Annotated in this window: 53 protein-coding genes, 3 tRNA genes and 1 pseudogene (1 of these 57 only partly in view); 29 read left to right on the top strand and 28 right to left on the bottom strand. The window is 62.8% G+C overall.

Annotated elements, in window-relative coordinates; genetic code table 11:
- The 4 genes from ACNAOU_RS00285 to ACNAOU_RS00270 all read left to right on the top strand — a co-directional run.
- Window positions 1–319, top strand: partial view of a SulP family inorganic anion transporter gene (locus tag ACNAOU_RS00285; protein WP_422757777.1) — the 3' end only. It extends 1,178 nt beyond the left edge of the window; only the last 319 of its 1,497 coding nucleotides appear in the window; its start codon lies off the left edge, out of view; the stop codon is at window positions 317–319.
- Window positions 320–415: 96 nt separating this feature from the next.
- On the top strand, window positions 416–1,411 hold the full coding sequence (locus ACNAOU_RS00280) for a bile acid:sodium symporter family protein (protein WP_422757776.1): 996 nt from the start codon (window positions 416–418) through the stop codon (window positions 1,409–1,411).
- A 115-nt stretch (window positions 1,412–1,526) separates the two neighbouring features.
- Window positions 1,527–1,931 (top strand): VOC family protein, encoded by a 405-nt coding sequence (locus tag ACNAOU_RS00275; RefSeq protein ID WP_018778430.1) that lies wholly within the window; start codon window positions 1,527–1,529, stop codon window positions 1,929–1,931.
- Window positions 1,928–2,227 (top strand): winged helix-turn-helix transcriptional regulator, encoded by a 300-nt coding sequence (locus tag ACNAOU_RS00270; RefSeq protein ID WP_018778431.1) that lies wholly within the window; start codon window positions 1,928–1,930, stop codon window positions 2,225–2,227. The genes ACNAOU_RS00275 and ACNAOU_RS00270 overlap by 4 nt, the downstream gene beginning before the upstream one ends.
- A 24-nt stretch (window positions 2,228–2,251) precedes the next feature.
- Here the strand turns inward: ACNAOU_RS00270 and ACNAOU_RS00265 are convergent, their stop codons facing one another.
- Window positions 2,252–3,292: a LacI family DNA-binding transcriptional regulator gene (locus tag ACNAOU_RS00265; RefSeq protein WP_422757775.1), complete on the bottom strand. Its 1,041-nt coding sequence runs from the start codon at window positions 3,290–3,292 to the stop codon at window positions 2,252–2,254.
- A gap of 125 nt (window positions 3,293–3,417) precedes the next feature.
- Here ACNAOU_RS00265 and ACNAOU_RS00260 point away from each other — a divergent pair, with 125 nt between their 5' ends.
- Window positions 3,418–4,665 carry a D-arabinono-1,4-lactone oxidase gene (locus ACNAOU_RS00260; RefSeq protein WP_422757774.1) on the top strand — a complete coding sequence of 416 codons (1,248 nt, stop codon included), beginning with the start codon at window positions 3,418–3,420 and terminating at the stop codon, window positions 4,663–4,665.
- Window positions 4,666–4,677: 12 nt separating this feature from the next.
- On the opposite strand, the gene ACNAOU_RS00255 is transcribed toward ACNAOU_RS00260, so the two are convergent.
- From ACNAOU_RS00255 to ACNAOU_RS00240, 4 genes are read right to left on the bottom strand one after another with little or no spacing between them, the layout of a single operon-like run.
- Window positions 4,678–6,438: an acetyl/propionyl/methylcrotonyl-CoA carboxylase subunit alpha gene (locus ACNAOU_RS00255; RefSeq protein ID WP_422757773.1), complete on the bottom strand. Its 1,761-nt coding sequence runs from the start codon at window positions 6,436–6,438 to the stop codon at window positions 4,678–4,680.
- Window positions 6,439–6,445: 7 nt separating this feature from the next.
- Window positions 6,446–8,089 carry a 5-oxoprolinase/urea amidolyase family protein gene (locus ACNAOU_RS00250; RefSeq protein WP_422757772.1) on the bottom strand — a complete coding sequence of 548 codons (1,644 nt, stop codon included), beginning with the start codon at window positions 8,087–8,089 and terminating at the stop codon, window positions 6,446–6,448.
- A gap of 6 nt (window positions 8,090–8,095) precedes the next feature.
- Entirely contained in the window at window positions 8,096–9,445 is a 1,350-nt protein-coding gene (locus tag ACNAOU_RS00245; protein ID WP_422757771.1) for an MFS transporter, read from the bottom strand.
- 43 nt (window positions 9,446–9,488) lie between these two features.
- Window positions 9,489–10,256 (bottom strand): LamB/YcsF family protein, encoded by a 768-nt coding sequence (locus ACNAOU_RS00240; RefSeq protein WP_082010115.1) that lies wholly within the window; start codon window positions 10,254–10,256, stop codon window positions 9,489–9,491.
- 109 nt (window positions 10,257–10,365) lie between these two features.
- Between ACNAOU_RS00240 and ACNAOU_RS00235 the strand changes: the two genes are divergently transcribed.
- Entirely contained in the window at window positions 10,366–11,064 is a 699-nt protein-coding gene (locus tag ACNAOU_RS00235; protein WP_018778438.1) for a GntR family transcriptional regulator, read from the top strand.
- On the opposite strand, the gene ACNAOU_RS00230 is transcribed toward ACNAOU_RS00235, so the two are convergent.
- A complete protein-coding gene (locus ACNAOU_RS00230; RefSeq protein WP_210078049.1) occupies window positions 11,065–11,790 on the bottom strand; it encodes a LysR family transcriptional regulator substrate-binding protein in 726 nt (241 codons plus the stop codon).
- A 33-nt stretch (window positions 11,791–11,823) separates the two neighbouring features.
- Here ACNAOU_RS00230 and ACNAOU_RS00225 point away from each other — a divergent pair, with 33 nt between their 5' ends.
- The gene (locus ACNAOU_RS00225) at window positions 11,824–12,273 is read left to right on the top strand and encodes a DUF5997 family protein (RefSeq protein ID WP_018778440.1); all 450 of its coding nucleotides are present in this window, start codon (window positions 11,824–11,826) and stop codon (window positions 12,271–12,273) included.
- Between the two features lie 57 nt (window positions 12,274–12,330).
- Here ACNAOU_RS00225 and ACNAOU_RS00220 read toward each other — a convergent pair whose 3' ends face one another.
- A complete protein-coding gene (locus ACNAOU_RS00220; RefSeq protein ID WP_079582030.1) occupies window positions 12,331–12,711 on the bottom strand; it encodes a VOC family protein in 381 nt (126 codons plus the stop codon).
- 102 nt (window positions 12,712–12,813) lie between these two features.
- Here ACNAOU_RS00220 and ACNAOU_RS00215 point away from each other — a divergent pair, with 102 nt between their 5' ends.
- Window positions 12,814–13,377: a hypothetical protein gene (locus ACNAOU_RS00215; protein WP_422757770.1), complete on the top strand. Its 564-nt coding sequence runs from the start codon at window positions 12,814–12,816 to the stop codon at window positions 13,375–13,377.
- Window positions 13,378–13,432: 55 nt separating this feature from the next.
- Here the strand turns inward: ACNAOU_RS00215 and ACNAOU_RS00210 are convergent, their stop codons facing one another.
- The 4 genes from ACNAOU_RS00210 to ACNAOU_RS00195 form a co-directional block, all read right to left on the bottom strand.
- Window positions 13,433–14,617: an IS30 family transposase gene (locus ACNAOU_RS00210; protein ID WP_039243563.1), complete on the bottom strand. Its 1,185-nt coding sequence runs from the start codon at window positions 14,615–14,617 to the stop codon at window positions 13,433–13,435.
- A gap of 88 nt (window positions 14,618–14,705) precedes the next feature.
- Window positions 14,706–16,208 carry an APC family permease gene (locus ACNAOU_RS00205; protein ID WP_018778443.1) on the bottom strand — a complete coding sequence of 501 codons (1,503 nt, stop codon included), beginning with the start codon at window positions 16,206–16,208 and terminating at the stop codon, window positions 14,706–14,708.
- 23 nt (window positions 16,209–16,231) lie between these two features.
- Complete coding sequence (locus ACNAOU_RS00200; protein ID WP_210078054.1) at window positions 16,232–17,098, bottom strand: universal stress protein; 867 nt, start codon at window positions 17,096–17,098, stop codon at window positions 16,232–16,234.
- Between the two features lie 85 nt (window positions 17,099–17,183).
- On the bottom strand, window positions 17,184–18,557 hold the full coding sequence (locus tag ACNAOU_RS00195; protein ID WP_210078057.1) for an FAD-dependent oxidoreductase: 1,374 nt from the start codon (window positions 18,555–18,557) through the stop codon (window positions 17,184–17,186).
- A gap of 107 nt (window positions 18,558–18,664) precedes the next feature.
- Between ACNAOU_RS00195 and ACNAOU_RS00190 the strand changes: the two genes are divergently transcribed.
- The 5 genes from ACNAOU_RS00190 to ACNAOU_RS00170 all read left to right on the top strand — a co-directional run bounded on the left by ACNAOU_RS00190 (window position 18,665) and on the right by ACNAOU_RS00170 (window position 22,844).
- Entirely contained in the window at window positions 18,665–19,369 is a 705-nt protein-coding gene (locus ACNAOU_RS00190; RefSeq protein WP_422757769.1) for a TetR/AcrR family transcriptional regulator, read from the top strand.
- A 52-nt stretch (window positions 19,370–19,421) separates the two neighbouring features.
- Complete coding sequence (locus ACNAOU_RS00185; RefSeq protein ID WP_018778447.1) at window positions 19,422–20,027, top strand: helix-turn-helix domain-containing protein; 606 nt, start codon at window positions 19,422–19,424, stop codon at window positions 20,025–20,027.
- Between the two features lie 40 nt (window positions 20,028–20,067).
- Window positions 20,068–20,928 carry an EamA family transporter gene (locus ACNAOU_RS00180; RefSeq protein ID WP_422758703.1) on the top strand — a complete coding sequence of 287 codons (861 nt, stop codon included), beginning with the start codon at window positions 20,068–20,070 and terminating at the stop codon, window positions 20,926–20,928.
- A gap of 79 nt (window positions 20,929–21,007) precedes the next feature.
- A complete protein-coding gene (locus tag ACNAOU_RS00175) occupies window positions 21,008–22,135 on the top strand; it encodes an L-talarate/galactarate dehydratase (RefSeq protein WP_039239022.1) in 1,128 nt (375 codons plus the stop codon).
- A gap of 10 nt (window positions 22,136–22,145) precedes the next feature.
- Entirely contained in the window at window positions 22,146–22,844 is a 699-nt protein-coding gene (locus ACNAOU_RS00170) for a FadR/GntR family transcriptional regulator (RefSeq protein WP_422757768.1), read from the top strand.
- Window positions 22,845–22,910: 66 nt separating this feature from the next.
- Here the strand turns inward: ACNAOU_RS00170 and ACNAOU_RS00165 are convergent.
- Window positions 22,911–22,993, bottom strand: a tRNA-Leu gene (locus ACNAOU_RS00165).
- A gap of 372 nt (window positions 22,994–23,365) precedes the next feature.
- Between ACNAOU_RS00165 and ACNAOU_RS00160 the strand changes: the two genes are divergently transcribed.
- The 7 genes from ACNAOU_RS00160 to pknB are packed head-to-tail and all read left to right on the top strand — an operon-like array spanning window position 23,366 to window position 32,952.
- On the top strand, window positions 23,366–24,115 hold the full coding sequence (locus ACNAOU_RS00160; RefSeq protein ID WP_039239012.1) for an FhaA domain-containing protein: 750 nt from the start codon (window positions 23,366–23,368) through the stop codon (window positions 24,113–24,115).
- Entirely contained in the window at window positions 24,112–24,600 is a 489-nt protein-coding gene (locus tag ACNAOU_RS00155) for an FHA domain-containing protein FhaB/FipA (RefSeq protein WP_018778452.1), read from the top strand. Before ACNAOU_RS00160 ends, ACNAOU_RS00155 begins: the two co-directional genes overlap by 4 nt.
- 3 nt (window positions 24,601–24,603) lie before the next feature.
- Window positions 24,604–26,304 carry a protein phosphatase 2C domain-containing protein gene (locus ACNAOU_RS00150; RefSeq protein ID WP_422757767.1) on the top strand — a complete coding sequence of 567 codons (1,701 nt, stop codon included), beginning with the start codon at window positions 24,604–24,606 and terminating at the stop codon, window positions 26,302–26,304.
- Complete coding sequence (locus tag ACNAOU_RS00145; RefSeq protein WP_018778454.1) at window positions 26,301–27,728, top strand: FtsW/RodA/SpoVE family cell cycle protein; 1,428 nt, start codon at window positions 26,301–26,303, stop codon at window positions 27,726–27,728. Before ACNAOU_RS00150 ends, ACNAOU_RS00145 begins: the two co-directional genes overlap by 4 nt.
- Complete coding sequence (locus ACNAOU_RS00140; RefSeq protein ID WP_026267267.1) at window positions 27,725–29,182, top strand: penicillin-binding transpeptidase domain-containing protein; 1,458 nt, start codon at window positions 27,725–27,727, stop codon at window positions 29,180–29,182. Before ACNAOU_RS00145 ends, ACNAOU_RS00140 begins: the two co-directional genes overlap by 4 nt.
- A complete protein-coding gene (locus ACNAOU_RS00135; RefSeq protein ID WP_422757766.1) occupies window positions 29,179–31,035 on the top strand; it encodes a protein kinase domain-containing protein in 1,857 nt (618 codons plus the stop codon). Before ACNAOU_RS00140 ends, ACNAOU_RS00135 begins: the two co-directional genes overlap by 4 nt.
- A gap of 6 nt (window positions 31,036–31,041) precedes the next feature.
- On the top strand, window positions 31,042–32,952 hold the full coding sequence (gene pknB / locus ACNAOU_RS00130) for a Stk1 family PASTA domain-containing Ser/Thr kinase (protein ID WP_064722337.1): 1,911 nt from the start codon (window positions 31,042–31,044) through the stop codon (window positions 32,950–32,952).
- Between the two features lie 51 nt (window positions 32,953–33,003).
- Here pknB and ACNAOU_RS00125 read toward each other — a convergent pair whose 3' ends face one another.
- Window positions 33,004–33,645, bottom strand: coding sequence for an aminodeoxychorismate/anthranilate synthase component II (locus ACNAOU_RS00125; RefSeq protein ID WP_018778458.1), 642 nt, complete (start codon window positions 33,643–33,645; stop codon window positions 33,004–33,006).
- Between the two features lie 170 nt (window positions 33,646–33,815).
- Entirely contained in the window at window positions 33,816–34,628 is an 813-nt protein-coding gene (locus ACNAOU_RS00120) for a class E sortase (protein WP_422757765.1), read from the bottom strand.
- 173 nt (window positions 34,629–34,801) lie between these two features.
- On the opposite strand from ACNAOU_RS00120, the gene ACNAOU_RS00115 reads away from it, so the two are divergent.
- The 7 genes from ACNAOU_RS00115 (at window position 34,802) to ACNAOU_RS00085 (ending at window position 39,596) form a co-directional block, all read left to right on the top strand.
- Window positions 34,802–35,056 carry a cell division protein CrgA gene (locus ACNAOU_RS00115; RefSeq protein WP_018778460.1) on the top strand — a complete coding sequence of 85 codons (255 nt, stop codon included), beginning with the start codon at window positions 34,802–34,804 and terminating at the stop codon, window positions 35,054–35,056.
- Between the two features lie 45 nt (window positions 35,057–35,101).
- Complete coding sequence (locus ACNAOU_RS00110; RefSeq protein ID WP_422757764.1) at window positions 35,102–35,611, top strand: methylated-DNA--[protein]-cysteine S-methyltransferase; 510 nt, start codon at window positions 35,102–35,104, stop codon at window positions 35,609–35,611.
- The gene (locus tag ACNAOU_RS00105; RefSeq protein ID WP_039239002.1) at window positions 35,611–36,141 is read left to right on the top strand and encodes an RNA polymerase sigma factor; all 531 of its coding nucleotides are present in this window, start codon (window positions 35,611–35,613) and stop codon (window positions 36,139–36,141) included. The genes ACNAOU_RS00110 and ACNAOU_RS00105 overlap by 1 nt, the downstream gene beginning before the upstream one ends.
- On the top strand, window positions 36,138–36,767 hold the full coding sequence (locus ACNAOU_RS00100; RefSeq protein ID WP_018778463.1) for a methylated-DNA--[protein]-cysteine S-methyltransferase: 630 nt from the start codon (window positions 36,138–36,140) through the stop codon (window positions 36,765–36,767). Before ACNAOU_RS00105 ends, ACNAOU_RS00100 begins: the two co-directional genes overlap by 4 nt.
- Window positions 36,764–37,480 carry an alpha-ketoglutarate-dependent dioxygenase AlkB family protein gene (locus ACNAOU_RS00095; protein ID WP_394524859.1) on the top strand — a complete coding sequence of 239 codons (717 nt, stop codon included), beginning with the start codon at window positions 36,764–36,766 and terminating at the stop codon, window positions 37,478–37,480. Before ACNAOU_RS00100 ends, ACNAOU_RS00095 begins: the two co-directional genes overlap by 4 nt.
- A 139-nt stretch (window positions 37,481–37,619) precedes the next feature.
- The gene (locus ACNAOU_RS00090; protein ID WP_018778465.1) at window positions 37,620–38,219 is read left to right on the top strand and encodes a DNA-3-methyladenine glycosylase I; all 600 of its coding nucleotides are present in this window, start codon (window positions 37,620–37,622) and stop codon (window positions 38,217–38,219) included.
- 756 nt (window positions 38,220–38,975) lie between these two features.
- Complete coding sequence (locus ACNAOU_RS00085; protein ID WP_413306506.1) at window positions 38,976–39,596, top strand: GyrI-like domain-containing protein; 621 nt, start codon at window positions 38,976–38,978, stop codon at window positions 39,594–39,596.
- Window positions 39,597–39,647: 51 nt separating this feature from the next.
- Here the strand turns inward: ACNAOU_RS00085 and ACNAOU_RS00080 are convergent, their stop codons facing one another.
- Window positions 39,648–40,502 (bottom strand): rhomboid family intramembrane serine protease, encoded by an 855-nt coding sequence (locus ACNAOU_RS00080; protein ID WP_055976705.1) that lies wholly within the window; start codon window positions 40,500–40,502, stop codon window positions 39,648–39,650.
- Window positions 40,503–40,522: 20 nt separating this feature from the next.
- A complete protein-coding gene (locus tag ACNAOU_RS00075) occupies window positions 40,523–41,065 on the bottom strand; it encodes a peptidylprolyl isomerase (RefSeq protein WP_018778468.1) in 543 nt (180 codons plus the stop codon).
- Window positions 41,066–41,218: 153 nt separating this feature from the next.
- Between ACNAOU_RS00075 and ACNAOU_RS00070 the strand changes: the two genes are divergently transcribed.
- Together ACNAOU_RS00070 and ACNAOU_RS00065 are read left to right on the top strand one after the other, a co-directional pair.
- A complete protein-coding gene (locus tag ACNAOU_RS00070) occupies window positions 41,219–42,190 on the top strand; it encodes a hypothetical protein (protein ID WP_422757763.1) in 972 nt (323 codons plus the stop codon).
- Between the two features lie 128 nt (window positions 42,191–42,318).
- Window positions 42,319–43,194, top strand: coding sequence for a glycosyltransferase (locus tag ACNAOU_RS00065; protein WP_422757762.1), 876 nt, complete (start codon window positions 42,319–42,321; stop codon window positions 43,192–43,194).
- A 34-nt stretch (window positions 43,195–43,228) separates the two neighbouring features.
- On the opposite strand, the gene ACNAOU_RS00060 is transcribed toward ACNAOU_RS00065, so the two are convergent.
- The 12 genes and pseudogenes from ACNAOU_RS00060 to dnaA all read right to left on the bottom strand — a co-directional run bounded on the left by ACNAOU_RS00060 (window position 43,229) and on the right by dnaA (window position 56,448).
- Window positions 43,229–44,152 carry a DMT family transporter gene (locus ACNAOU_RS00060; protein ID WP_064722342.1) on the bottom strand — a complete coding sequence of 308 codons (924 nt, stop codon included), beginning with the start codon at window positions 44,150–44,152 and terminating at the stop codon, window positions 43,229–43,231.
- Window positions 44,153–44,268: 116 nt separating this feature from the next.
- Window positions 44,269–44,344 (bottom strand) — tRNA-Ala (locus ACNAOU_RS00055).
- Between the two features lie 71 nt (window positions 44,345–44,415).
- The gene (locus ACNAOU_RS00050; RefSeq protein WP_018778473.1) at window positions 44,416–44,535 is read right to left on the bottom strand and encodes a DLW-39 family protein; all 120 of its coding nucleotides are present in this window, start codon (window positions 44,533–44,535) and stop codon (window positions 44,416–44,418) included.
- A 47-nt stretch (window positions 44,536–44,582) separates the two neighbouring features.
- Window positions 44,583–44,656, bottom strand: a tRNA-Ile gene (locus tag ACNAOU_RS00045).
- A 113-nt stretch (window positions 44,657–44,769) separates the two neighbouring features.
- Window positions 44,770–45,495, bottom strand: coding sequence for a DUF3566 domain-containing protein (locus tag ACNAOU_RS00040; RefSeq protein WP_026267271.1), 726 nt, complete (start codon window positions 45,493–45,495; stop codon window positions 44,770–44,772).
- Entirely contained in the window at window positions 45,492–48,164 is a 2,673-nt protein-coding gene (gene gyrA / locus ACNAOU_RS00035; protein WP_079582045.1) for a DNA gyrase subunit A, read from the bottom strand. Before gyrA ends, ACNAOU_RS00040 begins: the two co-directional genes overlap by 4 nt.
- Window positions 48,165–48,227: 63 nt before the next feature.
- Window positions 48,228–50,306: a DNA topoisomerase (ATP-hydrolyzing) subunit B gene (gyrB, locus tag ACNAOU_RS00030; protein WP_018778477.1), complete on the bottom strand. Its 2,079-nt coding sequence runs from the start codon at window positions 50,304–50,306 to the stop codon at window positions 48,228–48,230.
- Window positions 50,307–50,643: 337 nt separating this feature from the next.
- Window positions 50,644–51,198, bottom strand: coding sequence for a DUF721 domain-containing protein (locus ACNAOU_RS00025; RefSeq protein ID WP_018778478.1), 555 nt, complete (start codon window positions 51,196–51,198; stop codon window positions 50,644–50,646).
- Window positions 51,185–52,378 (bottom strand): DNA replication/repair protein RecF, encoded by a 1,194-nt coding sequence (gene recF, locus ACNAOU_RS00020; RefSeq protein WP_079582046.1) that lies wholly within the window; start codon window positions 52,376–52,378, stop codon window positions 51,185–51,187. The genes ACNAOU_RS00025 and recF overlap by 14 nt, the downstream gene beginning before the upstream one ends.
- A gap of 23 nt (window positions 52,379–52,401) precedes the next feature.
- Window positions 52,402–53,313, bottom strand: a pseudogene (gnd, locus tag ACNAOU_RS00015) (phosphogluconate dehydrogenase (NAD(+)-dependent, decarboxylating)); the annotation flags it as partial.
- A 15-nt stretch (window positions 53,314–53,328) separates the two neighbouring features.
- A complete protein-coding gene (gene dnaN, locus ACNAOU_RS00010; protein WP_018778481.1) occupies window positions 53,329–54,453 on the bottom strand; it encodes a DNA polymerase III subunit beta in 1,125 nt (374 codons plus the stop codon).
- A 576-nt stretch (window positions 54,454–55,029) separates the two neighbouring features.
- Entirely contained in the window at window positions 55,030–56,448 is a 1,419-nt protein-coding gene (gene dnaA, locus ACNAOU_RS00005) for a chromosomal replication initiator protein DnaA (RefSeq protein ID WP_018778482.1), read from the bottom strand.

Here is a 56,448-nt window from a genome sequence, read left to right as displayed (position 1 = left end):
GCATTTCGCGACCGTCGAACGGACCGAACTGGAGCTGAACGGCGAGAGGGTTGCGACGTACACCGTGGATGGGGAGTTGTTCTTCGCTTCTTCCAACGATCTCTATACGCAGTTCGACTACGCGAAGGATTCCTCAGACGGCATAGATCGGGTAATCATCGACCTGCATGGATCGCATATTTGGGACGCGTCCTCCGTGTCGGTGCTGGATTCCGTGACGGAGAAGTACCGGAACCATGGCCGCGAGGTCGAATTCATCGGACTGAACGAGGCCAGCGTCCGCATGCGTGAGCGGCTGGCGGGGAAACTCAACTCCTGACCCGGCTGGGTTTGGAAACAGCGGTCATCTGACATATACGCCTGCCTGCAAGTAAAGAATTCGTTCGGGCTGCCGGGCAGATGTGAGCATGGATGAATGCTTGAGGCAACCAATAACGCACCAGAGTCTGAAGAAACAGCCGCGCCCGTGAACGCCGCCCTCGCCGCCGAGGCAAGGATTGCGCGGGTTGCCGTCACGGTGTTCCCGCTCCTTGTTGTGGCTGCCGGTGTCCTTGGCTTCCTCGTACCGGACCTCTTCAAACCCATGGGCGTCTCGGTCCCGTATCTGCTGGGCGTCATCATGTTCTGCATGGGCCTGACCCTGACCCCTCCGGATTTCGCCTCAGTGGCCCGGCGTCCGTGGGCCGTAGCACTCGGCATCGTGGCACACTACGTGATTATGCCCGGCGCCGGCTGGCTCATTGCCGTGCTGCTCCAGCTACCTCCGGAGCTGGCGGTGGGCCTGATCCTGGTGGGCTGCGCGCCGTCGGGTACCGCGTCCAATGTGATGGCCTTCCTGGCCAAGGGCGACGTTGCACTCTCTGTTGCCGTGGCATCGGTTTCAACGCTGATCGCTCCTCTGGTGACACCCGCGTTGACGCTGTTCCTGGCCGGTTCTTTCCTCCACATCGACGCCGGTGCCATGGTCCTGGACATCGTCAAGACCGTGCTGCTTCCCGTCATCGCAGGCCTCCTGGCGAGGTTGTTCCTTTCCAAGCTCGTTGCCAAGGTGCTTCCGGCACTTCCGTGGGCATCCGCCGTCGTGGTTTCCCTGATCGTTGCAATTGTTGTGGCCGGCAGCGCCAGCAAGATCGTGGCAGCAGGCGGCATCGTGTTCCTGGCTGTTGTCCTCCACAACGGCTTCGGTCTTGGCCTCGGCTACCTGGCAGGCAAGCTCGGCCGCCTGGATGACAAGGCGCGCCGTGCGTTGGCGTTCGAGGTCGGAATGCAGAACTCCGGACTTGCCGCGACCCTGGCCACAGCACATTTCGGTGCTTTGGCCGCGCTGCCCTCAGCCGTGTTCTCGCTGTGGCACAACGTTTCCGGTGCGATCGTTGCAGCGTGGCTCGCGCGACGTCCGCTGAAGGACTGACTTCTGCACTCTTGGGGACTGGCTTCCGGCCTCAGTCCTTAAGGCTTCCACGAGGCCCGAAAGTCGCGAGCCTCGGGGTCTTGACGCCGCACTTGCATTTTGCAAGTATGACCGCATGAGCCTCTTTATTACTTGCCCGGTTGAGAGCGTCGAACGTGCCACCGCCTTCTATACAGCCCTCGGCTGGACCCTCAACACCGAGATGTCCGATCACAACGTGTCGTGTTTCGCGATCGCACCCGAGCAGTACGTCATGCTCGGCAGCCGTGAGATGTACGCCAGCGTCGGTGGCGCCGAGGAACTGGTCGGTGGACCTGACACTCCCTCGAAGGTCACGGTCTCCTTCGACCTGGGCAGCCGCGAAGCAGTGGACGAGCTCACCGAACGCGCCGGCGCCGCCGGCGGGCGGATCGGTGACACCGACGACTACCCCTTCATGTACCAGCGCCAGTTCGACGACCCCGATGGCTACCACTACTCGCCGTTTTGGATGAAGCCGGACTCCGATCCGACCGCGTGAGCAACCTCGCCGCGGCCCTCGACGTCGTCGGCTCACGGTGGGCCCTGCTCATCGTGGAACGGCTGCTCGACGGGCCACAACGCTACGGCGATTTGCAGCGGGACCTCGGAGTGCCGACCAACATGCTCGCGACGCGCCTGCGTGAGCTCGAAGCCGCCGGCGTCCTGTCCCGGCTGCCCCTGCGCCACAACACCCGGGCCTACACGCTGACCGATAGAGGGCGGGCCCTGGGCGAAGCAATCAACGCGCTGGCCCGTTGGGGCGAGGAGTTGCCCGGGAACGACGCCCAGACGTAGACCTTTTGCGCCGCGGTCGTGACGCTACTGCGGCGCCGTCTTGCTGCCGTCCACCGTGGTGGCGTCCACCGTGGTGCCGCGACGGTGCAGCTTCCACGGAGAGGCGACCCGGACGCCGTCGGCGGGAGCCGTTCCCTCCAGGCGGTCGAGCAGCATCCGGACCACCTTCTCGAAAATGGGATCGGGACCCACCGTCGTCAGTGCGGGATCGAACTCCTGCCCCTCGGTGGAGTTCCCCACTCCTACGATCTGCACGTCCTCGGGCACGCGCAGGCCCAGCCGGAAGGCGGCCCGTACCGCCTGGAGCGCTTCCATGTCGTCAGTGCAGAGGATGGCCGTGGGGCGGACCGAAAGCTGCAGCAATTCAAGCGCCGCCTGATACGCCTCGGCCGGGCGATGGTGAGAGGTCCGGACGAGGGACTGATCGAGCGGAATGCCCGCCTTTTCAAGCCCACTGGCGTAAGCAGCGAACCGGCTCTTGGGCCGGTCAGTGGAATCTGACCTCCGAATGCAAGCGATCCTTCGATGCGACGCCGTCAGGAACTCCATGCAGTCCGCCAGCCCGGCGTCGGTCTCGGGCGCGAGGACGTCGAACCCGGCAGGATTCATGGTTTCCGAAATCACCACTTGGGCTACGCCGCGGCGAGCCAGTTCCGTGACGGTCTCGTCCTCCGTTTTCGCCTCCGGGAAGTACCCGATGATGACACCGTCCGCGCCGCCGGACATCATGAATTTTCGCCAGTCCTCGCCCAAGAGGATCACAGGCTGATAGCCACGTTCCGGAAGGATGTTCGCCGCCGCAGTGGCCAACGCCCGGTCCCACGGCCATTCGAGGTTTCCAATCGCGACGGCCACCACGTCTGTCTTGCCGCGCCGCATCCCGCGCGCGGCCTGGTTGGGAACGTAGCCCAACTCCTTCACGGCCGACAGGACGCGGTCCTGGGTGGGCTGGCTGATCCGGGTAGTGCCTCCGTGGCGGCCGGAAAGCACGTAAGAGACGGTGGTCAGCGATACGCCCGCTGCCGTGGCAACATCCCGGATGGTGGGCTTGAGTCCCTTGCTCACGGCGGCTCCTGACAGACGATTGATTCTTGAACTCTATCTTCACCGAGGTGGACTCCCCTTGACGCACTTAGTTGTGAACGTTAACAATTGCGGGAGCCAACATGTATTCAAAAGGGAAGAATTCAATGAAGAACTGGGCAGGAAACCTTGAGTATTCGTCCGCGGGCATCCAGCGGCCCGCGTCGGTGGAGGAGCTGCGCGAGCTCGTGGCCCAGGCGACCCGGATCAAGGCCTTGGGCTCCCGGCACTCGTTCAATACGGTCGCGGACACCGAGGGCACGCACATTCTCTTGGATGCCCTCCCCCAGGAAATCGTCCTCGACCTGGAAAAGAGCACGGTAAAGGTCAGCGGTGGCATCAGCTACGGAGCCTTGGGTCGCTCGCTCGAAGAGCAGGGTTACGCCATCCACAACCTCGCCTCTCTTCCCCACATCTCCGTAGCGGGCGCCATCCAAACCGGCACGCATGGCAGTGGAGTCAATAACCCCTCCCTGGCTGCCGCCGTCGTGAGTGTCGACCTTGTGCGCGCCTCAGGCGAGCTGGTCACCCTTACAGCCGACGACGACGAATTCCTCGCCAGCGTGGTGGGCGTGGGAGCCCTGGGCATTGTGACAGGACTGGAGCTTGCCGTCCGCCCCAGCTACGAGGTCCGGCAACGCGTGCTCACGGATCTGTCCTGGGATGCGGCGTTGGCCAACTTCGAAACCATCGCTTCCAGTGCCTACAGCGTCAGTTTCTTCACGAACTACACGGGTGACACCATCGCCCAAGTGTGGCTCAAGGCGCTGGACACCGAAGCTCCCCTGGCGGAGCTGTTCGGAGCAACGCCGGCGACGGCGGCACTGCACCCGCTCCCGGACATGTCAGCCGAGAACTGCACCGAGCAGCTCGATGTCGCGGGAAAGTGGCTGGACCGTTTGCCGCACTTCCGCCACGAATTCACCCCAAGCAACGGGGAAGAACTGCAGAGCGAATTCCTCCTGCCGCTGGAACATGCACCCGCCGCTCTGGCCGCCGTCCGAGGTCTCGCGGACAAGCTGGCACCCCTGCTGTTCATCTCCGAAATCCGGACGATTGCCGCCGATGACTTCTGGCTCAGCCCGTTCTACCAGCAGCAAAGCGTGGCCCTGCACTTTACCTGGAAGCCGATGCAGGCCGACGTCGAGGCCGTACTGCCCGAACTCGAGGCAGCCCTGCGCCCGTTCGGTGCGCGACCGCACTGGGGCAAGCTCTTCACTCCCGGCGAGTACGACTTCGCCGCCCTCTACCCGCGTTTCGAGGACTTCCGGGCTCTCGTTAGCGCCAACGATCCCACGGGCAAATTCCGAAACGCCCTGCTGGACACGGTGCTGGGCGTGACGGTTACTTCATAGCGCGTCGGGCCGCTACTCGATGTGGGCGAGCACTGCGCCCGCCAAGACCACTCCACCGGGAGCCGAGAGCACTTCCGAGAGGGTGCCTGCGCGGTGTGCCGGGACCTGGGTTTCCATCTTCATGGCTTCCAGAACCACCAGGGGGTCTCCGGCAGCTACCTCGGCTCCGGGTTCCACCAGCCACTTGACGACGGTGCCGGACATGCTGGAGACGAGGGCGGATTCGGCGGGTGAATCATCGGCGCCGAGGGAACCCGGCAGCCCCGTGACATCCGTAGCGGCCGGAAGCCCTTGTCCGGAGCGCGCCCAGCCATCCAGCAAATCCGCAGGAAGTCCCACGGCAAGCCGCTTGCCATCGACGTCAACAGTGATGGTCCGGCGTTCTCCGCCCGGAGCCACCGCGCTGTAGTCAGGGTCCACGGGGATCTGGCCGGCGAAGTCAGTCTCGATCCACCGGGTGTGTACGCGGAGTCCGGCCACTGAAGTGAAGTCGTCAGCCTCCAGGACCGCCCGGTGGAATGGCAGCACCGTGGCCAAGCCTGTGATGGTGAAATCGGCCAGGGCCCTACGGGCGCGACGAAGTGCCTGCTGCCGGTCAGCTCCGGACACGATCAGTTTCGCCAACAGGGAATCGAACTGCGGTGGAACGTTCGACCCCGCACGCACTCCGGTATCCACCCGGATGCCCGGCCCTGTAGGCACCTCGAAAAGTCCGACTGTGCCAGGGGACGGCAGGAATCCACGGCCGACATCTTCAGCGTTGATCCGGAATTCGAAGGAGTGCCCCTTGGCGACGGGGTCCTCGGACACACTCAAAGGCAGGCCCGCAGCCACGCGGAACTGTTCCTGCACCAGGTCGATCCCCGCTGTTTCCTCGGTGATCGGGTGCTCCACCTGAAGTCGGGTATTGACCTCAAGGAACGCGACGGCACCGTCTGCCGAAACGAGGAACTCCACTGTTCCGGCACCGTAGTAGCCGGCTTCACGAATGATCGCCTTGGAACCGTCGTAGATCTTTTGCCGCTGTGCATCGCTGAGGAAGGGCGCGGGTGCCTCTTCCACGAGCTTTTGGTGGCGGCGCTGGAGGGAGCAGTCACGGGTACCCACCACAACGACGTTGCCCTGCTTGTCCGCGATGATCTGCGCTTCCACGTGCCGCGGCCGGTCCAGGTACTGCTCCACGAAGCACTCGCCACGACCGAATGCGGCCACGGCTTCACGGACAGCGGAGTCGAAGGCTTCTTCCACTTCAGCGAGCTCCCGGACTACCTTGAGTCCCCGTCCGCCGCCACCGAAAGCAGCCTTGATGGCCATCGGGAGCCCGTGTTCCTCGGCAAAAGCGCGTGCTTCCGCCGCTGAGGACACAGGTCCGTCGCTGCCCGCGACCAACGGCGCACCGGCCCGGACGGCGATCTCGCGGGCAGTAATCTTGTTGCCCAACTGACGGATGGACTCCGGAGAGGGACCGATCCACTCCAGCCCGGCGTCGATCACTGCTTGTGCGAAGTCCGCGTTTTCGGAGAGGAAGCCGTATCCGGGGTGGACCGCGTCCGCTCCGGACTGCGCGGCGATCCCAAGCAGCTTCCCGATGTTCAGGTAGGTGTCAGCAGGGCTGTTTCCGCCCAGGCTGTAGGCTTCATCGGCTGCGCCAACGTGCATGGCGTCGGCGTCGATATCCGCGTAGACGGCTACCGACGAGATGCCGGCATCGTCGCAGGCTCGGGCGACGCGGACGGCAATTTCGCCGCGGTTCGCGATCAGGACCTTACGCATCAAATACTCACTTCTCTGGGGTTGTGCTGAAGTCTGGGGAATCGTGGACGAACCGGAATCGGATACGGCCGCCGATGGGCACCTGCGCTGCGCGGTCGAGGTGCTCATCACGCACCACGCCGATCACGGGATAGCCACCGGTGATCGGATGGTCCGCCAGGAACAGGACCGGCAGTCCGGCAGGCGGGATCTGGAGCGCACCCGCCATGGTGCCCTCGCTGGGAAGCTCGCCTTCGCGGGTCCGCTTCAACGGGGTGCCGTCCAGTCGCATGCCCACACGGTTGGACTGCGGTGTGACCAGCCAGTCCTGGCTCGTGAGGGAGTCGAGCGCAGCCTGGTCGAACCAACCGGCGCGCGGGCCGGGAACGACGTCCAGCACCGTGACGCCCTCGTCCGGGAAGCCGGGTTGCAGCTCAGGGCTGCCCACCGCTGTTGATTCGGTGGCGTCACCGGCGGGAAGCTCCTGGCCGATGACCAGCGGGGCAGGCCCGATGCCGGACATCGTGTCTGCCGAACGGCTCCCAAGAACCTCGGGCACATCCACTCCGCCGCGGATTGCCACGTAGTTCCGGAATCCCGACTCGGGGGCGCCCAAGGTGAGGACTTCGCCGTCGAGCAGTGCGAAAGGTGCAGCCATGGGAACGGTCCGCTGGCCGCCGGGACTGACTTCGTCGCCGTCGTCGTCAAACCACGACGGCGACTGGACGGTCAGCGTTGTCGGCGCACCGGTGACGGCAAGGACTTGGTCTCCAACAGCTTCCACAGTCAGCCCGCCGTTGACGGACTCAATGGCCGCCGCAGAAGGGGCATTGCCCACCAGGCGGTTGGACCTGCGGAGGGAGGCCCGGTCCAGGGCACCAGCCGCGGAGACGCCGAGCGGGCCGAATCCGCGGCGGCCGAGGTCCTCTATGAGGCTCAGGGCACCTGGGTTGAGGATCCGCAGGCCCGGTCCCGTGTGGTGGTCTGAATCGGCGTCGGAATCATGGGCCGAGGCAGTGACAACCTCGCGGACGGCCCGGTATTGGACCCGGTCACCGGGCCTCACGAGTGCCGGTTGCGGACGGTTCAGGTCCCACATCCGTGCACCGGTCCGGCCGATCAGCTGCCAGCCGCCCGGGGAACGGCGGGGGTAGACGGCCGAGTACTGGCCACCGAGGGCGACGGAACCGGCCGGGACCGCTGTGCGCGGGGACGAACGCCGAGGCACGGTAAGGACCTCGTTTTCGCCCACCATGTACCCAAAACCCGGCGCGAAGCCCGCGAAGGCAACGGTCCAGACCTGACCTGTGTGGGCCGCAATGACGCCGTCGACGCTCAGGCCGGTCAACTCCGCGACGTCGGCGAGGTCGTCGCCGTCGTACACGGTGTCGATGACCACCAGCCCGGAGTCAGTAACCTCCGGAGCGGTGAGTTCCAACTCAAGCAGCCGGGCGCCGATGGCGCGGGTAGCTGCGGCGGACTCACCCACCACCATCACTGTTTCAGCAGCGGCGAGAACGTCCACCTGTCCCGGGAGCGGGGACTTGTACAGCATGTCCTGGAGGGCAAGGACATCCTGCAGTCCGTCCAGTTCGGCCAGGACAGCACGCGTGCCAACCGGCCTGACGGAGAGTACCTTTTTTGCGGTGGTGGTGTGCATTGCGGTTTCCATGACTCGTTACACTGCCGGCTGGGACTGCGCCGCCTGCAACAAGCGCTCTTCCTCTTCAGGCTCCGGATCGCGACCCAGGAGCATGCCCACGATGGTGACAACGGATGCCACCAGAATGTAAACAGCAATCAGGTACCAGCCGTGATTCGCCGCACCGTAGAGCGCTGTGAAAATGATCGGTGCAACCGCTCCGCCGATCACGCCGGCCAGGGTGTATGCCAGCGAGCTGCCCGCATAACGGAGCCTAGCCGGGAACTGTTCGGTGATGAAAGCCGCCTGCGGACCGTACATGAAGGCGTGCAATGCCAATCCGATGACCGTGCCGATGGTCAGCATGAGCACAGACCTGCCCTGGATCATCAGGAAGAACAGCGGGATGAACGCAGCGGTTGCGGCTGCAGCGATGCCGTAGACCCAACGACGGTTGAAGCGGTCAGTCAGTGCGCCGGCCAGAGGGATCAGGAAGAGCTGGAAAGCTGACCCGATCAGGATGGCGGACAGTACGTTGCCGGTGGTCATGCCCAGTTCCTTGGTGGCATAGACGGCCACGAACACTGTGAACAGCGCGTAAAGGATGTCGGGGCAGACCCGGGAGAGGGCGGCTGCCACCAGGGCCCTGGGCTGTTGGGTGAAGACTTCCTTGATGGGGGCCTTCGGCCGGTCGCCTTGGGCCTGGATGGCTTTGAAGACCGGGGTTTCTTCGAGCTTGAGGCGGATGACCAGGCCAAACACCACGAGGAGTGCGGAGGCAAGGAAGGCTACGCGCCAACCCCAGGAGAGGAACGCTTCGTTGCTCAAGCTGGCGGCAAGAATGGCGAGGACGCCGTTGGCCATGAGGTTGCCTGCGGGCGGGCCGATCTGGGCTGCCGAGGACCAGAATCCGCGCTTGTTGGGATCGCCGAATTCACTGGACAGCAGTACCGCGCCTCCCCACTCACCACCTACGCCGATGCCCTGGGCGAGCCGCAGGAGGACAAGGATGGTGGGAGCCGCAACACCGATCACGGAGTAATCGGGCAGCGCACCGATGAGGACAGTGGCCACGCCAATCAGGACCAAAGTGAAGACCAGGACGTACTTGCGCCCGACCTTGTCGCCGAGGCGGCCGAAGATGATGCCACCGATCGGGCGTGCAAGATAACCAACTGCGAACGCTGAGAAGGAGAGGAGCAGCGCAACGAATTCGTCGTTGCCCGGGAAGAAGATCTTTGGGAACACGAGGGCCGAGGCCACCGAGTAGATGGCGAAGTCGTAGTACTCCAGCGAGGTGCCGGTCAGGCTTGCCACGTAGGCCTTGAGTGCGCCGGGCGGTGGCTTCCTTGTCACTGCCTTTGCTGCGTTGTTGGTGCTGGTCATGATGCCCTCCGGGGGGATGAGGTGTGTGGTGCGGAGCCCAGGTTCAAACGGATGGGAGGAACGAGCCGACGGCTACGCCGGCCTCGCCCAGTACGGACTTCACCGCGGTAGCCATAGCAACGGCTCCCGGTGAGTCACCATGCACGCAGATGCTCTCTGCGCGGATCTTGAGGATGGAACCGTCGATTGCCTTTACCGACTGTTCGGTGGCCATACGCAGGACGTGTTCGGCCACTTCGGCTGGGTCATGCAGGACGGCACCCGGCTGGGAACGGGAAACGAGGGTTCCGTCCGGGTTGTAGGCGCGGTCCGCGAAGGCTTCGGAAACGCCCCGAAGGCCGGCTTCCTCAGCGATACGCAGGACTTCGGAGCCGGGAAGGCCAAGAATCGGGAGGTTGGGGTCCACCGATTTCACAGCTTCCACTACTGCCCGCGCCTGGGCTGTGTGCTTCACGATTGCGTTGTAGAGGCCACCATGGGGCTTGACGTATTCGACGCGCGCTCCCGTAGTGGCCGCCAGAGCCTGCAAGGCCCCGATCTGGTACACGACATCGTCCGCCAACTCCTTGGGATCGATATCCATGAAGCGGCGGCCGAAACCCGCGAGGTCGCGGTAGCCGACATGGGCACCAATTACGACGCCGGCCTTGACCGCCTTCGCGCAGGTGCTGCGGATGACGCTGGGGTCGCCGGCGTGGAATCCGCATGCAACGTTGGCACTGGAAACGGACTGGAACATGGCAGCGTCGTCCCCGAGTGTCCAGCGCCCGAAGGACTCGCCGACGTCGCTGTTCAGGTCGATGGTTGCCATGGTGTGATCCCTGCCTCGTGATGTGCGTTACATCCAGCATGCACCAATCTGCTGGATTGTTCAACAATCCAGCGATCCGAATTTTCGGCAATCGTGTAATTTTGGAGTCATGGCCAGTGCAGATCAGGAATCAAGCGAACATGCTGGCTTCGACGGCGCGCGCGCCAGGATGCGCCTCAGGGTGCCGTCCGTGGCTGAGCGGGTCGCAGAGGAACTGCGCTATCAACTGGCCGAAGGCTTCCTTGTTCCGGGCGCCAAACTCACTGAAGCCACCATCGCAGAAGATCTGGGAGTCTCCAGGAACACCGTGCGCGAAGCGTTTGCCGAACTCGCCGGCGAGAGACTGCTCATCCGGCAGCCAAACAGGGGCGTATATGTGGCCACCCTTGAAGCCGGTGACATCCACGATGTCTACACCGTGCGCCGGGCCATCGAGGTCAGTTCCATTCGCGCAGGCGGCTCACCGGAGCGCGTCGCCGCCGTCAGGGCCGCCGTCGAAGAGGGAAAGCTGGCTGCGGCCGCCAATGACAATGAAGGTCTGGGCAGCGCCAACCAGCATTTCCATGGAGCGATCGTTGCCCTCGCGGAAAGCAACCGGCTGAACACGATCATGGCCCAGATCCTGGCCGAGATGCGGCTCTATTTCCACAAGGCCACCATGAACGCACATTTCTACAGTGACTGGCTCGCGGAAAACGAGCAGATCTGCGCTGCACTGGAAGCCGGCGAACTGGAACGTGCGGGCGACCTGCTCCTGGCCTATCTCAACCGTTCGGAACAGCAGCAGGCTGCCATCCACGGCGAATAGTCAGCGCTTGCCCTTCTTGCGCGAACCCTTGCCCCGGCCCTTGTCAGGATTGGGAGCGTAGCGCTGTGCGACGGCAGGCTTTTTGGGGCCCCCGCCACGACGATCAGGCTTGGGTGCTTTCTTGGGCTTTTCCTGTTGGGCGGATGGTTGGCGCGAGCTCTGGGCCGTCCTGCCCCGCACGATTCCAATGAATTCTTCGATCACCGGCGAATCCGTTCCCACCGGCCACGCCAAGCCGATCTGTGTTCCGGGCGCACCCGTCAAACGCCGCATGACAGTGTCCTTGGCGTTCAAATGCCTGGCGACCGACATGGGCATGATCACCAGCCCGGCTCCGGAAGCAACCACCTGGAGGGCCATGTCCGGGCCACCCATTTCCCCTACGTCAAGGAAGTTTTCCTCCGCCAGGTCATCCAGCGCCACTTCCTCGAACACCGAGATTTCGTGGCCTTTGGGCGCCACGACCACCGGCTGCTCTTCATACAAAGGGATGACGTTCAGACCTTCGCGGTCCACGGGCAACCTGACAAAGCTGAGGTCCGCGGAACCGTCGCGCAGCACCGAAAGCTGCGCGTCGTCGTCGGACATGAACGAGTGCAGCGGGACATCCGGCATCCGTTCTTCCCACCTGCGGATCCACTTGCCGGGGGTAACGCCCGCCACGTAGGCGAAGCGAAGCCCGGGTTGGGACTCGGGGGTTTCGGCGGAATCTTCAGCATCTGGCACACACTCACAGTACCGGCCAGATACCCTTGAAGCATGACGTCCTCGAACTCCCAGTCCATGAAGCCGGCAACAGTCGCCAAGAAACTCGGCATCTACCTGCCCGCGACACCCCAGGAATTCCAGGATTCGTCCATCACCCGCGAGGAATTCGCCGAACTCCAGGCAAACCCGCCGGAGTGGCTCGCCGAACTCCGCCGCAACGGCCCGCACCCGCGTCCCGTCGTGGCACAGAAACTCAACGTCTCCATCAGCGGCCTGGCCCGCGGCGGCGTTGAAGATGCACTCACGACGGCGGAAATCACCGAGCTGCTGCAGGCTCCCCCGCAGTGGCTGGTCACCGAGCGTGCCACCCACGCCGCTGTCCGCTCCGAGGCACAGCGTGTGAAGGAAGAGGCTGCCAGGAAGGCCGCCACCAAGGAAGCCCGGGACAACGCCGCCGCAAAGCGCGACGCTCCCAAGACGTCCAAGCGCGACCACGCGTAAGTGTTCTGAAAGGTGCGGCCGGGGACCGGTGGTCTCCGGCCGCAACTCTTTTAAGCGCTAGTCCTGGTGGAGCTGGACGAAGTTGCCGCAACCGTCGTCGAAAACTGCGCTGATTCCTGACGGATCCTCGGCCGGCTCGCCCTTGAAAGTCACGCCTGCAGCCAGCAGGCGTTGGTACTCGGCCTGGACATCCGGAACGCCCAGGACAACAGCGGGCATCCCGGCTTCGTAGACGGCGTTCATGTAGTTCGCGCCGATCGGGTTGTCGCTGGGTTCCAGCAGCAGCCCGGTTGCATTGTTGTCCGCTCCGGGATTCTTGATAATGAAGAGGTTGTACTCGGGCATGGCCATCAGGGTCTCAAACCCCAGCGTCTCCGTGTAGAACGTGTGAGCTGCTGCCGGGTCCTTGACGTGGATGCTGCACATTTTCAGTCTCATGGTGCCAAGGCTACGCCGGGGGTACGACAGTTGACCCCTCGCGTCCACTCACGCGCTGGCGCATACTGAATCAATAGCAGCGAAGTCGCCTGGAGGTGTCCGATGCCCGCCATGATGCTCCTGTGGGGCGTTGCCCTGGTTCTTGCAACTGCGGCAACCACGTACGTCTTGCATAAGAAACTCACGCATGGACGTGGCCCGGAGCCGGACGGGCTTTTTTGGGACGTGTTCGCCGGGCTCGTGGTCATAATGCCCGCTGTTTTGGTGCCGTCAGTGCAGTGGCCGCCAGCCGGGGTCATCATGGTTTTCTTGTGCTTTGCAACCGCTGCGACCACCTTCGCCGGCGCCCGCAAAGTGGAGCGCATCCACGCCGCCGAGCCCCGCCGTCGTGCCGGGTTTGCTGACGATGCCGCCCTCCATGCCCACATCCTTGCCCAGTGGCGCCGCTACGAACTGGACCCCGCGCAGGCCATCGATTTTCCGGCCATGACGGACGTTCGGACTGCGGAAACGGCGGCACTCACCAGGGCCATGCGGGAAGCCGAGTACTGCCGGGTGACTGCCGGCACCGACTATCGCGCCGCCGTCGAGCGCCTGGCCGAAGCCCTTGCGGCAGCAGAGCGGGCAGCAGGTGTACCGACGTCCGCAATCCCTTCACCGAGGTGACACTTAGTGACAATCCCGGCGGGGCAAAGTCAATTGGTGGGAGCAACGCTGGGGGTTAGGCCGCTTGTAGCAGCTGGTTTAGCCGGTTGGCTGGGGTCTCGAGGTTCAGTGTTGGTCTGGGGCGGCGGTTGAGTTTCGCTGCGACCAGGCGGATGTCCTCGGGGGTGTGCACTGAAAGGTCAGTGCCTTTCTCGAACCAGAACCGCAGGAGCCGGTTGGTGTTTTCGTTGGTGCCGCGCTGCCAGGGCGAGTGCGGGTCGCAGAAGTACATCGTCGTATCGAGAGCGGTCTGGATTTTTGCGTAGTCGGCCAGTTCGGTGCCGCGGTCCCAGGTGATCGACCGGCGCAGGTGATCCGGGAGGGAGGCCATCTCCCGGATCATCGCGGCGGCAACGGTTTCCGCGGTGTGGTCCCCTGGCAGGTGCAGCAGGATCGTGAACCGGGTTGAGCGTTCCACCAAGGTTCCGATCGCTGTCCCGTTGGCGCCGATGATGAGGTCACCTTCCCAATGCCCGGGCACTGCCCGGTCCTGGACCTCGGCGGGACGTTGGCTGATCTTGAAGGCCTCTTTATAGGGGCTGTTGGCGCGCCGGTCAGTGCCGTGGGGGATGCGTTGTTTGCGTTTCAGGCTGAGCTTTTCGGCCAGGTCCGCCCGCAGGTTCCCGCGGGTTTGGACGTAAAGGGCCTGGTAGATCGTCTCGTGGCTCACCTGCATAGTCTGATCGTCACCGAAGTAATACGCCAACATCGAGGAGATCAGCTTCGGACTCCACCCGTCATCCATCCAGACGCCGATCAGCCGGCACAAACCCTCGTCCTTGGCCAGCCTGAAGGGTTTGGGACGGCGCCTGTCCTGATGCGCTTTGGCGTGAGCGACCGAGGCGTAGTACTTCCCGTCCGCGCTCGTGTGGCGTTTGACCTCCCGCCAAACTACGGACTTATCCCGCCCGATCAATGCGCCGATCTTCGCGTAACTGAGGCCCATCCGCACACCCATCTGGATCATGCCTCGCTCTTCCAGACCCAACGCACGGCCAGGGCCCCCGACTGAAGGAGCAGGATCGGCAAGACCTCCGGTAGCACCCCGGTTCACGGTCATCATTAGGCCAGACTGAACCCACCAATTGTGCCCGGTAGCGTGCACCGCCCCGACACGCCGGGCAGCAGTACGAACAGGCATCCCCGCACACACCAAATCAAGAAACTCAGTACGCGCAGCCTTGGGGAACAACTTGACCATAAAACGCTCCATCAATCAGAGCGTTGCAACGACCCTATGACTTTGCCCGGGCAACATTGTCATTAGGAGCCAACTCGACGGGAGGAAACTAGAGGACCTTGCCCTTGAAGAACCCGGGCCGCAGCCGATACATCACCAGCATCACCACAACGCCCAGCAGGATCACACCCATCCCCAGCACAAACACCAGGCCTACCCCGCCAACGGACGAGCCCGAGCCATACGCGGGATCCATCGAGTCCATGGCCGTCTTCACGAACATCACCAGCAGGATCACCCCGCCCAGCAACGGTGCCAGGAACTTGAAGAAGAATGCCCGGACACCGCTGAAGGCTGAAGCGCGGAAGAACCAAACACAGGCCAGAGCTGTAATGCCGTAATAGAAGCAGATCATCATGCCCAGGGCGGTGATGGTGTCCCACAGGGCATTCTCGGACACAGTCCGGGTGATCACGTAGAACGCGGCTGCCGCGATGGCCGCGGCGATGGTGGCAAAGCTCGGCGACTTGAACGTGGGGCTGATCCGCCCAAAGCGGGGCGAAATGGCGCGGTAGTGGCCCATGGCCAGCATGGTGCGGGCCGGTGAAACGAAGGTCGACTGCAAGGACGCGGCGGAACTGCTCAGGATGGCCAAGGACATGAGGATCGCGAACGGACCCATCACCGGACCCGCCAGAACCGCGAAGATGCTGGATTGGTTCTCCGGGTTGCCGGCGCCCAGGCCGGTCTCGCCGACGCCCGCGAAGGACAAGGTAGCCAGTGCGACGGTCATGTAGATGATCACGATGACCAGCACGGTGATGGTTGCCGCACGGCCGGGCGTCTTTTCCGGATTCTTCGTCTCCTCATTCATGGTCAGAGTGACGTCCCAGCCCCAGTAAATGAAGATCGAGAGCGAGACACCTGCAGCGAATGACGAGAACGAATCGACGGCGAACGGGTTGAACCAGTCAGGCGAAATGGCAGTGGCATCGAAGGCCGTGCCGTTGGCTACATGCACGAACGCCGAGACCGCGAACCATCCCAGGACCAGCAACTGGAAGGCCACCAGCACGTACTGGACGCCTTTGGTGGTTTCCATGCCGCGGTACGAAATCCAACAAGCCAGCGCAATGAAAACCAGTGTGGTGGCAATGTTCAGCGGCAGGATTTTGCTGAGCTCGCCCAGCTCCGGGTTGCTGAAGATCTGCCCGAGCATCAGGTAGAAGAAGTCCACGGCAACGGCCGCCAGATTGGACAGCACAATGATGGTGGCCGCGATCAGTCCCCAGCCGCCCATCCATCCGATCCACGGACCAAACGCCCGCGTCGCCCACGTGAAGGAGGTGCCGGCGTCGGGCATGGCGTTGTTCAGTTCGCGGTAGCCGAGCGCCACCAGCAGCATGGGGATGAAGCCAACAAGGAAGATGGCCGGCAAGTGCACGCCCACCTCGGACACGGTGGGCCCCAGGGCCGCGGTCAGCGTGTACGCGGGAGCAATGCAGGAAACACCGATCACGACGGCGCCAATCAGGCCCACCGATCCGGCTTTCAGTCCCTTTTCACTCAGGGTTGATTCTTTCGACTGGACCGTCTTTGGTGCAGTAGACATGGGTATTGCCTCTCAGGCGATTGCTAGGAGCTTTGGCGCGTGTAATCGCGGGGAACCACGATCATGGGAACGGGAAGGGCGCGCAGGATCCGGTTGGCGGTGCTGCCAAGGAACGTGGCACGGTGCTGGGCGAGGCGGCTGGAGCCGATCAGCAGGATTTCGCCGTCTTCCCAGTCGAGGCGGTCCACGGCTTCTTCTATGGTCCGGCCCTGCGCCACGACGATTTCGGGCTCAGGCAGCGGTGCGTCCGGGGTTGAACTTCCGACGGCGGCAAGCCGGTCGGCGGCGTGCATCCAGGCGGCGTCTGCCAGCGTCAGCGAGTTACCGCCGTCGAGCGCCAACAGGGAAACGAGCCGAAGCGGGAGTTGACGGTCGCGTGCGGACTCGACGGCGACGTCAAGCAGTTCGTCTGCGCCGGGGCGCGTCCCGAAACCGCAGCTGAGCCGGGTGATGGCGTCAGTCCGCTGGTAGCCGTGGGGTGCCAGCGCCACCGGGACCGGCGACGAGTGGAGCAGTGAACCCGCCACGGAACCAATGGTGAACCGCTTGAACAAGCCGCCGTTCGTGGCGCCGATGACCAGGGCCGCGGCGTCCATCTCGACAGCTGCGTCAATCAGCGCCTGGGCCTCGGAATCACCGCGGCGGATGTGTCCGTGCGCCGTGATGTCATCCGGGACCAAGGCGAGGCCCTCATCAAGCCAGCGCTGGGCTTGCTGGTTGAGGATGTCGTCGTAGCCGGCTTCGGGTGGGTACACGGCATTGAACGGGGAGTCCTCCGGGATCACCAGGACCAGGTCCAGGCTGACATCCTGGTTCCGGGCCAAGGCGACGGCAAGGTGGACGGCGTCGTGCCCCCTTGCGTTGGCGGTGTAACCAACTACGTAGCGCATGGTGGTCCCTTTCAGTTCTTAAACAGTGCAGCCGGCAGGCCGGGAAATGGTGCTCCCCCGGCCTGCCGGTGTGGTTTCACAGTGATCAGACAGTCACTGATGCCAGTTTGTTGGCTTCGACGATCCGTGCGGCGGTTGCCTGGCCCATACGGACTGCGCCGTCAACGTGCTGGTAGCCTTCGGCGGCGAGGTCGGACGAGGACCAGTAGATCGGGCCGACGTTCGCGTGCTGGTCCTTGCCGTAGCGGTGCAGGCCTCCGAGGTCGTAGCTGGAAGCGTAGGCGCCACGGGTCCACTCTTCCGAGCCCCAGTCGGACTCGTAGTAAACCTCGGGGGTGAGGGCCTTGTCGCCCAGGAATCCGGCGATGGACTCCAGGATGGCCTTCTTGCGGTCTTCGGCGCTGAGCTCGAACACGGCGTCGGCCTTCTCGTCGGACACAAAGCCAACCAGGGTTCCGCGGGTGTCGCCGTAGTTGGTGTTGTCGTAGACCTCCTGCACCAGCGCACCGGCGCTGAAGCCCGTGCCGGACAGTCCGTCTTCACGCCAGAACGGCGTGTCGTACACAGCGTGGACCTTGATGACCAGGCCCAGCGACTGGTGCTGGTGCATCTGGTGCTGCCGGCGCGGGAGCGGCGGGTCGAAGGAAACGCGTGAGTACAGGTTCGGCGGAACGGCCATGATCACGTAACGGGCGTTGACGGTGGCCCGCTCGGAAACAACGGTCACGCCGTTGTCGTCCCACTTGATGGTGCGCACCGGGCTGCTAAGGACGACGTCGTCGCCCAGCTCAGCTGCCTGGAGCAGTGAAACCTGCTGCATGCCGCCGATGACGCGCTTGTCCAGGATGAAGTCTTCGTCCGTGAGGTGCGTGAACGAACCGGCAGAGGCGGCCATCAGGACTGCCTGCAATGCCGAGAAGGCGTGCGCGGGCTTGGTGAGCATGCCGCCGGCGATGAAGAGGCCGATGTTGTTGCAGGCTTCTTCATCTGTGGAGTTCCGGCGGAGCCAATGGTGGAAGGAGATGGTGTCCAGCTCGCGTGCCTTGGGGTGTGCCCAGGGCTCGGTGGGGCCGATCTCTGCTGCGAGTTCGTCCAGGATGGCGACGAGCTTGTCCATCTCGGCCTTGGTGGTTTCGTTGACCGGGAAGGTGTCACCGGTGTACTGCGTGCGCTTGCCGTCTGCGCCGATGTAGACGGATTCGCCATCGCGGTAGCGCGGGTACATTTTCAGGCCGAGCTCGTCCAGCAGGTCCATGAGGGCCGTCTGGTCCGGCGAAACCCACTGGCCGCCGATCTCCAGCATGGCGCCGTCGATGGTGTCGGTCCAGGTGCGGCCGCCCACGCGGTCGCGGGCTTCGAGCACTGCGACACTGAGCCCGGCCTTCTTCAGTTCACGTGCCGCCGTCAGCCCTGACGGCCCGGCACCGACGATCACAACGTCGCGATCAAGATTCTGCATGATGTCCTCTCCGTGGCCGTCCGTTGGTGGCTGACCAATAAATGAATGGCATTCATTTATCTCCATAGTAGCGGCTGAGTGCGCGGCTGTGAAGAGCCGATGGAATAATGCTGGGGACACAGGCAGCAGAAAGGCTCCCGATGCCCGAACCCACCCCAGCCCCATCCGCCACTTCCCGGCGCCGCGCCGGCCGACCAACGGCGGCGGTTCTGGACCAGGACGGCATCACGACGGCGGCGCTCAAGCTGATCAGCAGCAAGGGTTACGACGGACTCACCATGGCGGCGTTGGCCCGCACACTGGGAGTAGCCCCCTCTGCCTTGTACAACCACGTGTCCTCCAAGGACGACGTGCTCGTCCTGCTCGAGGACCACTTGGCCGCGATGGTTGATGTGTCGGCGTTCGGGATAGACCCCTGGGAAGAGGCCGTTCGCAAGTGGGCATGGTCCTACAGGGATGTGTTCTCCGAGCACACGCCGCTTATTCCGATCATCGCCGTCCTGCCCGTTGCCAATGCTCCCAAGACCCTGGCCATGTACGAGGCCGTGACGGCCGGCTTCCGCGACGCAGGCTTCCCGGAGGAGAAAATCATCTCCGCGATTGTGGCTATCGAGGCCTTTGTCTTCGGGGCCGCTTACGACGTCACCGCACCTGAGGACATCTTCGACGCCGGCACCCTCGCCGATCAGGTCCCCAACTTCACGGCCGCCGTGGACCGGCTGGCCTTGGAACAGCATGCGCGTCCCACTGACATTGCCTTCAGCTTGGGCTTGGAGGCTTTAATTACGGGCTTTGGGGCTCTGCGGAACTAGGCCCCGAGAATCTGAGCTTCTTAATGCCAAGTTAGTGCATTATGCTGCACTAATGGATGACAGTGCAGAGGCCTTGGCACGCGCAATTGGCCTGCGGGTGAAACAGGAACGCAAAGGCAGGGAGTGGACCCTCGACCAGCTTGCCGCCATGGCCGGCGTTAGCCGCAGAATGCTGGTGAGCGTCGAACAAGGCGGCGTAAATCCCAGCATCGGAACCCTCCTGCGGCTCAGCGATGCCCTAGGTGTTGGCTTGCCTGCATTGGTGGAGCCGCCCACGCTGCGTTCGGCCAAACTTACCCGCAAGGGCGAAGGCGCCGTACTGTGGACCGGCCCTCTGGGCGGCAAGGGCGAGCTGGTTGCCGGTACCGAATCTCCCGACGTTGTTGAACTGTGGGACTGGTCCCTGGCTCCCGGAGAGCTCCACGAGAGCGAAGCCCACAGCTCCGGCACGCGTGAATTGCTCCAGGTGCAGGAGGGCGCCATCACGGTGAACGTCGAGGCCGGGAGCTACGAACTGAACACCGGCGATGCCCTGACCTTCCGCAGCGATGTTGCCCACTCCTATGCAAACCACGGCGGGACAACTGCCCGATTCTCCCTCGCCGTTTTTGAACCGGGCGTTGGAGCCGGACATCGGACGGAAAGCCCCAGTGCGTAAAACCTTGACCCGAACCCTCACCGCCGCTCCCCCCTGGTCTATGGCCGTCGCAGCAATGATGGCCATCCAGCTCTCCAACGCCATGTCGGTCACCGTTATCGGCCAGGTCGGCCCAGCAGGGACGGCATGGCTTCGGATGTGCTTTGGAGTGGTCTTTCTCTGGGTAATCAGCCGTCCGGCCATCCGCTCGCTGCGCCGCCATGACCTGCCGGCTTTGATCGCCCTGGGTGTCGTGACAGGTTTCATGACCACCTTCTTCCTCGCCGCCGTCGAGCGCATCCCGCTGGGGACCGCCGTCGCGATTGAATTCCTTGGCCCCCTCACGGTGGCCGGGATCATGAACAAACGCCGCAAGGCGTTGGTCTGGCCGCTCCTCGCCTTCATCGGCGTGGCGCTGCTGACTGAGCCATGGCATGGCGTCATCGACCTTGCCGGCGTGGGATTCGCTGTGGCTGCGGGTGCCTGCTGGGGCCTGTACAACGTGCTCACCCAACATGTGGGAGACCGGTTCTCCGGCATCAGCGGCTTGTCACTCACCATCCCGATTGCCGCTCTTGCCACCATGCCGGTCGGGTTGCCGCAGGTACTGGGCGGGTCACTCGACTGGTGGGTGCTGCCCCTGGCGGCCGGGATTGCCCTCATAACGCCGGTGATCGCGTTCGGCCTCGAAATGCTGGCGCTGCGGCGCATGACCCACACGGCCTTTGGAACGCTGCTTTCGATCGAGCCCGCATTCGGTGTCCTCATCGGGCTGCTTGTCCTCGCCCAGCAGCCGACACTCATGCAGGTGGCAGGGATAGCCCTGGTGGTTGTTGCCGGGACAGCCGCACAGCAAGGAGGCAAGCGCACACCCAAACCCGTACTGACAACGGATGTGCCGGCATCGCCAGCAGGGTCGTGAAGAAACAAGTCTTGTACTACAAGTACTCAGCTTGTATCTTAAGTAGCAGGCAAGGATGCCCCGCCCCTTAGGAGACCCAGTGAGTACCGTAGACCTCATCCGCCACGTCAAACTGTCCACGGCGCGACTGCCGCTCAGCGTTCCCATCAGCGACGCCAAGGTCTTCACCGGCAGACAGAAGCCGATGACGGAAGTAGTGTTCCTCTTCGCCGAGATCACCACGGAGCAGGGACACAGCGGCCTCGGTTTCAGCTACTCCAAGCGCGCCGGCGGGCCGGCCCAGTACGCCCACGCCAAGGAGGTCGCGGAGGGCATCATTGGCGAGGACCCCAACGACATCGGCAAGATCTACACCAAGCTCCTCTGGGCCGGCGCCTCGGTGGGAAGGTCAGGCGTGGCGACGCAGGCTCTCGCCGCGATAGACATTGCCCTCTACGACCTCAAAGCCAAGCGCGCCGGACTCCCGCTGGCCAAGCTGCTGGGGTCCTACCGCGATTCCGTCCAGACCTACAACACCTCCGGCGGCTTCCTCAACGCCACCCTGGCAGAGGTCAAGGAACGCGCCACGCAGTCAATCGACGACGGCATCGGCGGCATCAAGATCAAGGTGGGCCTGCCCGACTCCAAAGAAGACCTCCGCCGCGTGGCGGGAGTCCGCGAACACATTGGCTGGGACGTTCCGCTCATGGTCGACGCGAACCAACAGTGGGACCGGGCGACGGCGCTGCGGATGGGCCGCCAACTGGAGGAATTCAACCTCATCTGGATCGAAGAACCACTCGATGCCTATGACTTCGAGGGCCACGCCCACCTCGCACAGCTCCTGGACACGCCTATCGCCACCGGTGAGATGCTTGCCTCTGTCGCCGAGCACAAGGGCCTCATCAACGCCAACGGCTGCGACATCATCCAGCCGGACGCGCCGCGCGTCGGAGGCATTACCCAGTTCCTGCGCCTGGCAGCACTGGCCGACGAAAGAGGCCTGGGCCTGGCACCGCACTTTGCCATGGAGATCCACCTCCACCTGGCCGCCGCCTACCCGCGCGAGCCGTGGGTGGAACACTTCGATTGGCTGGACCCGCTGTTCGAGGAGCGGCTGGAGACGAAGAACGGTCGCATGATCGTCCCGGACCGTCCCGGACTCGGCGTCACGTTGAGCGAACAGGCCCGTGCGTGGACCACCGAAACCGTGGAGTTCGGCGCGTAATCTGGAACGCATGAGCCGAAACCTGACTGCGGATCTCGCCGCCGACCTCCGCAACCGCATTGTCGACGGCGTCATCCAACCGGGCGAGAAGCTCCCCAGCGAGAACACCCTCATCAGCGAATTCCGGGTGAGCCGAACCGTGGTCCGCTCCGCATTGACGCGGCTGCAGGCCGAGGGCCTTGTGGAAACCGAACGTGGGCGGGGCAGCTTTGCCCTGACTCCGCCCGCCGAAGGCCCGACCCAGGCACCGGGAACCCGGCCTGTGTCCAGCATGGAAGAACGGCTGCAGATGCTCGACTTCCGGATCGGCGTCGAAGCCGAGGCAGCTTCGCTTGCTGCCCGGAACCACAGCGAACGACAACTCAAGGCCGTCCACGGTGCCTTGGAACAATTCACTGCGAACGTTTCGCATCCGGCGCACGCCATGAAAGCTGATTTCGAGTTCCATCGTGCTGTGGCTGCGGCTTCAGGCAATCCCTTTTATACAGACTGCATCGCCGCCCTCGGCCAGACCATGATCACCATGCCCCGCCCACGCCTCGTCGCCGGGGATGACCGGGAAACCCGCGAACGCTTCGATCAAGTAGTCCACGAGCATTCCTCTATCTACGCAGCAATCGCGGACGGCGATCCCGTGGCTGCCGCGGCAGCCATGCGCCTTCACCTCAGCAACTCACGACGCCGGCTGGCAGGTTCCGCCCGCAACTAGCCTCGCGCGGGGCTGACCACAAAACAAAAGAGCCCCGGTCCTAAGACCGGGGCTCTTTCGATTGCGTGCGCGAGGGGGGATTTGAACCCCCACACCCTTTCGGATACTGGCACCTGAAGCCAGCGCGTCTGCCGTTCCGCCACTCGCGCGCAACTTCTTTTTCCGGACTTCCCTGGTCTCCCAGCTTCGTTTCCTTCAAAAGCAGCGAGATCAAGCATAACGGACATCCGGAGCAAAACACCAATCGGGCTGGGAGGCACCCTCCGGAAGGGCGGTGGACGGCCTGGAAACCGCAGAACTTCAAGGAATTTTCAACCCCTGCGAGCCCCGCCAGCAAGGGCCGCCGTCGAACTTTTCCGTGGCGCAAGGCGTTGTGGATTAAGGTCATTCCCAGTCAGTCCCAGTAGTATCGGGAAGAGGAAGGGCCGTGGGGCGCGCACTTTGGTGTGTGCACAGTCGGACCAATTGCAGGACTATCGGACAGGCACAGCAGGTGCCGCGGCAAGGAAAGGAGAAGGAACATGGGTTTGCTGGACAAAGTCGAGCGCGGCATTGAAAAGGCCGTCCGCAACGTCTTCTCCACGGGGTCGCGGGCACGGGTTGAGCCAGTGGAGATCGCGAGCAAGCTGAGGCGGGAACTGGACAATCAGTCCATCACCATCGCCGCCGGACGCACGCTGGCTCCCAACGTTTTTGATGTCCTGCTCAGCGATGAGGACTTCGCCCGGGCCCAGGAATGGGGAACGCCCCTCGCTGAGGAGCTGTGCGACGTCGTTATCCAACACGTTCGCAGCCAGGGCTATACGCTCCAAGGCGCGGTCAGGATCTCGTTCCGTCGCAATGAGGAGGAACGGGCCGGCCACTTCGAGATTGCTTCCCGGACCGAAAAGTCCTCCGGCGACGCAGCTCCCGCTCCGCAGCCTCCGCGGGCCAACGTTCCCGCGGCCCCCGCACGGCAGCCAATTCGCCTCCAGCCTGTCCTGGACATCAGCGGTCAGCGATACTCCCTCAATGCAGCCAGCGTGGTGCTCGGCCGCTCTTCTGAAGCCGACATCCTGGTGGACGACACCGGGGTTTCACGGAAGCATCTTGAGGTACGCACCGAGAACGGGAGCACGTGGGCTGTTGACCTCGGCTCCACGAATGGCAGTTACGTCAACGGACATAAGGTAAACGGCAGCGTGGAGCTCACAGACGGCTCAACCATCACGATGGGACGTACCAAGATTATTTTCCGCCTCCTCCCCCAAACCCCGGGTGGCCACGCGTGAACGATGTCAGCGAACTGACCATTACAGCGCTTCGTTTCGGCTTCCTCCTGTTGCTGTGGGTCCTGATCTTCAGCATTGTGTCCACCATGCGCCGCGACTTCCAGATCGGACGCAAGGCAGTGACCGGCGTTCCTACGGCACGTGAAGTCCGCAAGCATCCTGAACTGGCTGCCACACCACCGCCGGCCATCCAGCATGCCCGCAACCTGGTGGTCACTGAGGGTCCCCTCAAGGGCACCACGGTTCCCCTGGCGGCCAGCCCCATCCTGCTCGGACGCGCGCAGGAAGCCACCCTGGTCCTGGAGGATGACTACGCCTCCGGTCGGCATGCGCGTCTGTTCCCGCAGGGCAGCCGATGGTTCATTGAGGACCTCGGCTCTACGAACGGCACCTACCTGGCCGATCAGCAGCTCACTCGTGCGTTGCCGGTGGAGCTCGGTGTCCCCGTGAGAATCGGCAAGACGGTCATTGAATTGAGGCCATAGTCCATGGCCTCTTCTGAGACCCCCGAGGACAAGGAAAAGCCCGCGGAGCGCCCGCTGATCATGCGCTACGCGGCCCGTTCCGACGTCGGCCGGATCCGCTCCAAGAATGACGACTCCGCTTATGTGGGCCGCCATCTCGCTGTGGTCGCCGACGGCATGGGTGGGCACGCGGGCGGCGATGTCGCCTCCGCTTCGACGGTCCTGGACATGATCCACCTGGATCATGACGACTACCCTGAAGGCGCCGACACCGTCCTGGCGGACGAGATCCAAACCGCCAATTCACTGCTCTCAGAGCTCGTCCACCAGAATCCCAAGCTGTCAGGCATGGGTACGACGGTCACGGCGTTGCTCCTTGAGGACCGCAAGCTCCACTTCGCGCATATTGGCGATTCCCGCGCTTACCGCCTGCGCAACAAGAAGTTCGAGCAGATCAGCGTGGACCACACGTTCGTCCAGCGCCTGATCGATGAGGGACGCCTCCGTCCGGAGGAAGCCGAGACGCATCCCCATAAGAACGTCCTGATGCGCGTGCTTGGCGACGTTGACGCGAGCCCTGAGCTGGACTTGGACGTCCTGGACGTCGAACCCGGCGAACGCTGGCTGCTGTGCTCTGATGGCCTGAACTACGTAGCAGGGCACGTCGTGGAGCGCATGGTCCGCGAGACCAAGGACCTTCGCGAATGCGCCGAGATCCTCGTAGACCTCACGCTCGAAGCGGGCGCCCCGGACAACGTCACGGTTGTCATGTTGGAAATCGTCGAGGAGACGGTCGACGACGTCAACACGGCCGCCGTCGACGTCGTACCGGCCGCTGCGCTTGCCGCCGTCGATGAGCCTGAAGCGGTGACGGCCACCAAGTCCCCCGATGAGGTGCCGTCCGGAGATGCGGCCAAGGGCCCCTCGAAGTCGGAAGCTGACCGGAAGCCGGACGCAGGACCGGCTTCCGACGACGGCACCAGGACGAAGGAATCGGACGAGGCGGACGAAACGTCCGGGACTTCGGATTCCTCCACCGAACCGCCGGCGACCACCGATCCCCACCTCGGTGAGCATCTGTCAGCCGAAGTCCTGCGCGAGGAACTGGCCAGCCGCCCCCATGAGCTCGTTGGCGCCGCGGCAACGGCTGCTGAAACAGGCTCCATTCCTACCGTTGCCGGCCGCACGGTGGCCCGTCGCGCTGCCACAGTCCTGACGCACAAAGCAGAGCAGGACCGCGCGGAGGCCGAAGAGCCGCCAAGGCGTCGCATCCGTTGGTTGATGCCCGCCGTCGCCGCATTCCTGGTTCTGGGCGTCGTGGTCGGCCTGTGGCTTGGCTACGCCTGGACCCAGACACGCTATTACGTGGGTGAATACGATCAGCGTGTTGCCATCTTCAACGGCATCTCGCAAAGGCTCGGCCCAATTCAGCTTTCCCGATTGGAAGCCGTAACCGATGTCAGGGTGGATTCCTTGCCTGAGTATGGCCAGCAGAGCGTTCGCCAGACCGTTCCTGCCGGGGACCTCGACGACGCCCAGCTCATCGTGGAAAACCTGAAACAGTACGGCAGCGCATCGGCCAATTGCCCCAGCCCGACGCCAACCGGCACGGCGACTCCCACGCCGTCGCCGTCGGCTACGGCCACAGTGCCGGTACCCAGCACGGCAGCCGTTGCCAGCCCCACGCCATCTCCCGTTCCGACTCCCTGTGAGGGGGCAAAATGATCCAGACTGAAACCGCCCCCAAGCCCCGCCGGAACGTCGAGCTTCTGCTCATCGTGCTGGCACTTGCCGTTGGAATCGGCGCCAGCGCACTGGTCAGCCTCAACTCGGATCTGGGACTGGACAGCGACTTCTGGTTCCAATCGAGCCTGCTCGCCGTAGCGGCCTTTGCATTCCACGTGGTGCTCCGTCTCCGCGCTAAATATGCCGATCCGGTAATACTTCCCATAGTGGTGGCCCTGAATGGATTGGGCCTGGCCCTGATCCACCGCATGGACGGCCCTGGCGACGACACCGGCAACAACCAGCTCCGGTGGACGCTGATTGCCATGGCCGTTTCCATCGCCGTGATCTGGTTCCTCAAGGACCACCGCATCCTGCGCCGCTTCACCTACATCTCGTTGGCGGCCAGTGCATTGCTGCTGATTCTTCCTCTGGTGCCCGGCATCTCCGCCGGTGAGGTGCTCGGTGCCAGCGTCTGGATCCGCATCGGCCCCATGACTTTCCAGCCTGGTGAAATCGCCAAGATCACCCTGGCCATATTCTTCGCGGGTTATCTGTCGTCCAACCGGGACCTCATCCTCCTGGCCGGCCGGAAGATCGGTCCCATGCAGTTCCCCCGCTTCAAGGACCTGGGTCCGATGATCACCGCCTGGCTGGTGAGCATCGGCGTCCTGGTCTTCCAGCGCGACCTCGGATCGTCTGTCCTCTTCTTCGGCCTCTTTATCGTGATGATCTACGTGGCCACCAGCCGTATCTCCTGGGTCGTCATCGGCCTGGCCCTGATCCTCGGCGGCGGTTTCATCGCATCGAAGATCTTCTCCCACGTCGCGTTCAGGATCGACAGCTGGATCAACGCCTTCACCCCGGAGGTCTTCGGCAGGTCTCCCGGCGGCAGTGGACAGATTGTCCAGGGCCTGTTCGGCATGGCCGACGGCGGCCTGGTGGGAACAGGACTGGGACAGGGCCGCCCGGACCTGGTTCCGTTCGCAAACAGCGACATGATCGTGGCGCTCATCGGCGAAGAACTGGGCCTGATCGGCCTTTTCGCCGTGGTGATGCTCTATTTGCTGCTCTTCACCCGCGGTTTCCGCGCAGCCCTGGGAACGCGCGACGCCTTCGGAAAGCTCCTGGCGTGCGGCTTGTCGTTCGCGATCGCACTGCAGTGCTTCGTGGTCATCGGCGGCGTCACCCGGCTCATCCCGTTGACCGGCCTGACCACCCCGTTCCTGGCCGCCGGAGGTTCATCCCTGCTGGCCAACTGGATCATCGTCGGGCTGCTGCTCATGATCTCCAATACGGCCCGCGGACCGGTTGACACCACACCCATGGTCAACAAACCCCCGACCACCAGCTCCCACGGGACAGTCAAGACTCCAACAGGCCAGACACCAAGCGCACCAACTGAGGCGGTGAAGCATCAATGAACCAAGCGATTCGCAGCTCGTGGATGGCCGCCGTCGCCATGTTCGCGTTGATTTTCGGCGCCATCAGCTACGTCCAGGTCATTGGCGCGGACGACCTCAACGCCAATCCCTGGAACCAGCGCGCCATCCTCGCCACGTTCTGCAACGAACGCGGTGCCATCATCGTTGGCGGGAAACCGGTGGCAGAGTCCGTCCCCGGAACCGAGTCCTGCGCCTTCCAGCGTTCGTACCCCCAGCCGGAGCTTTATGCGGGCGTCACCGGCTTCTTCTCGAGGGGCTTCGGATCCACCGGGCTGGAGCAGTCGATGGGGGAAACCCTGGCGGGTAACTCGGACCAGTTATTCCTGGACCGCATCAGCCAGATGTTCCTGGGCAAGGAACCCAAGGGCGCTTCTGTGGAGCTGACCCTTGATCCTGCCATCCAGAAGCTGGCCTACGACCTCATTCCGGACGGCCAGCGGGGTTCCATCGTGGTCACCAACCCGAAGACGGGAGCCATCCTGGCGATGGTCTCCAAGCCGTCCTACGACCCCAACCTGATTGCCACCCACGACACTGCCGCTGCAGAGGCGAACATGGCCCAGCTGAACCAGATCCCGGGTATCAACCTGAACCAGAACGTCAGCGGTCCCACCGGAAACCTGCTCTCTCCCGGCTCGGTTTTCAAGCTCATTGACACGGCCGCGGCGTTGAACTCGGGCAAGTACAACAAGGACAGTGAGCTGCCGAACCCGAGCAGCCTCCCGCTTCCCGGTTCCAATGCCAGCCTTCCCAACTATGCCGGGGGCAACTGCAACGTCCGGGAGACGGCGTCGTTCGCCTTTGCCCTGGAGCAGTCCTGCAACACGCCGTTTGCCAGCATTGCCCTGGACCTCGGCCAGGACGCCATTCGTGAGCAGGCCGAGAAATTCGGTTTCGGTGAAACCTTCGGAGATCAGCTCAAGCTTCAGCAGGCCAAGAGCGTCTTCCCCAGGGACCTGGACCAGGCACAGCTCGCCCAGTCGTCCGTGGGCCAGCGCGACGTCAAAGCTACTCCGTTGCAGATCAACATGATGACGGCAGCCATCGCAAACGGCGGCGTGCAGATGAAGCCGAACCTGGTGCAGACAGTACGTGCTCCTGACCTGCGCGTCATCAGCGAAACAAAGCCTGAAGCACTCCGCACCAGCACCACGCAGCCGATCGCCGGCCAGATCACCGAATGGATGACCAGCGCAGTGGATAACGGCATTGCCAAGGGCGCAGCCGTTCCTGGCATCAAGGTGGCCGGCAAGACCGGCACGGCGGAACTCGGTGATTCAGGTTTGAACAACTCATGGTTTACCGGGTTCGCCCCGGCAAACGACCCGCAAGTAGCCGTCACCATTGTCATGGAACGTGTGGACGTGCTCAGCGGTGCCCAGCTAACCAGTCCGAACGCAAAGAAGATTTTTGAGGCGGTGTTGAATAAGTGAGGCCTACTTCGGGAATCACACTCGGCGGCAGGTTCCAGCTGACCAGTCGCATTGCGATTGGCGGCATGGGCGAGGTCTGGAAGGCCAAGGACCAGATCCTTGGCCGGATCGTGGCCATCAAGGTGCTCAAGGAGGAATACACGGGTGACCCCGGCTTCCTGCAGCGCTTCCGTGCCGAAGCGCGCCACACCGCCCTCCTCAACCACGTGGGCATCGCCAACGTGTTCGATTACGGCGAGGAAGCCGGCTCGGCATACCTGGTGATGGAGCTCGTGCCGGGCCACCCCCTGAGCGGCATCCTGGAGCGCGAACAGGTGCTGTCCCCGGACATGACGCTCTCCATCATTGCCCAGACAGCCCGGGCCCTTGCCGTGGCCCACGCGCAAGGCCTGGTTCACCGCGATATCAAGCCCGGCAACCTGCTCATCACACCGGACAACCGGGTAAAGGTCACCGACTTCGGCATCGCCCGCCTGGCGGACCAGGTTCCGCTGACGCAGACCGGCCAGGTCATGGGCACCGCCCAGTACCTGGCACCTGAGCAGGCAACCGGCCAGACAGCCACCGGGTCCTCGGATATCTACTCCCTGGGCGTCATCGGCTACGAATGCCTCACAGGTCACCGTCCGTTCTCCGGGGAATCGCAGATCGCCATCGCCTTGGCGCAGGTCAATGACGCACCGCCGCCCCTGCCGGAGACGCTGCCTACGCCCGTGCGTGCCCTCTTGATGTCCATGCTTGCCAAGGACCCCAAGAACCGGCCGGCCAACGCCATCAAGCTTGCCGAAGCAGCTGAAGCCATCCGTAACGGCGACATCGCCACGGCTCATGCCGCTGTGCCGGGAATGCTGTTGTTCGAAGACTCAACCGGCCCCATCACTGCGCCGGTCGACACCGCAACGGCACCCACCGGCGTCGTCGCCTCACCTTACGGCAAGGAGCAATCCTCGACGGCGACCTCCGCACTTCCGGTGCTGGGCGCCGGCGCCGCCGGAGCTGCCGTGGGAGCCGCTGCGGCATCCGCGGACAACCCACTGACACGAGCCAACGCCCTCGAGGCGGAACGGCAACTGAACGACGACGAAGAAGTCATCTACAGCGATGACGAACGCTACGACGATCAGGAACCGGAACGCAAGAAGCGCAGCCCCTGGACGTGGCCCCTTGTTGCGTTGATCCTCCTGGTCTTGTTCGCGCTGGTCGGTTTCCTGATTTCCCAGTCGGGATTCTTCTCGCCCACCCCTTCGCCGAGCCAGTCCAGTTCCGCGAGCCCGAGCCGCTCTGCCAGCCCGTCGTCCTCATCGACGTCGTCCTCGCCGACTCCTACGCCTACGGAAACCTCTGAAGCACCGTCGCCCACCCAGTCGACGCCGCAGAAGATCAACATCATCCCGGAGGAATTCCAGGGACAGCCGTTCGAGACGGTCAGTGCCAAGCTGCGTTCCCTCGGCCTCGGCGTCAACGGCCAGGAGGTCTTCGATCCGGCAACACCCGGGACGGTTCTCAGCCTCAACCCCACAGGTCCTGTTGACCCGGGGACCACCATCACGGTGACCTACTCAAAGGGACCCGAAATGGTTGCGGTCCCGAACATCGGTCAGGGAGTCTCCGAAACCCAGGTCCAGGGCGCCCTGCAGGGGGCAGGGCTTAAGTACGTGAGGGGCGAGGACGTCAACGGAAGCATCAGCCAGGGCCCGAACACGTTCGTGCGTTCCTCGCCTGCCGCCGGCACCGAGGTACCCGCAGGGTCCACGGTGACCTACTACTTGTCCAAGGAGCTCATCCCTACGGATCCGGTCACTCCCAGCGGCAACCCCAAGCCGTCCAGCTCTGCGTCCCCCACAGGCCGCTAAGCCACCATGTCTACGCCACGTCCCGGCCCCGCGCATCGAGAGGAGAGCACACCTGTGTCTTCACAGCGCATCCTCAATGGACGCTACGAACTCGGTGAGTTGATCGGTCGTGGCGGCATGGCTGACGTCTACAAGGGAACAGATACCCTCCTGGGCCGAACCATCGCCGTAAAGGTCCTGCGTGCCGACCTTGCCCGCGATCCCCAGTTCCAGGCCCGTTTCAAGCGTGAAGCCCAAGCCGTCGCGGCGCTTAACCACCCCTCCATCGTGGCTATTTTCGATACCGGAGAATATTCCGTTCCAGGTGGGCCCGGAGAGGATGTCCGCGTTCCGTACATCGTCATGGAGTTCGTCTCGGGCCGCACCCTGAGGGACATGATCAAGGCGAAGGAACTGGGCGTAGAGGACTCCGTCGGCTACACGCTGGGTGTCCTCTCAGCCCTGGAGTACAGCCACCGGGCAGGGATCGTGCACCGGGACATCAAGCCGGCCAATGTCATGGTGTGTGCGGATACCGGCGACGTCAAAGTCATGGATTTCGGAATCGCCCGGGCCATGGCAGATTCCGCGGCCACCATGACCCAAACACAGGCAGTCGTTGGCACCGCGCAGTACCTTTCCCCGGAACAAGCCCGGGGCGAAACCGTGGACGCCCGCAGCGACCTCTACTCGGCTGGATGCCTCCTGTACGAACTGCTGACCAGCAGGCCGCCGTTCGTTGGTGACAGCCCGGTGTCCGTCGCCTACCAGCACGTCCGGGAAACCCCGGAACTGCCCAGCACCCACAACCCGGATATCACAGAGGCGCTGGATTCCGTTTTGGTCAAGGCACTGCAGAAAAACCGTACTGACCGCTTCCAGGACGCAGCGGCCTTCCGTCGGGCCCTCCGGGCAGCCAGCAATGGCATTCCCGTGCCTGCACTCCCGGCAAGCGAAGCCCCCACAGATCCCAACGACCTCGTGGAACAGGAAGATCCCGCCACGCAGCTCCTGAGCACTACCGCCGTGGGGCTTTTGGACGTGGACCAGTTCAAGGACGAGACCTTGGACCACGAGCACGAGGAACCCCTTCCTTTGGGCCTCCCAGCGGAACGTGAGCGGCCCGCCCAGCAGAAGTCCCGGCGTCGAGCGTGGATCTCCACCCTGGTGATCTTCACTATCCTGGTACTGGCCGGCGGCGGGTTCTGGCTCTACAACCTCATGAACGCCAAGCCGGCCGAACCTGCACAGATCGAGGTTCCGGTGGTGGCCAACATGTCGGAATCCCAAGCGATCCAGAAGCTCTACTCGCTCAAGCTGGTACCGAAATCCGTACGCGAGCCAAGCGATACTGTGGCCAAGGACATGGCCATTGGCACCTCGCCCGCAGCGGGCGCAAAGGTGCCCCAGGACGGCGAAGTGATCCTCAAGGTCTCCAGCGGTCCGAGTTCGGTGACCATACCGGCGGATATCGTGGGCCGCACGGAAGCAAACGCGACCGACGCCCTGCGGGAACTTGGTATCACGGGCACCATCACCAGTGTCCGGACGCACAGCCCGACGGTACCCATGGGCCAGGTGATCAGCACAGCCCCGGCGCCGGGCGGACCCATAGCTACGTCCTCAAAGGTGGAACTGCAGATCTCATCGGGCAAGGTCCTGATGCCGCAACTCATTGGCCTGCCTGTGGCGGAGGCCGAAGCGGCGCTGAAGGCCAACGGCTTGACCATGCAGGTAGTGGAACAGGAAAACTCGCAGGTGGATCCGGGCAAGGTCACGGCACAAAGCGAGGTATTCAACAGCGAGGTAGATCAGGGCAAGTTGGTCACCGTTACTGTTGCGAAGGCTCCCGCGCCTGTCCCGACCCCGACCCCCACTCCAACACCCACAACGGACACGCCGACGCCGAAGCCTACGCCGACGACGACCAAGAAATAGCCTGCTGCCGGGGCGGATCCGCCGTCCCGCCGGGTAAGTCTTTACCGGCAGTTATTGCTTAATGAGCGGGCTCAGCTTGGAGGCACGTTCGGCGGCACCGGCCATGCCCAGGGATTCGAGCCAGTTCCCCAACATCTGGTACCCGCCCTCGGTGAGCACTGATTCCGGGTGGAACTGGACACCGCACAGGGGAGCGGTCCTGTGTTGAAGACCCATCACTACACCGTTCGTCGTCTCCGCTGTGACCTCCAGGACGTCCGGTATGGAGGCACGAACCGCCGCCAGTGAGTGGTACCGCGTTGCCGTGACGGGCGAGGGCAGGCCGACGAAGACGCTTTTGCCTTCATGCCGCACGGGCGATGTCTTGCCATGCATGAGTTCCGGCGCGTGGGTCACCACTCCGCCGTAGGCCTCAGCGAGGGCCTGGTGTCCCAAGCAGACACCGAACATGGGTTTGGAGGCCTCACCGCACCACTTGATCAGCTCAATGCACACGCCGGCTTCTGCAGGGGTCCCGGGTCCGGGGGAAACCAATACGCCGTCCCGCGTTGCGGCCAGTTCGATGGCTTCGGCAAGCGTGACGTCGTCGTTACGGACGACCGTTGTTTCCGCACCCAGTTCCTGAAGGTAGCCCACCAGTGTGTAGACGAAGCTGTCGTAGTTATCTATTACCAAAATCTTTGTTGTGCTCATGGCTGCTGCACTAAACCAATCGTTGAGTCAGTCAATGTGGTGAATTGGGAAAACCAGGGGAAGAGGAACTCGACCATCAAGACAAGGGCCACACCCACCAGTACCAGTGAGGTCAGGATCCGTACCCACAGCGGACCGGGCAAGTTCCGGAAAATCCATGCGTACATCTGCTACCCCTTTCCGTGGGCGCGGGCTACTTGGACGGCTATTTCCGACGGCGGCCCTGCCGAGGCAGGTTGCCAACCATCCAGCACTGAGTACGCGATGATGCGTTCCTGTGCACCAAAGCGGGGATTGCAGCTGGTCATGGTGAGGAAACTTTCCGTGGGGGTTGCCCCCGGTTGGGTAGGCACGGGCATCAGCACGTCGGTACGGTCCGGCAGGACAATCTGATTGTTGCGGAACACGTAGGTGTAGTAGCCATCCGCGGTTTGGACGTAGATCTTGTCACCGGGAACCAACGTGTGGATGTTGTCCAGGACCGCACCGTGTGTTTGCCTGTGGCCGGCCACCGCAAAATTGCCGGGAGCTCCAGGCATGCTGGTGGTTCCGTAGTGGCCCAATCCCAAGGTGTCCAGGACGTCCGAGCCCGTGCCTTCAATGATGGGGCGGGTGTAGTCCTGGCCGAAGCGGGGGATGTACATGATCCCGATGGTTCCGCCGTTGCCGGGCGCCTTGCCCACCACGGGAGGGCCATAGTCCACCGGACCCACCGGCGCCGCCGGAGCTACCGGGCCGGTGAATTCCTGGGCGAAGCTCTTCACCGCTTCCGTTTGCTTGGCATCGGCTTCCACGTTTGTCCACCACAATTCCCAGCCAACGAACAGCAGCAGGACTATCCCGGCTGTGATGAGGAGTTCGCCGAAGATCTGGCTGATTTTACGGATAACATCCGAGGCCCGTCGACGCTTTCGGGGCCGCCGTTCCTGCCCCGGGCTGGCGGACGGCACGGCTGATGCCGCCGTCGTCTGCTGGTGCGCCACAGGGTCTCCTCATATAGGGCGCGGGCGTCGCGGGCGTATCCCGAGTTGCGGCTAGACTTGACAGCTAGAACCAACCCGGAACGCCGTGTGGCCGTTAACCGCTGGAAATTTCCTTCCTGCAGGATATCAAGGCCGGCAGGGACGGGTATCAACCGAACAGTCCAGGAGGATCCGTGCCCGAGTCCAAGCCCCGCAAGCGGCCTGCCCGCCAGGCCCCACAGACTTCGGCCACGCAGCAGTACAAGCCCAACCCGGTTTGGTACAAGGCCGTCATGTTTGGATTGATGATCCTCGGCCTCCTGTGGATCATCACCTTCTACATCACTGAAGGGCAGTTCCCGGTCCGCGACTGGGCATCCTGGAACATCGTGGCCGGCTTCGGCATTGCAATTGTCGGGTTCCTCATGACCACGCGCTGGCGCTCCTAGGAATTCCGGACCTCACATTCCAGTGCTTGCTGGCGTCTACAGGATATGAGCAACCGGCACACCACGTTGGACTCCCCGTTGGGTCAGTTGACGCTGACAGCCCGCGGGGAGTTTTTGACGGGCCTATTTTACGAAGGCCACTGGCATATGCCTCCGCCCGACTATTTCGGAGAGCCCACCACCATCGAGGACCCGGTGTTCTCCCGCACCCGGAGCGAGCTCTCCGAATACCTAGCCGGTCACCGCACCGAATTCAACGTGCCGTTCGAGGCACGCGGAAATCCCTTCCAGGAGAAGGTCTGGGCACGCCTCGAGACCATTCCTTTCGGGGAAACGGTCAGCTATGGGGAATTGGCCCAGGAACTGGGTGATCCCCACCTGGCGCAGGCAGTTGGTTCGGCTGTCGGCCGTAATCCCATCAGCATCATCATCCCCTGCCACCGGGTAGTGGGCCGGAAGGGGCAACTGACCGGCTATGCCGGCGGGCTTCGCAACAAGCGCTTCCTCCTGGAACTGGAAGAACCGGATTCCGTAAGAGAGGGCAAGCTCTTCTGATGGAAAACGGACAGGCGGCCAGCAAGAAACCGTTCGAAGCAGTTGTTCGGGAACGCGGGGCTACGGTGCTTCGTGTTTGCCGTGCAATTCTCGGCGTCCACGATGCCGACGACGCCTGGTCGGACACGTTCCTGGCGGCTCTCCAGGCCTATCCCGATCTTCCCGTGGGGGCCAACGTGGAAGCCTGGCTGGTGACCATCGCCCACCGGAAGTGCATTGACCATCTGCGGGCCGGTGCGCGCCGGGCATTACCTGTGGAACAACCGCCGGAACAACCAACCCGCCTGGGCCTTCCGGGTGAACGGGACACCGAGCTTCTCGACGCCGTCGCCAAGTTGCCCTCGAAGCAGCGCCAGGCCGTGGCGTACCACTACCTCGCCGGGCTGCCTTACAAAGAGATCGGCGCCCTTCTGGGCAGTTCCCCGGAGGCCGCACGCCGGGCCGGAGCAGATGGCGTGAAGGCGCTCCGGGCAGCCGTCCACACCCCCGTTCCGCTGGTCCATTCATCGTCGAAAGGTGAAGTGCAATGACCCTCGACCCCAGCCCCGGGCACACCGAGGTGTTGTCACTCCTGGAACCACTGGACGTTGCCCTTGGGCCCGCCCTCGCGGACCTCCATGCCCGCCTGGCCCTCGACGCACAACTGACCCACACCCTGGACATCGCCTACCGAACCGTCGATTCACCGGTGGGGAAGCTCCTCTTGGCAGCCACGGACCGCGGAATCATCCGGGTAGCCTTCGAATTGGAAAACCATGACTCCGTCCTGCAGTTGCTGGCGGACACGGTCAGCCCGCGCATTCTGGAAGCGCCCACGCGCCTCGACGACGCTGCCCGGGAACTCGAAGAGTATTTCGCCGGTACACGCCGCGACTTCGACCTCATCCTCGATTTCCGGTTATCCCGCGGTTTCCGGCTCAACGTCCTCCGTCACCTGCCCCGGATTCCTTACGGCAACACGGCGAGTTATGCACAGGTGGCCCAGGCGGCCGGCAGCCCCAACGCCGTCCGTGCCGTGGGCACCGCCTGTGCCACCAACCCGCTTCCCGTGATCGTTCCCTGCCATCGGGTGGTCAAATCCGACGGCAGCTTCGGTGGCTACCTTGGAGGTCCTGAAGCCAAACGCGCGTTGCTCACGCTGGAGGCCGCGGCGTGAGCGACGACGCCCTGTTCCCGCTGGAGCTGGTTCAACCGGAAAACCACGACGCCGGTCCACGCCTGGTGCGGCCGGGTGCGGTTCACGTCCCCGGTTGGCTGACCCTGGAGCAGCAACGATGGATCGTCGGGCGTTTTGGTGAATGGACCCAGGGGCCCGTTCCCTTGCGGGCTGCAACTCTGCCGGGAGGGCATCAGATGTCCGTCCGCACGGTTTGCCTGGGATGGCATTGGCAGCCGTACCGCTATTCACGGACGGCGACCGACGTGAACGGCCAACCCGTCCTCGATTTTCCTGAGTGGATGGTCCGCCTGGGGAAGCAGGCCGTTGCTGCCGCGTATTCCCCGGACCTTGGAGTCGATGAATCCTTGATTGGCCTGTCCCGGGACTACGCACCGGATGCCGCCCTGGTGAATTACTACGGCGATGGAGCCGCCATGGGCATGCACCAGGACAAGGACGAGCATTCCAACGCTCCGGTGGTGTCCCTCAGCATCGGAGACACGTGTATCTTCCGTTTCGGCAACACCGAGTCACGGACCAAGCCCTACACCGATCTGGAACTCCGTTCGGGCGATCTGTTCGTATTCGGCGGGCCCTCCCGGTTCGCCTATCACGGCATCCCCAAGGTCCTTCCGGATACGGCTCCTGAGGGCTGCGGCCTCGATCGTGGACGGATCAATATCACCATGCGTGTCACGGGTCTGTCGTAAGACCGGACCCGTGGAAACCGGCTCCGTGCTACCAGGCTGTCGACGTGACAGCTGTTAATGTCACAGGTGCCGGGAAGAATATCCCCGGCAGTTAAATGCATGCCGGCCGCTGGGCCGGCATGGTTGCGGAGGAGTGCGCATGACCCCGGATAACGGCACCATCATCGGACCGGACGGCTTGGCTCGTCCCTCATGGGCTGCCTCGGACCCGCTCATGCAGGCCTACTACGATCACGAGTGGGGCATGCCCGTGCGCGATGAACAGGGCATGTACGAACGCATCAGCCTCGAGGCGTTCCAGGCCGGCCTCTCCTGGGCCACCATCCTCCGGAAGCGCGAGGCCTTCAGAGAGGCGTTCCTGGACTTCCACCCGGAAAGCGTGGCCGCCTTCACGGAATCCGACGTGGAGCGCCTGATGCTCGACGCCGGGATAGTCCGGAACCGCCTGAAGATCCACGCCGCGATCACGAACGCCAAAGCCACCATTGCCTTGCGTGAGGAGGGCGGGCTGGTGGAATTCGTCTGGTCCTTCCAGCCGGACAGCACACCCGCTCCCCGCACGCTGGCGGAAATCCCCACAACTTCGCCGGAGTCAATCGCCCTCTCCAAGGCCCTGAGGAAGAAGGGTTTCGCTTTCGTGGGACCCACCACCATGTACGCCCTGATGGAAGCAGTGGGCATCATCGATACCCATTTGGTGGACAGCCACCGGCGCGGCACGTCTGGAGTGTGGACCTAGGGGAAGCGTCCACCTTCGCTGTGGGCGGCTGAGCCGCTGTCCACAGAAGTGCGTAACTTTATCCACAAGGGTGGATAACTTCTGTGGACATCCACGTACTTAGGTCCAAAATCGGTGCCACACCGCGTCTGGAGGGGCTAAACGGCCCATGCTGCGACTTATGCCCACTGTGCATCGAGCTGTGGATAGTGGTCCAAGCTTCACCGAAAATTCAACGTCGCAGGATTGCCTGGTTCGTCTTGGCGGAATAATCCGGCCACTACCTTGAGGCACCGGAGGCCCCGGTCGACTCTCGCCTCGCATCTTCCGAGTCCGTGCCGGTTACCCACTTAACAACAACCCCCTACCCACAAGTTATCCACAGATGGGGAAAACATGTGGGTTTCAGCAAAGGGATCGCTGTCGTGCCGGGCCTCAGTGGCCCTAAGCCGGACTGAACTACACGTGTGTAAGTTATTAACATTGTTGATAAGCCTGTTGATAGCCGCTTCCACGCAACGCAATTAACAGGCTTATCCACAGACATCCCAAATTAGCCTTGTTTGTCCACAAATTCTGGGCTGGTGGGGACATAGTTATCCACAGGTGTGGAGAAATCCATGCCTTTCGGGGGATATCTAGCGCTTCAGGGGCTGCAACGAGGGCCTAACACGATAACTACACGTGTGTAAGTTACTCACAGTGTGGATAACGCTTGTGGATAACACAGGTGCCGCAGGGTGGGACGCCCTGGCCTGTGGGCTTAGCGTGGGTTCCATGAAGACCGACCTCAAGAAACTGATACCTGCCTACAGTGCGACCAAGGGACGGTTTTCCCTGCTTACCGTCCCGCCCATGCAGTACCTGATGATCGATGGCAAGGGTGACCCCAACACTGCCCAGGCGTACAAGGACGCGTTGTCGACCCTTTATCCGGTCGCCTACAAACTGAAGTTCTTCAGCAAGGGCGAGCTCGCGCGTGATTATGGTGTCATGCCGCTGGAGGCCCTGTGGTGGGCCGAAGACATGGATTCCTTCACCAGCGTCCGGGACAAATCACTCTGGTCATGGACGTTGATGAACATGGTTCCCGAGTGGCTTACACAGGAACACATGGAGGCAGCGTGCAGGTCGGTCGCCGACAAGGGAGCGGCTCCTGCCGTAGATGCACTCCGTCTGGAATCGTTGGAAGAGGGTTTGAGCGTGCAGACACTTCACGTTGGCCCCTACGACGACGAAGGCCCCGTACTGGATGAGATGCACAACAGGTTCATACCGGAGCATTCACTGGCCATGGCGGGGAGGCACCATGAGATCTACCTCGGTGATCCCCGGCGTACTGCCCCGGACAGGCTCAGGACAATCCTGAGGCAGCCAGTCGTGCGCACGGCGGACTGAAGGTCGGAAAAGCAGCGAGCGTGGGGGCCAGTCCAAGCAACGGGCAGCCGGCTAGCCGGCAGTAATGCGGAACCAGGTCACCACGGCCAGCAAGCCGGCCACGAGGACCAGGCCGCCGGCTTGGAGCAGGGCCTGGTTCTTGCCCCGGGGCGCGTAGGCGATGGCTGCTGCGGCCAGGCCACCGGTAATCAGCCCGCCCAGGTGGGCCTGCCAGGCAATGTTGGGGACAAAGAATCCGATAGCGCCGTTGATGGCGATCAGGATCCAAAGTTGCCGGGTGTCGCCGCCGCGGTGCCGTTGAACCACCAGCATGGCCCCGAAGAGGCCGAAGATGGCACCGGAGGCACCGACGACGCCGGACAGAGGGTAGTCAGGGGTCAGCAGGAGATAGCCAATCGAGCCACCGACAGCAGACAAGAGATAGACAGCCAGGAAGCGGATCCGCCCGAGCAGTGGCTCGAGGGCTTGTCCGAAGATCCACAGCGTATACATGTTCAGGACTATGTGGAGCAGGAATCCCTGGGAGTGCAGGAACGCTGCGGTCAACATCCGCCAAGGTTCCGTGGCCGCAAAAGCATTCGCGAACGCGAAGTCCTGGAAAATCAGGTCGCCGGGGACAATCCACTGAAGGATGTACACCAGCACGCAAAGCCCGATGATCGTGAACGTCACCAAAGGACGGCCGACAGCCAGGGCCCCGCCATACGGGGACCGGTACGCCGGCGTCGTACGTTTTTGTTCGTTGACGCAGTCAACGCATTGGAACCCGACGGCGGCCGTCCGCTGGCACTCGGGGCACGCGGGGCGCCCGCAGCGCTGGCACCGCACATAGGAGGGCCTGTCCGGGTGCCGCGGGCACACCGGAATATCAGCGGACGGCTCTGCCGACGGGATTCCGTAACTCATGGATTCAGCTCAGTGAATGACTAGAGCTGTTCGATGTCGATGCTGTTGATGACGACGTCCTCAACAGGGCGGTCGCCCATGCCGGTGCGGACAGCCTCAATGGCGTCGACAACCTTGCGGGATTCCTCATCCGTGACTTCACCGAAGATGCTGTGCTTGCCGAACAGCCAGTCGGTGTTGACCGTGGTGATGAAGAACTGTGACCCGTTGGTGCCCTTGCCCATCTGGATGCCGGCGTTTGCCATGGCCAGCTTGTACGGAGCGTTGAAGGTCAGTTCCGGGTGGATCTCGTCATCGAACTGGTAGCCGGGGCCACCGACGCCGCGGCCCAGGGGATCGCCGCCCTGGATCATGAAATCCTTGATGATCCGGTGGAAGATCGTGCCGTTGTACAGGGGAGTTCCGGTCTTGTCCTCGCCCGTCTCGGGGTGGTTCCAGGACTTTTCGCCGGTAGCCAGGCCAATGAAGTTGGCTACGGTCTTGGGCGCGTGGTTGCCGAAGAGGTCAACCTTGATGTCGCCGAGGGTAGTGTGGATCGTTGCTTTTGCAGTTGCAATGGTCATAGGGCCATTCTTCCATGCAGGGTCAACGCCGTTGCAGTTGTAAAGCCGGTTCCGCGCTCGGTGAAATCCGGGTCGAATCCGGCAGATGAATAGCCGGTGTTCCCCAAGCGACGTAGGCTAGCAACAAACGAGCACGTGTATCGGGAGGTAGTTGTGAAGAAAACAGACCGTATTGCCCGCGAACTCGAACAATCCGTTGCGGTTGGTGTGGATAACGCACGCGACTGGGCTGCGCCCCGTGTGGAAGCAGCCGTCAATTGGGCTGTTCCGCGCATCCAGCACGGCATTGACACCGCTTCCCCCAGGATCCAAGAGGGGCTGAAGTCCGCCGCGCACAACCTTGCCGACGGCGTGGCAGTTGTAACGCCGCGGATCCAGGATGGGCTGGCGCACCTCGCGCCGAAGATCCACGACGTCGTAGAGGACGCAACACCCCGGATCCAGGAGACGCTCAACAAGGCCACTCCGGCTCTGGGTATTGCGCGGGACAAAGTCGTGGACGAGTACCTGCCCAAGCTCTCTGAACAGTTGGGCCAGGCCTCTGTAGCCGTTCACCACGTTTTGGAGAACGCCCCCGCACAGGTTGACGCGGTTGCGCAGAAGCTTGTTGATTCAGGCGTGGTGCACAGCGTCCAGGAGCAGGCACACGCTACCGGCAAGCAGATCAAGGCCGTGGCTGACGAGGCCACCAAGGCCGTCTCCACGAAGTTGGGCAAGGAACCGAAGCCCAAGAAACGTGGATGGCTGATCTTCACCGTCATTGCCGCAGCTGCGGCCGCCGGTGTTGCCGCCTGGAAGGCTTCCAAGCCGGTTGAGGATCCGTGGAAGACGCCTTCTCCGGTCACCCCCACGCCGGCTCCGGTTCCGGCCGCCCCGGCACCGGCTCCCGCGAACACCGCAGCATCGGCAACGGCTGCGGAAGCTGCCAAGCCGGGTGCAACGGACATCACCCCGGAAGATGCAGCAGCCGAGGCCGAGCAGGCCACCAAGGACGCCTTCAAGAACGTCGAGGACTCCACCGCCAAGGTGGCAACCGACGCCAAGACGGCCGTGAAGAACATCGCGGCCAGCTTGAACAAGGACACCGAAGGCACCGGGGCTGACGCCAAGGGTACAAACAGCTAAGTGCTTTTCAGATAGGCACCGCTTCAATACTGGAGGGACTTCGGCAGCAGCCGGGGTCCCTCCAGTGTTTGCCGGCTTGTAACCAAAGCCTCCGGCTAGGCGAGGATGCGGGTGTTAGATTTGGAGAGATGTCAGCCGATAGCCCCTTGACGGGTGCCCTCCAGGATGCCCCGGAACCCCCCGGGGTCTCCATCGTCATCCCGGCGTATAACGAAGAAAGCGTCATTCGCCAGTGCCTCATCGCTGCCATCTACCAGTCTGTCCCTGCTGACGAGATAATCGTGGTGGACAACATGTCCACGGACCGGACAGCACGGATTGTGCGGCAGATGCAGCAGGAATACCCCGAGAGCCCCATCATTCTCCTGCGGCAGGACGCAACGCAGGGTCTCATCCCCACACGCAACCACGGCCTGAACAGCGCTACGGGGGACGTCGTGGGCCGCATCGATGCCGACTCTGTCCTGGAACCGGATTGGGTTGAGCAGGTCCAGAAGGCGTTCACTGACAAGTCCGTGGCCGCTGCCACGGGGCCGGTGGTGTACTACGACATGCCCATGCGCCGGTTCGGGCTCAAGGCCGATGACAAGATGCGCCAACTCATGCTGCGCCTGGCCAAGCACCAGTACCATTTCCTGTTCGGCTCCAACATGGCCCTTCGCCGGACTGCCTGGGAAACCATCCGCGACGAGGCATGCCTCGATGAGAAGGATGAGATGCACGAGGACATCGACCTCTCGCTGCACCTTTTTGAGCACGACCTCAAAGTCCAGTACGTGCCCCAGATGATCTCCGGCATGTCCGCGCGCAGGCTGGAAGACTCACCGAGGGACTACCGCTACTACGTCCAACGCTTTGACCGGACCTATAAGGCGCATAACGTCAAAAAGATGGCCCTGAAAGCCCCCATGGTGGTGTTCTTCTCCGTGTATTTCCCCGCCAAATTGCTGCGGGCCATCCACACAGCCAATTCGGCTCAGGGCGTCCGCCGCGGCGGTCTGTAACGCCTGTAAGCCGTCGACGTACGACGCCGGCACTTCAGTCAGTGCCTAGCTCGGCTTCCCGCCGGTCAGCTTCCGGGCGGTCCGTTCCCGGGCGCTTGCGCCTCTGTCCGGCCACCACAACGGCCAGGCCGGCGAGTATAAGTCCCAGTCCGCCGTAGATACCGGGCGGCAATGTTTCGTTGAGGAAGATGGCTGCCAGAATGGCTGCCCCTGGGATCTCCAGCAGGATGATCATGGATACCAGCAGGGGACTCATCGTTGCCAGCAAGTGATTGAAGGCCGTATGGCCCACCAACTGCGCACAAACGGTGATGGCGATGATGCCCAGCCAGCCGCCGGCGTCGAATCCTGACAACGGCTGCCCACTGACCAGCGCCATCAATGCCACGAGGGCCGCGCACATGCCGTAACAGAGCGTGGTGTAGGTTCCCGTTGCCATGGACTGCCGGGCTTTGCCGCCCGCCAGGGTGTAGAGACCTGCCAGGGCCCCGCCAGCGACGGCCAGGAGATCTCCGAGCAGTGCTTCGGGGGAAGAACCCATATCGAATCCCGTGATCGCCACAACGCCCACGAAGGCGATGCCAAGGCCGGCCAGGACAGGCCAGCGGTGGCGGGTACCACGGAACATCTGGAACACCGCGATCCACGCTGACTGCAGGCAGACCAGAGCAGTCGCCGCCGCAACGGACGTCAACTGGAGTGCGGTGATGAAGCACGCGAAGTGGAATGCCAATGCGACGGCGGCCACCGTCGACCAGCCGAACTCACGCCGGGTGATCCTGCCGAACGCTCTCGGCTCCCGGATAGCTACAGGCGCCGCCATCACCACAGCCCCGATGGCGTTCCGCCAGAAGGCGATGGCCAGTGCAGTCACCGAGGTGGCGCCCAAGGTCCCGGCAATCAGTGGTCCGGAGGAGGCAACACCCAGGACTCCCAGGGCGGCGATGAGAAGGTTCACAGACCAACCCTAGTGCGCCGGAGTTCCCTGTCCATTCGAGCTGCCGGCAAGAGCATATTCCGGATCCTGGTGTTAAACGCGAAAGTCCCGGTCATTCCTGACCGGGACTTTCCTTATGGTGGAGGCACGGGGACTCGAACCCCGAACCCCCTGCTTGCAAAGCAGGTGCGCTACCAATTGCGCCATGCCCCCATAAGAAGCAACCCGTCAATCATACCCCATCTCCGGACTGGCTTTTACCAGTTCAGAACCGGGATCCTCGGCTAATCAACCGTATCGGTTGACTTGCTCCAGACATCTTTCCGGGCTTCGGATTCCTGGTTCTTTTTATAAACCAGGACACCTGCGATTGCCGCTGCCACAACTATCAGCAACTTCTTCACAAGTACCTCATTCCGGCTCAGTTTTACCTGAACCTGTTTTGGTTCCGTGGGCGTACCAGGACTTGAACCTGGGACCTCTTCGTTATCAGCGAAGCGCTCTAACCGCCTGAGCTATACGCCCCGATGCCTCATCGGGCCGAGATATGACTGTACAGCACTTCCCGGCCCGATCTCAAATCGAGGCAATTTCGCGGAGGATTTCCGCCGAAAACGGCGAAATTCCGCGGATTTCTTCTAGTCGTCCGTCAGGGTGACGCCGACGCCGCCAACCAATGTTGCAGAAATGTTATACAGCACAGCCGACAGCATGGACAGCGCCGTCAGCAGAACAACATTCACCACGGCGATGATGGTGGCGAACGAGGCAACCTGGCCCAGCGAGGCAATCTTCTTCAGCTCGAAACCGCCGCCTTCAGAACCTGCGAGAGTGCCCAGGAGGCTGTCCACCTGGTTGAAGATTCCCGTGAGGTCCAGCACAGTCCACAGAACGATTGCAGCCACGACAGTGACAATGCCCAGCGCTACGGACAGCAGGAACGCCATCTTGAGCACCGACCACGGGTCCACCTTGCTGACCAGGAGGCGTGCACGGCGCACCTTCGCCTTGGGAGCGGGCTTTACCAAGCCGGGGGCACCCTGGGCCGGACGCTGGCCCGGAGCCCCTGCAGGCCGCTGGCCGGGCTGGGCCGGACGCTGCCCGGGGGCACCCGCAGGACGCTGTCCTGCCGGGGCAGGTCGTTGTCCGGCTTGAGCGGGACGCTGTCCGGGGGCACCGGCAGGTCGCGGAGCGGAGTTGGCACCCGTCGCCGGTCGTGCGCCTGTGGCTCCTGAACCGGTGGCTCCTGCTCCGGGTCGTTGCTGGGGCCGTGCAGGCGTTCCTGCCTGTGCATTGCCCGAGGGCTGCCGGAGTCCGCCGGGGACACCTGTGCTCGGCTTGGGATATGAGTCGGAATTACTCACTCGTTACCTCCGGTATTGTCTTCGTTCAGCTCCGCGCCCGATTCACTTTCCGGGTCTGCGTCGTTTTCCGTTGCGGGCGTTGCGGTCACCGCAGCGGCGCCGTCCTCTGCAGCCAACGTTACGTCATCGTCGGCTCCGTCTTCGGATTCCTCGCCTTCCAAACCGCGTTCGCTGTTGCGGGCAACTTCAATAATGCGGTCATTCTTGTCCGGTTTGGCAAAGATGACGCCCATGGTGTCGCGGCCCTTGGCGGGAACGCCGGTCACGGCTGAACGGACCACCTTGCCGCCCTCCATGACCACCAGGACTTCGTCTTCTTCCTGGACGATCAAAGCGCCTACAAGGTCGCCACGGTCCTCGGCCAGCTTGGCTACCTTGATACCCAAACCGCCGCGGCCCTGGAGCCGGTACTCATCCACGGCAGTCCGCTTGGCATAACCGCCTTCGGTCACGATGAACACGAACGAGCCATCTTGAACCACGTCCGCAGCCAGCAGTTCGTCGTCCTCACGGAACTTCATACCCGTAACACCTGAAGTAGCACGGCCCATGGGCCGCAGGGCGTCATCCGTTGCTGTGAAGCGGATGGACTGGCCCTTTCGTGAGACAAGCAGGAGATCGTCTGTTTCACTGACCAGCTGAGCTGAAACCAGTTCGTCACCATCGCGCAGGTTAATGGCGATGACGCCGGCGGTGCGGTTGGTGTCGTAGTCTTCCAGCCGCGTCTTCTTGACCAAGCCGTTCTTGGTGGCCAGAACCAGGTACGGAGCCTGCTGGTAATCCCTCAGGTCCAGGACCTGGGCGATGTGCTCGTCCGGCTGGAAGGCCAGAAGGTTGGCAACGTGCTGACCCTTGGCGTCGCGACCGGCTTCGGCAAGTTCGTAGGCCTTCGCGCGGTAAACGCGGCCCAAGTTGGTGAAGAACAACAGCCAGTGGTGGGTGGTGGTGACGAAGAAGTGCTCAACCACGTCGTCGCCACGCAGCTGGGCTCCCTTGATGCCCTTGCCGCCGCGCTGCTGCGAACGGTAGTTGTCACTGCGGGTGCGCTTGACGTAGCCGCCGCGGGTGATGGTGACAACCATTTCCTCTTCAGGAATCAGGTCTTCCATGGACATGTCGCCGTCGAAGCCCATCAGGATGTGCGTCCGCCGGTCGTCACCATGCTTGGCAACGATTTCAGCGAGTTCCTCGCTGATGATCTGGCGCTGGCGTTCCTCGGAAGCCAGGATCGAGTTGTATTCCTCGATCATCGCTTCGAGCTCGGAGTGGCGGTCCTGGATCTTCTGGCGCTCCAGGGCGGCCAGGCGGCGCAACTGCATGTCGAGGATGGCCCGGGCCTGGAGCTCGTCGATCTCCAACAGCTCCATCAGGCCTTCGCGGGCTGCTTCCGTGGTGTTGGACGCACGGATCAACGCGATGACTTCATCCAGCATGTCCAGTGCCTTGAGGAGTGCGCGCAGGATGTGCGCTTCTTCCTCGGCCTTGCGCAGCCGGTAACGGGTGCGGCGCGCAATGACGTCCATCTGGTGGGCAACCCAGTGCCGGATGAAGGCATCCAGGCTCAAGGTGCGCGGCACGCCGTCGACAATCGCCAGCATGTTCGCCGAGAAGTTGTCCTGCAGCTGCGTGTGCTTGTAGAGGTTGTTCAGGACCACCTTGGCCACGGCGTCGCGCTTGAGGACGATCACCAAGCGCTGGCCGGTGCGGCCGGAGGTCTCATCGCGGAGGTCGGCAATGCCCTGGATCTTGCCATCCTTGACCAGCTCGGCGATCTTGATCGCCAGGTTGTCCGGGTTGGCCTGGTACGGAAGCTCGGTGACTACCAGGCAGGTACGGCCCTGGAGCTCTTCAACGTTGACCACCGCGCGCATCGTGATGGAGCCGCGGCCAGTGCGGTAAGCGTCCTCGATACCCTTGTGGCCCAGGATGGTGGCGCCTGTGGGGAAGTCGGGTCCCTTGATACGCAGCAACAGGGCTTCAAGCAACTCTTCGCGCGTGGCGGTGGGGTTTTCCAGTGCCCACTGGACGCCCTCGGCAACTTCCCGGAGGTTGTGCGGCGGGATATTGGTTGCCATGCCGACGGCGATGCCTGAGGAGCCATTGACCAGCAGGTTCGGGAAACGGGCCGGCAGGATGGTCGGTTCCTGGTTCTTGCCGTCGTAGTTGTCCTGGAAATCGACGGTTTCCTCGTCGATGTCCCTGACCATCTCCATGGCCAGCTGCGCCATTTTGGTTTCCGTGTAACGCGGTGCAGCAGCGCCGTCGTTGCCGGGCGAGCCGAAGTTACCCTGGCCCAGTGCCAGCGGGTAGCGCATGGTCCAGTCCTGGATCAGGCGCACCAGGGCATCGTAGATCGCCATGTCACCGTGCGGGTGGTAGGTACCCATGACGTCGCCCACGACGCGGGCGCACTTGTTGAAGGAGCGGTCGGGGCGGTAGCCGCCGTCGAACATTGCGTACAAAACGCGGCGGTGAACTGGCTTGAGTCCGTCGCGGACGTCCGGGAGGGCGCGGCCGACGATCACGGCCATGGCGTAGTCCAGGTAGGACCGCTGCATCTCTGTCTGCAGGTCCACCTGCTCCACGCGGTCGGTCAGCACATCACCCTCAAGAACAACTTCCTCGGCGTCGTTCGATTCCGCCGGGACTTCGGGAGTTTCGTCACTCATAATCTAAGGTTTCCGTTTCAGGTATATGTCGGTTCTGGAATATTCAGGTGCCCTGCTGGGCCCTTAGATATCGAGGAACCTGACGTCCTTGGCGTTCTGCTGGATGAAGTTACGGCGTGATTCAACGTCCTCGCCCATCAACACGGAGAAGGTCTGGTCGGCTGCCAATGCGTCGTCCATGGTTACCTGCAGCAGCGTGCGGCGACCCGGATCCATGGTGGTATCCCACAGCTCGGTGTAGTCCATTTCACCGAGGCCCTTGTAGCGCTGGATGCCGTTGTCCTTGGGGAGGCGCTTGTTCATGGCGGCACCCTTGCGGATGGTCTCGTCGCGTTCACGATCGCTGTAGACGTAGTCGTGCGCGGCATTGGACCACTTGATCCGGTACAGCGGCGGCTGGGCCAGGTACACATAACCGTTCTCGATGAGCGGGCGCATGTAGCGGAACAGCAACGTCATCAACAGGGTGGTGATGTGCTGGCCGTCAACGTCAGCATCGGCCATCAACACGATCTTGTGGTAGCGGAGCTTGGAGATGTCGAAGTCTTCGCCGATTCCCGTGCCGAATGCGGTGATCATGGACTGGACTTCAGCGTTACCCAAAGCCTTGTCCAGGCGTGCGCGCTCCACATTCAGGATCTTGCCACGCAGCGGCAGGATCGCCTGGGTTTCGGGGTTGCGCCCACGCTTGGCCGAACCGCCGGCCGAGTCACCCTCAACGAGGTAGACCTCGCAGCGCGAAGGATCCTTCGACGAGCAGTCAGAGAGCTTACCGGGCATACCGAAGGACTCAAGCGGGCTCTTTCGGCGAGCATTGTCGCGCGCCTTCCGGGCGGCCATGCGGGCCTGGGCGGCTGAAATGGCCTTGCGGATAACGTCGCGGGCCGGGCCCGGGTTCCGTTCCAGCCAGTCACCCAGCTGGTCAGTAACCACGCGCTGGACAAAGCCCTTGACCTCGGAGTTGCCCAGCTTGGTCTTGGTCTGGCCTTCGAACTGCGGTTCAGCAAGCTTTACCGAAATCACCGCAGTCAGGCCTTCGCGGATGTCATCACCGGTAAGGTTGTCTTCCTTTTCCTTGATGATGCTCTTCTCGCGCGCATAGCGGTTGATCAGCGATGTCATCGCGGCACGGAAGCCTTCTTCGTGCGTTCCGCCCTCGTGGGTGTTGATCGTGTTCGCGTACGTGTGGACACTTTCCGAATAAGCGGTGGTCCACTGCATGGCAACCTCGACGGCGATGTGCCGCTCAGTGTCCTCGGTTTCGAAAGCGATGACGTCCTCGTGGACGATCTCGACCTTCTTGTTCGAGTTGAGGTGCTTGACGTAGTCCAGCAAGCCGTCCGGGTACTCGTAGACAACCGTGCGGTGCTCGGCTGCAACTTCGCCTTCGGTGGCTACTGCGTCCAGGTCAAGGTCGTCATCGCCATCGCGGTTGACCGGACGCTCGTCAGTCAACGTGATCCGCAGGCCCTTGTTGAGGAAGGCCATCTGCTGGAAACGTGCGCGAAGAGTCTCGAAGTCGAACTCAGTGGATTCGAAGATCGTTCCGTCGGGGTAGAACGTCTGGGACGTTCCGGTACGCTCGGTTTCTTCTCCCTTGACGAGTTCGCCCTGGGGCTTGCCGCCGTCGGCGAAGGTCATCCGCCAAACGTGGCCCTGGCGGCGCACTTCCGTGTCCACACGACGGGAAAGGGCGTTCACAACCGAAATGCCGACACCGTGCAGACCACCGGAAACCGCGTACCCTCCACCGCCGAACTTGCCGCCAGCGTGCAGGATGGTCATGACTACTTCAACCGTGGGCTTACCCTCGGTCGGGTGGATATCCACGGGAATGCCGCGGCCATCATCGACCACCTGCACACCGCCGTCAGCGCGGAGCGTTACTTCGATATGGCTGCAGTAACCGGCCAGGGCCTCGTCAACAGAGTTGTCCACCACTTCATAGACCAAGTGGTGCAGGCCGCGGGGACCGGTTGAACCGATGTACATACCGGGGCGTTTGCGCACGGCTTCGAGGCCTTCCAGCACGGTGATGTCGCTGGCACCGTACTCCCTGGGGGCCTCCGCAGGCGTATCAGGCGTGGGAACAGTCTCCTCTTGGGGCTCTACTGCCAAGGTCTCTGCATTGTCGTTAGCCACAGGCGCTTTCGACTCCTCTGTACTCGATGTCGGCCGTTCCCGCAGCTGCCCGCGGCGAACCGCGGCCGCCAACGGGCACGTGACTGATTGCGCCGATTACTCCGACGACGGGGTTCCCAACAGCCACAGGAGTGGATTCGGGAGCCGACGACGTTTCACCGGCGCTCAGTGATCTACGCCAATTCTATCGTGGAAACCCGTGAATTCTTGCAAATACGGGGGCAGCCCAGAGCTGAATATGCCGATGGGAGGCCGCTGGCCCTATCTGCAATGGCCCTGCGGAGGTCCCGATGGGTGCCTATACGACCCGGGGGCGTTGAAACGCCCTGCACGCCGTTCAGCCGTAGGTATCCCGGGGGCCGCGGCCGTTGACACTGCGCCCGCCTTTTCGCCAACTTGGAGCTGATGGACCCAGTACCTGGATGCTGGTGACCACCCCTTCACCCAGCTCATTCCGGAACATCTCCAAGAGGCTGGTACTGAGCAACCGCAATTGCGTGGCCCATGCCGTTGAGTCACAGCGGACATGCAGCGTGGTGTCGGTGAAACTCTCCGGGGTGCAGTGGGCGGAGATGTCCGACCCAACCAACGTTTCCCATTCGGCCATGACCGAACCGACGGCAACAGGAGAAGTCCAACCGCGTTCTGCCACAAGCCTTCCCACAACATTGCCCAAGCCCAAGGGGTCGCGGCCGCTGCCATGAAACTGCGCAAAACCCCGGGTATCCCGCAGACCCTTGCGTTTGGGAGCAGATCCGGGCCTGGGGGCACGCAGCCTTACTTCACCACGGGCCGCGGCTGCTTCACGCATGCGGTTCAACGCCGCCTGGGCAGCATCAATTTCGTCCGGATCCCGGCCCGGTTGCAGTCCTTCGGGACTATCCTTCGCCATCGATGCCTCCCGGAACAACGGTTACGCGCCGTCCGGCCAGCTCCTCAGGGATATCGGCATCGACGGCGGCAGTCACCAGAACCTGTTCGGCGCCGGCCACTATTGCAGCCAGTTTACGCCGCCTCTGCACGTCCAATTCGGCAAAAACATCGTCCAGAATCAGGATCGGCGCAGTTCCACCAGTCCGGGCATCGTCCAACATGACGTAGTAGGAAGCGAGGCGCAAGGACAGGCACATGGACCACGTTTCGCCGTGGGAGGCATAGCCCTTGGCTGGAGCCTGTCCCAGAACGAGTTCCAACTCGTCGCGGTGCGGGCCAACAAGCGAGATGCCCCGCTCAAGTTCCTTTTTCCGCGAGGCTGCGAAGGCCTGGACATAGCGTTCGGTGAGTTCGTCGACGGACAGCAGCCTGAGGTCCTCAACCGACGGCGAAGGTTCCGTTCTGTAGTCGGCCGGACCGCCGTCGTCGTCCAGGATGTCCTGGATGGTGGAGCGGTAAACCGCCCCGGCGTCCTTGGAACCATCCGTGAGTTGGGCGTAGGCGCTGTTCAGGTGCGGACGCAACCGCTCCACCAACTCCAGCCGGGCGTGCAGCAGTTCGGCCCCGGCCTTGGCCATGTGTTGGTCCCACACATCCAGGGTTGCTTCATGACCCGCAGTGAATTTGCCTGCACGGGCCGATTTCAACAAGGCGTTCCGCTGTTTCAGGACGCGGTCGTAGTCACTGCGGGTGGCAGCATGGCGGGGTACCAGGCTGACCAGCAGTTCATCGAGGAAGCGCCGGCGGTTGGAGGGGTCCCCCTTCACCAGTGCCAGGTCCTCGGGCGCGAACAGCACCGTGTGGCATATGCCCAGGATGTCCCGTGCGCGCACCGGGTTTCCCCGGTTGATGCGTCCCCGGTTGGCGCGCCCGGCATTGATTTCAAGCTCGATGACCGTCGCTTGCTCACCACGGACCAAACGGGCCCGGATCAATGCGCGTTCTGAACCAAAACGAAGCAATGGCGCGTCTGTGCTGACACGGTGCGAGCTCAGGGTAGCCAAATAGCCGATGGCTTCCATGAGGTTTGTCTTGCCGATGCCGTTGGAACCCACCAGCACGGTGACACCGGGACCCAGTTTCAGGTCTACCTGTGCGTAGCTGCGGAAATCAGTCAGCGAAAGATGTTCGAGGTACACGCCGTTTGCAGGACTCCTGCGGCCTAGTTGGCCGGACGGGTGGCGTGTCCGCCGAACTGGTGACGCAGGGCGGAAACCATTTTCATGGCCGGTGAGTTGTCTTCGCGCGAAGCAAAGCGTGCAAAGAGCGCAGCCGTGATGGCCGGTGCCGGAACAGCATTGGCAATGGCTTCCTCCACGGTCCAGCGGCCCTCGCCGGAATCTTCGACGTAGTCGTCAATGGAGGCCAGCCCCGGATCTTCGTCGAGTGCCTTCACCATGAGGTCCAGGAGCCAGGACCGGACAACCGTTCCCTTTTGCCATGCGCGGAACGTTCCCGGAAGGTCCTTGACGATGTCCTTTGCGGCGAGGAGTTCATATCCCTCGGCATAGGCCTGCATCAAGCCGTACTCGATACCGTTGTGCACCATCTTGGCATAGTGGCCGGCGCCAACGCCGCCAACGTGGACGAAGCTGTCGGCCCGATCGCCTTCAGGACGAAGAGCGTCGAAGACCGGCATGGCAAGTTCGATGTCTTCGTCAGCTCCACCAGCCATGAGGCCGTAACCGTTCTGGAGACCCCAGACGCCGCCGGAAACACCGCAGTCAGCGAAGCGGATGCCCTTCTCGGCCAGCGCGGCCGCGTGCTTCTGGTCTTCGGTGAAACGTGAATTTCCGCCGTCGATCACCATATCGCCGGGGCTCAGTTTCCCGCCGAGTTCCGTCACAACCGCGTCAGTGATCTCCCCTGAGGGAACCATGACCCACACGAGCCGCGGAGTAGGAAGGGCGGCAATGAGCTCGTCGACCGAAGCGGCATCGGTGACCTCGGGATTCCGGTCGAAGCCTGTGACCTCGATGCCGCCTTTCCGCATGCGTTCCCGCATGTTGAAACCCATTTTTCCAAGGCCGATCAATCCGATGTGCACAGTGCGAACTCTTTTCTGCGAAAGCGGGGCGGGTTTTGCCGATTAGTTGGGAAGGCGGACCGGCATCACGAGGTAGCGGTAGTCGTCCTGGTCTTCGCCGTCGGCCTCAGCCTGGGCCGTGATCATGGCCGGCTTGGGAGCGGTGGTGAAGGAGAAGCGAACGTACTTGGTCTCGATGACGCTCAAACCTTCAACAAGGTAGTGCGGGTTGAAGGCCACGGTGATGTCATCGCCGGACAACTGTGCTTCGAGCTCTTCGGAAGCCTGCGCGTCTTCGCCGGTGCCGGCGTCGAGGTTCAGCAGGCCCTGCGTGAAGGCGAGGCGGACGGGAGTGTTGCGCTCTGCAACGAGGGAAACGCGACGTACAGCCTCCACCAATTCCTGGGTCTGGACTGTTGCGTGGATCGGGGTAGAGTCCGGGAAAAGTGAGCGGATCTTCGGGTAATCGCCGTCCACCAGGAGCGACGTCGTGGTACGGCCGCCGCTCTCGAAACCAATAAGCCGGCTGTCGTCGTCCGCGAGGGCCAGGTTGATGTCACCGCTGCCGCCCAAGGTTTTGGCGACTTCGTTCAGGGTCTTGGACTTCACGAGTGCGCTGGTTGAGATGCCGGGAGTTACTGGCTTCCACGGCACTTCCCGCATGGCCAACCGGTAGCGGTCCGTAGCCAGGAGCGTGATGAGGTCATCCTCGATCTCCATGCGGACGCCGGTCAGGATCGGCAAGGTGTCGTCCTTGCTCGCAGCGATGATGACCTGGGACACGGCTTGGGCGAAAGCGTCGCCGGGCAAGGTGCCGCTGATGGCCGGAAGCGCAGGAAGGGCCGGGTACTCAGACTCAGGCATTGTGGCCAGGTGGAAGCTGCTTCGACGGCAGGTAAGAGTGACTTTGCTTCCGTCTGTTTCAACCTCGACCGGAGCCGAGGGGAGGCTGCGGCAGATGTCTGCCAGGAGGCGTCCGGAAACCAGGATGGTGCCCTCGACGGCGATATCGGCGGGGATTTCCAGTCGCGCCGATGTTTCGTAGTCGAAGCTCGAGAGGCTTACGGTTCCCGCCTCAGCTTTGAGGAGGAGGCCGGAAAGCACAGGAACGGGCGGCCGCGGAGACAACGACCGCGCGGTCCACGTAACGGCTTCTGCCAGGACGTCGCGGTCGACTCTGAACTTCACGGAGGGGTGCCGCCTTTCATTGCTGCTGCCATGTAGTAGCCGCGGATTCCTGCTTGGAAACCGCTAAATCTTCGCAGTCCGGCATCGGAACCTGCATGGTCCGCACTCAGCGAACTACAAACAAGACCCAAGGATGGGAGCGCTGCTGACAGCTTAGCCGGAAGATCCGCGATTAACCCATCCCCGATTGCTCCGACCCGTCCTATGTGGACAGCCGCAGGCTGGCCGTGGCCCGGAACTTGGCATGTCCTTCGGAGGGTCGGGTGGGTGGCAGAACGAGATTGTTATTTGAGGGATTTCAATTTTTTGGGATTCGTAGTGTTAATAACTGCTGTGGAAACTGTGGATAACCCCATCCTGCGGCGCAGATCCGGGGTCAAGCCCTGTTCATGGACTGTGCGTTAACTGGGTTTTAAACAGGGTGTGGATGGGGACAACTCCAAAGCCGGTTTTTAACGATCCACAGACGGCTTAAGGGTTTTAAGCCCATTAACCGCGCTTGTCCCCTTAAGTATCCACAGGCTTATCCACATGTGCCTGTTAATAAGGTATGTAGTGGCGGACGCGATGTGGATTTCAGGAGTCGCGTTGCTGCTGTTTGATGCGGTTGGTGAGCTCTGTGACCTGGTTGTAGATCACACGACGCTCGGCCATGAGCTCGCGGATCTTGCGATCGGCGTGGATGACCGTGGTGTGGTCACGTCCGCCGAGCTCCTGCCCGATCTTGGGGAGCGACATATCCGTCAGTTCGCGGCAGAGGTACATCGCGATCTGGCGTGCGGTCACCAGGGTGCGGGTACGGGACTTGCTGCAGAGCTCTTCCATGCTGAGCTTGAAGTAGTCAGCAGTCTGGTCAAGGATCTGCTTCGCCGTGATCTCCTGGGCGCCGTCGTCGGTAATCAGGTCCTTGAGCACCATCTCTGCGAGGGCGACATCCACCGGTTGGCGGTTCAGGCTGGCGAAAGCCGTGACGCGGATCAGTGCGCCTTCAAGTTCGCGGATGTTGCTGGAGATCTTGGACGCGATGTACTCCAAGGCATCATCGGGAGCCGAGAGGCCTTCGCTCAATCCCTTTTTGCGGAGGATGGCGATACGCGTTTCGAGTTCCGGCGGCTGGATGTCCGTCAGAAGGCCCCACTCGAAGCGGGAAGTCATGCGGTCCTCGAAGCCGGCCAGCATCTTGGGTGGCTGGTCCGAGGTGATGACAACCTGCTTGTTGGCGTTGTGCAGCGCGTTGAACGTGTGGAAGAACTCTTCCTGCGTCCGGTCCTTGCCTGCCAGGAACTGGATGTCATCGATCAGGAGGACATCCACGTTGCGGTACGTGGTCTTGAAGCTGGTGCCCTCGTCATCACGGATGGAGTTGATGAAGTCGTTCGTGAATTCTTCCGAGTTCACGTAGCGGACCCGGATGCCGCTGTAGAGCCTGCGTGCGTAGTGCCCGATCGCGTGCAGCAGGTGCGTCTTGCCAAGGCCCGAGTCGCCGTAGATGAAGAGCGGGTTGTACGCCTTTGCCGGCGCTTCTGCGACAGCGACGGCGGCCGCATGGGCAAACCGGTTCGAGGAACCGATCACGAAAGTGTCGAAGATGTACTTAGGATTCAGGCGGCCGAACTCATGTGAGGTGCTCGGCGGGGTTGGCTGCGGCTTCGGCTCAGCGAAGTCAGGAACGGCGGAAAGCTCGACGGCGGGTTCCGGCTCGGCATGGACGGGTACCAGATCGGTGTCGACATCGATGGCACAGCGGATGTCGTCGGAGAAGACATTGCGCAAGGCGTCATCCAGAGCATCCTTGACCTGCGTCTGGAGGACTTCGCGGGTTAGCTCATTGGGCACGGCCACCAGCAAGGTTGAACCGATAAGGCCTTGGGCCTGGGCGAGAATGACGAAACCACGCTGACGGGGTGTGACCCGGTCGTCCTGTTCCAGGAGGGTTAGCACCCTGCGCCAGGAACTTCCGACAGTGTTGGCGTGGTTGGCTTCGTCTACTGTCAT

Origin of the sequence: Paenarthrobacter sp. C1, assembly GCF_049315185.1 — a bacterium.
In the GTDB taxonomy this organism is placed as follows: Bacteria; Actinomycetota; Actinomycetes; order Actinomycetales; family Micrococcaceae; genus Arthrobacter; species Arthrobacter nicotinovorans.
Note: the sequence above shows the minus strand (reverse complement) of the source record. Positions and strands in the feature narration are given on the sequence as shown.

What these genes read in the sequence shown, in the direction of transcription:
- ACNAOU_RS00280 (WP_422757776.1), top strand. Translation starts at nt 416, where the DNA reads ATGCTTGAGGCAACCAATAACGCACCAGAGTCTGAAGAAACAGCCGCG.
- ACNAOU_RS00275 (WP_018778430.1), top strand. Translation starts at nt 1,527, where the DNA reads ATGAGCCTCTTTATTACTTGCCCGGTTGAGAGCGTCGAACGTGCCACC.
- ACNAOU_RS00260 (WP_422757774.1), top strand. Translation starts at nt 3,418, where the DNA reads ATGAAGAACTGGGCAGGAAACCTTGAGTATTCGTCCGCGGGCATCCAG.
- ACNAOU_RS00255 (WP_422757773.1), bottom strand. Translation starts at nt 6,438, where the DNA reads ATGCGTAAGGTCCTGATCGCGAACCGCGGCGAAATTGCCGTCCGCGTC.
- ACNAOU_RS00250 (WP_422757772.1), bottom strand. Translation starts at nt 8,089, where the DNA reads ATGGAAACCGCAATGCACACCACCACCGCAAAAAAGGTACTCTCCGTC.
- ACNAOU_RS00245 (WP_422757771.1), bottom strand. Translation starts at nt 9,445, where the DNA reads ATGACCAGCACCAACAACGCAGCAAAGGCAGTGACAAGGAAGCCACCG.
- ACNAOU_RS00240 (WP_082010115.1), bottom strand. Translation starts at nt 10,256, where the DNA reads ATGGCAACCATCGACCTGAACAGCGACGTCGGCGAGTCCTTCGGGCGC.
- ACNAOU_RS00235 (WP_018778438.1), top strand. Translation starts at nt 10,366, where the DNA reads ATGGCCAGTGCAGATCAGGAATCAAGCGAACATGCTGGCTTCGACGGC.
- ACNAOU_RS00225 (WP_018778440.1), top strand. Translation starts at nt 11,824, where the DNA reads ATGACGTCCTCGAACTCCCAGTCCATGAAGCCGGCAACAGTCGCCAAG.
- ACNAOU_RS00220 (WP_079582030.1), bottom strand. Translation starts at nt 12,711, where the DNA reads ATGAGACTGAAAATGTGCAGCATCCACGTCAAGGACCCGGCAGCAGCT.
- ACNAOU_RS00215 (WP_422757770.1), top strand. Translation starts at nt 12,814, where the DNA reads ATGCCCGCCATGATGCTCCTGTGGGGCGTTGCCCTGGTTCTTGCAACT.
- ACNAOU_RS00210 (WP_039243563.1), bottom strand. Translation starts at nt 14,617, where the DNA reads ATGGTCAAGTTGTTCCCCAAGGCTGCGCGTACTGAGTTTCTTGATTTG.
- ACNAOU_RS00205 (WP_018778443.1), bottom strand. Translation starts at nt 16,208, where the DNA reads ATGTCTACTGCACCAAAGACGGTCCAGTCGAAAGAATCAACCCTGAGT.
- ACNAOU_RS00200 (WP_210078054.1), bottom strand. Translation starts at nt 17,098, where the DNA reads ATGCGCTACGTAGTTGGTTACACCGCCAACGCAAGGGGGCACGACGCC.
- ACNAOU_RS00195 (WP_210078057.1), bottom strand. Translation starts at nt 18,557, where the DNA reads ATGCAGAATCTTGATCGCGACGTTGTGATCGTCGGTGCCGGGCCGTCA.
- ACNAOU_RS00190 (WP_422757769.1), top strand. Translation starts at nt 18,665, where the DNA reads ATGCTGGGGACACAGGCAGCAGAAAGGCTCCCGATGCCCGAACCCACC.
- ACNAOU_RS00185 (WP_018778447.1), top strand. Translation starts at nt 19,422, where the DNA reads ATGGATGACAGTGCAGAGGCCTTGGCACGCGCAATTGGCCTGCGGGTG.
- ACNAOU_RS00180 (WP_422758703.1), top strand. Translation starts at nt 20,068, where the DNA reads ATGGCCGTCGCAGCAATGATGGCCATCCAGCTCTCCAACGCCATGTCG.
- ACNAOU_RS00170 (WP_422757768.1), top strand. Translation starts at nt 22,146, where the DNA reads ATGAGCCGAAACCTGACTGCGGATCTCGCCGCCGACCTCCGCAACCGC.
- ACNAOU_RS00160 (WP_039239012.1), top strand. Translation starts at nt 23,366, where the DNA reads ATGGGTTTGCTGGACAAAGTCGAGCGCGGCATTGAAAAGGCCGTCCGC.
- ACNAOU_RS00150 (WP_422757767.1), top strand. Translation starts at nt 24,604, where the DNA reads ATGGCCTCTTCTGAGACCCCCGAGGACAAGGAAAAGCCCGCGGAGCGC.
- ACNAOU_RS00145 (WP_018778454.1), top strand. Translation starts at nt 26,301, where the DNA reads ATGATCCAGACTGAAACCGCCCCCAAGCCCCGCCGGAACGTCGAGCTT.
- ACNAOU_RS00140 (WP_026267267.1), top strand. Translation starts at nt 27,725, where the DNA reads ATGAACCAAGCGATTCGCAGCTCGTGGATGGCCGCCGTCGCCATGTTC.
- pknB (WP_064722337.1), top strand. Translation starts at nt 31,042, where the DNA reads ATGTCTACGCCACGTCCCGGCCCCGCGCATCGAGAGGAGAGCACACCT.
- ACNAOU_RS00125 (WP_018778458.1), bottom strand. Translation starts at nt 33,645, where the DNA reads ATGAGCACAACAAAGATTTTGGTAATAGATAACTACGACAGCTTCGTC.
- ACNAOU_RS00110 (WP_422757764.1), top strand. Translation starts at nt 35,102, where the DNA reads ATGAGCAACCGGCACACCACGTTGGACTCCCCGTTGGGTCAGTTGACG.
- ACNAOU_RS00105 (WP_039239002.1), top strand. Translation starts at nt 35,611, where the DNA reads ATGGAAAACGGACAGGCGGCCAGCAAGAAACCGTTCGAAGCAGTTGTT.
- ACNAOU_RS00100 (WP_018778463.1), top strand. Translation starts at nt 36,138, where the DNA reads ATGACCCTCGACCCCAGCCCCGGGCACACCGAGGTGTTGTCACTCCTG.
- ACNAOU_RS00090 (WP_018778465.1), top strand. Translation starts at nt 37,620, where the DNA reads ATGACCCCGGATAACGGCACCATCATCGGACCGGACGGCTTGGCTCGT.
- ACNAOU_RS00085 (WP_413306506.1), top strand. Translation starts at nt 38,976, where the DNA reads ATGAAGACCGACCTCAAGAAACTGATACCTGCCTACAGTGCGACCAAG.
- ACNAOU_RS00080 (WP_055976705.1), bottom strand. Translation starts at nt 40,502, where the DNA reads ATGAGTTACGGAATCCCGTCGGCAGAGCCGTCCGCTGATATTCCGGTG.
- ACNAOU_RS00075 (WP_018778468.1), bottom strand. Translation starts at nt 41,065, where the DNA reads ATGACCATTGCAACTGCAAAAGCAACGATCCACACTACCCTCGGCGAC.
- ACNAOU_RS00065 (WP_422757762.1), top strand. Translation starts at nt 42,319, where the DNA reads ATGTCAGCCGATAGCCCCTTGACGGGTGCCCTCCAGGATGCCCCGGAA.
- gyrA (WP_079582045.1), bottom strand. Translation starts at nt 48,164, where the DNA reads ATGAGTGACGAAACTCCCGAAGTCCCGGCGGAATCGAACGACGCCGAG.
- ACNAOU_RS00025 (WP_018778478.1), bottom strand. Translation starts at nt 51,198, where the DNA reads ATGGCGAAGGATAGTCCCGAAGGACTGCAACCGGGCCGGGATCCGGAC.
- dnaA (WP_018778482.1), bottom strand. Translation starts at nt 56,448, where the DNA reads ATGACAGTAGACGAAGCCAACCACGCCAACACTGTCGGAAGTTCCTGG.